The organism is Arthrobacter sp. Y3221159 (assembly GCF_059089885.1).
This window is the reverse complement of sequence record NZ_JBNHFC010000002.1, coordinates 277,009-333,408: the sequence shown is the minus strand read 5'-3', so window position 1 is coordinate 333,408 and position 56,400 is coordinate 277,009. Positions and strand designations below refer to the sequence as shown.

Sequence of the window (56,400 nt, the reverse complement as noted above, 5' to 3'; positions counted from 1 at the left end):
GGCCACGGACGGCACCTTGTCCAGAACCATGCACCAGATCCGGGTGGCGAGATTGTCGTAGCGGATCAGGACGTCTTCAAGATGGGCGTTTCCGGCCGCGCGGTAGATCAGCCGGTGCACCGTGATGTCGTACCGCATGAGGTCGTACGGATCCTCCGCGGTGGCCATTTTCGCAATCGACGCCGCGGTATCGCGCAGTTCCGCACGAAGGGCAGGCGTGGCCAGCTTGGCGGCGCGCCGCGCGGCCAGGGGCTCCAGCGATTCCCGGAGTTCCGAGACATCGGCGAGTTCGGTGATATCGACGATGGTGGCGAAGGTTCCGCGCCGCGGATAGGAGATCACCAGGTGGTCGCTTTCCAGCCGCTTGAGGGCTTCCCGGACGGGAGTCCGTCCGATTCCCATCTCGGCGGCCAGCTTGCCGTCATTGATGGCGTCCCCCGGCCGGATGTCCAGCATGATCAGCCGGTCCCGGAGATGCCGGTAGGCGCGCTCGGCCAGCGAGAGATCCCCTTCGATCTCCAGGTGGTTCTCCAGCATCAGGCTCATCAGGCGCTCTCCAAAAAGTTGCTGTTGACTGCTTAGTGACCTGCAACATACTATTGCGTTAGTTCTAATATATCAGTTACAGATCAGTTGTGGATCAGTAACCCAAGGGCTTTTCAAGGAGAACCATGCAGAACGTACTGAACGCCTCACTGGCCCAGGTCGACGCCGATGTAGCTGCCGCCGTAGCAAAGGAGCTGGAGCGGCAGCAGTCCACCCTCGAGATGATCGCATCGGAGAACTTCGCTCCGTCCGCCGTCATGGAGGCCCAGGGGTCTGTCCTGACCAACAAGTACGCCGAGGGCTACCCCGGGAAGCGCTACTACGGTGGCTGCGAGCACGTGGACGTCATCGAGCAGCTCGCCATCGACCGCGTCAAGGCCCTGTTCGGTGCGGAATTCGCCAACGTGCAGCCCCACTCCGGCGCGCAGGCCAACGCCGCCGCCATGTTCGCCCTGCTGAACCCGGGCGACACCATCCTGGGACTCTCCCTGGCCCACGGCGGCCACCTGACCCACGGCATGAAGATCAACTTCTCCGGCAAGCTCTACAACGTGGTCCCGTACCACGTCCGCGAATCCGACCTCCGTGTGGACATGGCCGAAGTGGAGCGCCTGGCCCTGGAACACAAGCCCAAGCTGATCGTGGCCGGCTGGTCCGCCTACTCCCGCCAGCTGGACTTCGCCGAGTTCCGCCGCATCGCCGACCTTGTGGGTGCCTACCTGATGGTGGACATGGCCCACTTCGCCGGCCTGGTGGCTGCAGGACTGCACCCCAACCCCGTCCCCTACGCGGACGTCGTCACCACCACCACCCACAAGACGCTCGGCGGCCCGCGCGGCGGCGTCATCCTCGCCAAGGAGGAATACGCCAAGAAGATCAACAGCGCGGTCTTCCCCGGCCAGCAGGGCGGCCCGCTGGAGCACGTTGTCGCAGCCAAGGCAGTAGCTTTCAAGCTTGCAGCCGCTCCCGAGTTCAAGGAACGCCAGGAACGCGTCCTGCAGGGCGCCCAGCTGGTGGCCGAACGGCTCCTGCAGCCGGACGTCGAGGCTGCCGGTATCTCCGTGGTCAACGGCGGCACCGACGTCCACCTGGTCCTGGTTGACCTGCGCAACTCCGAACTCGACGGCCAGCAGGGCGAGGACGCCCTCCACCAGATCGGCATCACGGTCAACCGCAACGCCGTTCCGTTCGACCCCCGCCCGCCGATGGTTTCCTCCGGCCTGCGCATCGGCACGCCGGCCCTGGCAGCCCGCGGCTTCGGCGCCGCAGAGTTCACCGAGGTCGCGGACATCATCGCGACGGCGCTGATTGCCGCAGCCGGCACGGGCACCCTCGCCGAGGACATCGCCGCCGAACTCCGCGGCCGGGTCACGGCACTGGCCGAAAAGTTCCCCCTTTACCCGCACCTCAACGATGACGCCGCCCTGGCCGCAGCAGAGGCTGACCTGATTGGAGCCGCCCAGTGAGCACCCACCAGCTTCCGGAGCACCCGGACTTCCTCTGGCGGAACCCGGAACCCAAGTCCTCCTATGATGCAGTGATCGTGGGCGGCGGCGGGCACGGCCTGGCCACCGCATACTTCCTGGCCAAGAACCACGGCATGACCAACATTGCCGTCCTGGAAAAGGGCTGGCTGGCCGGCGGCAACATGGCCCGGAACACCACCATCATCCGTTCCAACTACCTCTGGGACGAGAGCGCCGGCATGTACGAGCAGGCGCTCAAGCTGTGGGAAATCCTGCCGGAGGAGCTCGAGTACGACTTCCTCTTCAGCCAGCGCGGCGTGATGAACCTGGCCCACACCCTTGGTGACGTTCGCGAGAGCATGCGACGGGTAGGCGCCAACAAGCTCAACGGCGTAGACGCTGAGTGGCTGGACCCGCAGCAGGTCAAGGAACTCTGCCCCATCCTGAACGTCAGCGACAACATCCGCTACCCGGTCATGGGCGCTACCTACCAGCCGCGCGCCGGCATCGCCAAGCACGACCACGTTGCCTGGGCCTTCGCCCGCAAGTGTGACGAGATGGGCGTGGACATCATCCAGAACTGCGAAGTCACCGGCTTCCTGAAGGATGGCGACCGCGTGGTGGGCGTCAAGACCAACCGCGGCACCATCAACACCGAAAAGGTGGGCCTCTGTGCCGCGGGCCACAGCTCCGTCCTGGCCGAGATGGCCGGCTTCGAGCTGCCCATCCAGTCGCACCCGCTGCAGGCCCTGGTCTCCGAGCTGCACGAGCCGGTCCACCCCACGGTGGTCATGTCCAACCACGTGCACGTCTACGTCTCCCAGGCGCACAAGGGCGAACTCGTGATGGGTGCCGGCATCGACTCCTACAACGGCTACGGCCAGCGCGGCTCCTTCCACGTGATCGAGGAGCAGATGGCCGCCGCCGTCGAGCTCTTCCCCATCTTCGCCCGGGCCCACGTACTCCGGACCTGGGGCGGCATCGTGGACACCACCCTGGACGCGTCGCCGATCGTGGGCACCACCCCGGTGGAAAACATGTTCGTGAACTGCGGCTGGGGTACCGGCGGGTTCAAGGGAACTCCGGCCGCCGGAATGACCTTCGCCCACACCATCGCCACCGGCGCCCCGCACAAGCTGAACGCACCGTTCTCCCTGGAGCGCTTCGAAACGGGCGCCCTCATCGACGAACACGGCGCCGCCGCCGTAGCCCACTAGCCGCCGCCACCACAGAAAGACAACGCACATGCTGCTGATCTCATGCCCCAACTGCGGCCCCCGGGATGAAACCGAATTCCACTACGGCGGCCAGGCCCACGTGGCGTACCCCGAAAACCCGAACGAACTGAACGACGTGGAGTGGTCCCGGTACCTCTTCTACCGCGCGAACACCAAAGGCACGTTCGCCGAGCGCTGGGTCCACAGCACCGGCTGCCGCCAATGGTTCAACATGCTCCGCGACACCGTGAGCTATGACATCAAGGCCGTCTACCCTATGGGCGCGCCCCGCCCCGACCTGGCCGGACGGCAGACCGCGGAATCCGGCACTGCCAGCACCGCCGCCGACAGCACCACCACCGGGACCGCCGCACCCGACACCTCCGGCACAAGCATTTCCCCCGCCACCCCTGCAGCCCCGGAAGGAGCAGCCCAGTGACTTCCCAGAACACCCGCCTCGCAACCGGCGGCCGCATCGACCGCACCATCTCCTGGCGTTTCACCGTCGACGGTGAGGAATACACCGGCCACCCCGGGGACACGCTCGCCTCCGCACTGCTCGCCAACGGCCGCGTCGCCGTCGGCAGCTCCCTCTACGAGGACCGCCCCCGCGGCATCCTGGCTGCCGGCGTGGAGGAACCCAACGCCCTGGTCAAGATCGCTCCCCGCTTCCCGGGCCACGTGGCCGAGTCCATGCTGCCCGCCACCACGGTGTCCCTGGTGGACGGCCTGAAGGCCGAACTGCTCAACGGACTGGGCCGGCTGGATCCGGACGAGGACCGCGCCGAGTACGACAAGAAGTACGTCCACACCGACGTCCTGGTTATCGGCGGCGGCCCCGCCGGCTTGGCTGCCGCCCGCGAAGCCGTCCGCACCGGCGCCCGCGTCATGCTGCTGGACGACCAGCCCGAGCTGGGCGGGTCGCTGCTCTCCGGCTCCACTTCGCCGGAGCTTGCCGAGACCATCGAGGGCAAGCCGGCACTGGAATGGGTTGCCGATGTGGAGGCCGAACTGGTCTCCGGCGCCGAATCCACCGTCCTGAACCGCACCACCGCGTTCGGCGCCTACGACGCCAACTACGTCATTGCCGTGCAGAACCGCACCGACCATCTCTCCAGCCCCGCCGCTCCCGGCGTGTCCCGCCAGCGGATTTGGCACATCCGTGCCCAGCAGGTTGTGCTGGCCCCCGGCGCCCACGAGCGTCCGCTGGTGTTCGAGAACAACGACCGCCCGGGCATCATGCTCGCCTCGGCGGTCCGTAGCTACCTGAACCGCTTCGCGGTGGCCGCCGGCCAGCGCGTGGTCATCAGCACCACCAATGACAGCGCCTACGCCCTGGCCGCCGACCTCCAGGCTGCCGGCGTCAAGGTTGCCGCCGTCGTGGACGCCCGGGCGCAGATTTCGCCGGTGGCAGCCGCTGCCGTCGAGGCAGGCACCCGGGTGCTGATCGGCAGCGCCGTTGCCAACACCTCGGCAGACGCGGACGGCCGCCTGAACGGCGTCACCATCCGCAGCCTCAACGACGACGGCGAACTCACCTCGGGCGTCGAGCAGATGGCCTGCGACCTGCTGGCCGTGTCCGGCGGCTGGAGCCCGCTGGTGCACCTGCACTCCCAGCGCCAGGGCAAGCTGCGCTGGGACGAGGACCTCGCCGCGTTCGTGCCCAGCACCGTGGTCCCCAACCAGCAGACCATCGGCTCCGGCCGCGGCTCCTTCGCCACCCAGGACTGCCTCGCCGAAGGCATTTCCGCCGGTGCCTCCGCAGCCATCGCCGCCGGCTTCAGCTCCGCCGTCGAGCCGTCCCCGCTGGGTGAGCCGAAGGCCGTCGCCCCCACCCGCCAGCTGTGGCTGGTGCCGGGGGAGAACGGTACCCCGGACGACTGGCACCACCACTTCGTGGACTTCCAGCGCGACCAGTCCGTGGCCGACGTCCTGCGGTCCACCGGAGCCGGCATGCGCTCCGTTGAACACGTGAAGCGCTACACCTCGATCAGCACCGCCAACGACCAGGGCAAGACCTCCGGCGTCAACGCCATTGGCGTCATCGCCGCGGCACTCCGCACGGCCGGCGAAGCATCCCGCGGCATCGGCGACATCGGCACCACCACGTACCGCGCACCGTTCACCCCGGTGGCCTTCGCGGCACTGGCCGGCCGCCAGCGCGGCGAACTCTTCGACCCCGCCCGCATTACGTCCATCCACCCGTGGCACGTGGCCAAGGGCGCCCTGTTCGAGGACGTGGGACAGTGGAAGCGGCCCTGGTACTACCCGCAGGCCGGCGAGGACATGGACTCAGCCGTGCTGCGCGAATGCGCCGCAGTCCGCGAGTCCGTGGGCTTCATGGACGCCACCACCCTGGGCAAGATCGAGATCCGCGGCAAGGACGCGGGCGAGTTCCTGAACCGTGTCTACACCAACGCGTTCAAGAAGCTGGCCCCGGGTTCGGCACGGTACGGAGTCATGTGCACGCCGGACGGCATGATTTTCGACGACGGCGTCACGCTCCGCCTCGACGAGGACCGCTACTTCATGACCACCACCACCGGCGGTGCCGCCAAGGTGCTGGACTGGCTGGAGGAGTGGCTGCAGACCGAATGGCCGGAACTGGACGTGCACTGCACCTCGGTGACCGAACAGTGGAGCACCATCGCCGTCGTCGGGCCGAAGTCCCGCGCCGTGATCGCGAAGCTGGCACCGGAACTCGCTGCCAACGGCGGCCTGGAAACCGAGGCTTTCCCGTTCATGACGTTCCGGGAAACCACGCTCGCTTCCGGCGTCCGTGCCCGGGTCTGCCGGATCTCCTTCTCCGGTGAACTGGCCTACGAAATCAACGTTCCCACCTGGTACGGGCTCAACACCTGGGAAGCGGTGGCCGCTGCGGGTGCCGAGTTCAACATCACCCCGTACGGCACCGAGACCATGCACGTGCTGCGCGCCGAAAAGGGCTACCCCATCGTGGGGCAGGACACCGACGGCACCGTCACCCCGCAGGACGCGGGCATGGAATGGATCGTCTCCAAGGCCAAGGACTTCATCGGCAAGCGCTCCTACTCCCGGGTGGACCAGCAGCGCGAAGACCGCAAGCACCTGGTCAGCGTCCTGCCGGTGGACGGCACGCTGCGGCTGCCCGAAGGCACCCAGCTGGTGGAAAAGGGCCGCTCCACCAACCCGGCCTACGGGCCCGTGCCGATGGAGGGCTTCGTCACCTCCAGCTACCACAGCGCAGCACTGGGCCGGTCGTTCGGCCTGGCCCTGATCAAGAACGGCCGCAACCGCATCGGCGAAACCCTGGTGGCCGCCGCCGGCGACCAGCTGGTGGACGTGGTTGTGGCAGAAACAGTGCTTTTTGACTCCGAAGGGACCCGTAAAGATGGCTGAAACAGCAGCATCCCCCGCCCAGAGCTCCGCGGAAAAGAACCTCTCCGTCCGCATCAGCCCGGCAGCACAGCTGCGGGAGGCCTTCACGGCCGGCTCGCTGGCGGGCACGGTGGAACTGTCCGAGCGGCCCTTCCTCACCTTGGTGGGACTCCGGGCTTACGCCGGCTCCGAAGCCGGGCAGCGGCTCGCTTCGGTCACCGGCGGCCTGCCCGCTCAGTGCGGCGGCGTCGTGGCCAACGGTGATATCTCGGTCCTCTGGCTGGGACCGGGCGAGTTCCTGGTGGTTGCCCCCACAGAGGCGCACGAGTCCCTGGGCGGCGACCTGATCCAGGCCCTGCAGGACGCCCTGGCCGACGGCCAGGGCCAGGTGGTGGACCTCTCCGCCAACCGGACCACTTTCGAGTTGAGCGGCCCCCGGGCACGGGCCGTCCTCGAGAAGGGCTGCCCGCTGGACCTGCACCCCCGGGAGTTCAAGGCCGGGACCGCCTACTCCACCGAGATCGCGAACATCCCCACGATCCTGTGGAAGACGGGTGAGGACTCCTTCCGGATCTTCCCCCGGGCGTCCTTCGCCGAATTCGTGGGCCGGTGGCTCCTGGACGCCATGCGGGAGTATGCGTCACCCGAGGTCCCCTAATGGCGCTCAGCGTCCTTGACCTGTTTTCCGTTGGCATCGGGCCCTCGTCGTCACACACGGTGGGCCCGATGCGGGCGGCCAAGCAGTTCGCCGACGGATTGAAAGCTGACGGGCAGCTCAGCTCCACCGTCCGCGTCCAGTCGGAACTGTTCGGTTCGCTCGGTGCCACCGGGCGGGGGCACGGCTCCGACAAGGCCGTTGTCCTGGGGCTGCAGGGCCTGGAACCGGAAACCGTGAACACCTTCACGGCCGATGACCAGGTGGCGGCGGCCGCCCTGGACGCTGAACTCCACGTTGCCGGCACTCACCGGGTGGACTTCAACTGGGACGAGGACGTTGTGCTGCACCGGCGCAAGTCCCTTCCGGCGCACCCCAACGGCATGACATTCCGGGCCCTTGACCACAACGGGTCCGTGCTGAGCGAGCGGAGCTTCTATTCAATTGGGGGCGGCTTCGTAGTCGACGGCGACGCCGAGGGCGCGGACAAGGTGGTGGCGGATGACACCGTCCTGCCCTACCAGTTCAGCACCGCGGACCAGTTGCTGGAGATCTGCAGCCGCGAAAACATGTCCATCTCCGACGTCATGCTCGCGAATGAGCTGACCTGGCGGACCGAGGCCGAGCTCCGGGAAAAGCTCCTGGGGCTGTGGGCCGTCATGCGCGAATGTGTGCAGAACGGCTGCAACGCCGAGGGCATCCTGCCCGGCGGGCTGAAAGTGCCCCGCCGCGCGCCGGCCCTGTTCCGCACCCTGACGGCCTCCGCGGCCAGCGCGGAAGCCGCGGCAGCAACGCCGTCGCCCGTCCAGGCCCCGGCGGACCCGCTGCTCGCCATGGAGTGGGTGAACCTGTTCGCCCTCGCCGTGAACGAGGAGAACGCCGCCGGCGGGCGGATCGTTACGGCCCCCACCAACGGTGCCGCCGGGATCGTGCCGGCCGTGCTGCACTACTACGTGAAGTTTGTTCCGGGAGCCGACGACGACGGCGTGGTCCGCTTCCTGCTGGCGGCGGCCGCCGTCGGAATCCTCTTCAAGACGAACGCCTCTATTTCGGGCGCCGAGGTCGGCTGCCAGGGCGAGGTGGGTTCGGCCTGCTCCATGGCCGCCGCCGGCCTTTGCGAGGTGCTGGGCGGAACGCCCGCCCAGGTGGAAAACGCCGCCGAGGTGGGGATTGAGCACAACCTGGGCCTGACCTGCGATCCAGTGGGAGGCCTGGTGCAGATCCCGTGCATCGAGCGGAACGCCATCGCCAGCGTCAAGGCCATCAACGCGGCCCGGCTGGCCCTGCACGGGGACGGCAGCCACAAGGTCTCGCTGGACAAGGCCATCAAGACAATGCGTGACACAGGAGCTGACATGAAAACCAAGTACAAGGAGACCTCCCGCGGAGGCCTTGCCGTGAATGTGATCGAGTGCTGAGCCATGACTGCTACTGAAACCTCCGTCCCCGCCCCGAAGACGCCCACCAGCGTGGAGCATGTCCTCACCCTGGACTGCCCCGAAGGGCCGGGCATCGTCCACGCCGTCTCCGGCTTCCTGCTGGAACACGGCTGCGACATCATCGACAACAACCAGTTCGGGGAGCGGTCCGAGGGCCACTTCTTCATGCGCGTGCATTTCGTCTCAGAGGGGGACGACTCCACGCTGCAGGTCCTGCGGGACTCGTTTGCCCCCGTGGCCGAAAAGTTTGGCATGCGGTGGCAGTTGGAACGCCAAGGCTCCAAGCGCAGGGTGCTGATCATGGTGTCCAAGTTCGGCCACTGCCTGAACGACCTGCTGTTCCGGGCACGGATCGGCGAGCTGCCGGTGGATGTGGTGGCCGTGGTGTCCAACCACCGGGACCACCAGGCACTGGTGGAGTGGCATGGCATCCCGTTCCACCACATCCCGGTCACGGCTGACACCAAGCCCGAGGCCGAAGCCCGGCTGATGGAGCTGGTGGACGGACTGGACGTCGAGCTGGTGGTGCTGGCCCGCTACATGCAGGTCCTCAGCGACGACCTGACCCGCAAGCTGGACGGCAGGGCCATCAACATCCACCACTCGTTCCTGCCCAGCTTCAAGGGCGCCAAGCCGTACCACCAGGCCTACGCGCGCGGGGTCAAGACCGTGGGCGCCACCGCACACTACGTGAACGCCGAGCTGGACGAGGGACCCATCATCTCCCAGCAGGTGGTGGACGTGGACCACACCTACGGTCCGGAGGAACTGGTGGCCGCAGGCCGCGACACCGAATGCAAGGCCCTGTCCAACGCTGTCCGCTGGCACTGCGAAGGACGGGTCATCCTGCGGGGCAACCGGACCGTGGTGCTCCGCTAGCCGGACCGTCCCGGCCGCAACAACTGTTCATGCCCCTGTCGGGCGCCAACTGGCACCCGGCAGGGGCATTTTGCATTTAAGGCCTTGTTGCCGGCCCGCGCGGCGTTGCGCTGACCGACAACAACTGATCACTGCACGACAAAGCGCTGCACAAGTCCTTTGCCAAGCTGAGTCCCACAGACATTTCCCCCACTCATGACCGCTAAGAAGGATCCAATGAGTATTTCCAATTCCGAGTCCCGGACCACTGACGCTCCGGCCAAGGAGCATTCCACTGCCCTCCGCGCCGGCAGCATCGGCGTGCTGGGCATCCTTTTCTTCGTCCTCTCGGCGCAGGCGCCCCTGACGGGCATCGTGGGCGCCTCGCCGCTCGCCGCAGCGCTCGGCAACGGTGCCGGCGCCCCCGGCGCCTACCTCATCGTGGGCATCGTGATCGTCATCTTCGCGGTGGGCTTCGTGGCCATGAGTCGCAGGATCCAGGCCAACGGCGCCTTCTATGCCTACATCACAGCCGCGTTCGGCAGGAGGACCGGTGCCGGCGCAGCCTGGCTCGCATTGCTGGCCTACAACACGGTCCAGGCCGCAATGTACGGGCTCTACGGGGCCGTGTTCTCCGGGCTGCTGGCCTCCATGGGACTCGAGGTGCCGTGGTGGCTGCTGGCCCTGGCCACCATGGCGGGCGTCCAGGTCCTCGGGTCGCTGAACATCGAACTCGGTGCCCGGCTCCTGGCCCTGCTGGTGGGCCTGGAGGTCGCGGTGCTGCTGCTGTTCGGCTTCACCGTGCTGTTCCGCGGCGGGGGACCGGAGGGCCTTGAGCTTGCGGCGTCCTTCTCGCCGGCGGCAATCGGCGCCGGAGCTCCCGGCGTGGCCATCATGTTTGCCGTGGCGTCCATGTTCGGTTTCGAATCCACGGCGATCTATTCGGCGGAAGCCAAGGATCCGCACCGCACCGTTGCCCGTGCCACCTATCTTTCCGTGGGCGTCATCGCCGTCTTCTTTTCCTTCATCTCCTGGATGCTGGTCAGCTACTACGGCCCCTCCCAGGTGATGGATGCTGCCGGGGCGGCGCTGGAAACAGGGGACGCCACCGTCTTCGTCCTGGGGCCCATGGTGGAACTCTTCGGCCCGTGGGCCGGGGTGGTGACCGGCGTCCTGCTGGTCACGTCGCTGCTGGCCGGCATCATCGCCTTCCACAACGGCATCAACCGGTACCTCCACTCCCTGGCCCTGAACGGCTCCATGCCTGCAGCCGTGGCCAGGACCAACCGGCACCGCGCCCCGGCCGTGGCAGCGTGGATCCAGACCGGCGCCGCCGTCGTGCTCGTTGCCCCCTTCGCCCTGCTGGGCCTCGACCCCGTGCTGAGCCTCTTCTCCTGGTTCAGCGGGCTGGCAGTTGCGGCACTGCTGGTGCTGTACATCCTCTGCTCGGTGGCCGTCGTCGGGTTCTTCCGCCGGGAGCGCATCACAGGCCAGCCGTGGCAGACCCTGGTGGCTCCGGCGCTCGCCGCCCTCCTGCTGGCGTGGATCCTGTTCCTGGTGGTCAGCAACTTCACCGCGCTGATCGGCGGCAGCACCGAAACCGCGGTGGCCCTGCTGGTGGCCGTCCCCGCCGTTTACGTGGCAGGCGTGCTGGTGGAGGGGCAGGTGCAGCGCCGGCAGGCAGCCGCGAACCTGGGAAGCAGCCGCCTCTAGGACGCTTGCCCGGCAGGGCCGGGAGGCAGCTTTTCACTGGCCCGCGGGGGAGCAGCAGCTCCCCGGCGGGCCAGCCTGTGTGCCAGCACGAAGACCCCCGCGAGCAGCACCGCCGCAGCGCCCGCCACGCCGCCCCCGGCAGGCCACAGCCCGGCCAGGCCCAGGAGGGCCGGAGCAGTTGCCGTGACCTGGCTGGACAGCACCAGGCTCCAGCCGGCCAGCGGATCCAGGCGCGTGACGCCCAGTGCCGCGGAGGCAAAAAGCATGCCCCACAGTATGGACCAGCACAACCACAGGACGGCCAGCAGCGGGTCGGTGCCCAGCCAGGCTGCGGCGAGGACCAGTCCGACGGCGGCCACCATGCCGCAGAACCAGCCGACGCCCTTGGATCCAAGGCCGAGCAGGACATCCAGGCCCACGTAGGCGTAGGTGGTGCCGAACAGGAACATCCCCGCGACGGTCAGCGGCGCAGTGCCGCCTACGGCCAGGCAGGCGATGCCGAGCGCCAACTGGGTGCAGCCCACCAGGAGGCTGAAGGCCCCGGCGTCCCGGCGGGGAAGGAACCCCAACGTTCCCAGGCCGTTGATCAGGAGTGCTGCCCCGGAGAGAAGCAGGCAGATGTCGGCCATCAGAAGGCCGCCGGGCGGTTCGCATAAGTCGGGCGTCTTTTCACAAGACGGAATTGGAATGTCACATTCCGAATATTAGGGTGGAATTCGCGCCGCTGGCTACAGGCCGCCGGTCATAATCGTATAAGTTGAAGTATCAACTTTTGTACGCGCCGGAGCCGCCGGTGCGCCGGGGAACAGGCAGGGAAGCAGTTCATGGATGCACGGCTGGAGGCTATTCGGGACACCGTCCTGGCGCGGAATCCCGGCGAGGCGGAATTCCACCAAGCGGTGGTGGAGGTCTTTGAAAGCCTCGGCCCGGTCCATGACCGGCACCCTGAATTCCTCGACGCCGCCATCCTGGAGCGCCTCTGCGAACCCGAGCGCCAGATCATCTTCCGCGTGCCGTGGACCGATGACGCGGGGCGGGTGCAAATCAACCGGGGCTTCCGGGTGGAGTTCAACTCGGCGCTGGGTCCCTACAAGGGCGGGCTGCGGTTCCATCCGTCCGTCTACCTGGGCATCGTAAAGTTCCTGGGTTTCGAGCAGATCTTCAAGAACGCCCTCACCGGGATGCCGATCGGCGGAGGCAAGGGCGGGTCCGACTTTGACCCGCGCGGCCGCAGTGACGCCGAGGTGATGCGGTTCTGCCAGTCCTTCATGACCGAGCTGTACCGGCACATTGGCGAGTACACGGACGTCCCGGCAGGCGACATCGGAGTGGGCGGGCGCGAAATCGGCTACCTCTTTGGCCAGTACAAGCGCATTACCAACCGGTATGAATCCGGCGTGCTGACCGGCAAGGGGATCTCCTGGGGCGGCTCGCTGGTCCGCCCGGAGGCCACGGGCTTCGGCACCGTGATCTTCACGCAGGAAATGCTGAAGACCCGCGGCACCTCGTTCGACGGCCAGCGCGTGGTGGTGTCCGGGTCGGGCAACGTGGCCATTAACGCCATCGCCAAGGCGCAGTCCCTGGGCGCCACTGTGGTGGCCTGCTCCGACTCCTCCGGCTACATCGTGGACGACGCGGGGATCGACGTCGGGCTCCTGCGCGAGGTCAAGGAAGTGGAACGCGGCCGGCTCAAGGACTACGCCGTCCGCCGTCCCGGCGTCTTCTATGTTGACGGCGGTTCAGTGTGGGACGTCGATGCCACCGTGGCGCTGCCCTGTGCCACGCAAAACGAGCTCGACGGCGGTGCTGCCGCGAGGCTGGTGCGGGGCGGCCTCCTCGCGGTGGGTGAAGGGGCCAACATGCCGTCCACCCGGGACGCCGTGGCAGTCTTCCAGGAGGCAGGGGTGCTCTTTGGCCCCGGCAAGGCCGCCAACGCCGGCGGTGTGGCCACCTCGGCGCTGGAGATGCAGCAGAACGCCAGCCGGGACTCATGGTCCTTTGAGCACACGGAGGAGCGGCTGACGGACATCATGGTGGGCATCCACCACCGGTGCGCTGCCACCGCCGACGAGTACGGCGAGCCGGGAAACTATGTCCTGGGCGCCAACATTGGCGGGTTCGTCAAAGTGGCCGAGGCCATGCTGGCGCAGGGCCTGATCTAGCGGACGCGGTGTAGCCTAGCCGCCGCGCCGCCAGTCGCTGGGGGAGACGCCGAACGCATCCCGGAAGGTCCGGCTGAAGTGCGCGGCATCAAGGATTCCCCACCGGGCGGCGATGGCGCCCACCGGCTGTCCCGCGTGCAGGGGGTCCCGCAGGTCACGGCGCGCGCCCTCCAGCCGCTGGCTTCGGATCCAGTTGGCCACCGTGGTGCCGGATTCGTGGAAGACGTTGTGCAGGTGCCGGGTGGAGATGAAGTGCGCCGCGGCAATGCTGGCGGGTGACAGCGTAGGATCCGATAAGTTGGCCTCGATGTATTCCCGGATGGATACAGCCAGGAGCGCTTGCGGTTTCATCCGGTCCGGGGTCATGTCCATCTCGGCGTGCAGCATGGTGGAGACCAGGTCCAGGGCGTTGGTTGCCAGGCGGGAGCCGCTGGGACCGTTCAGGACCTCCAGGTTGTCCGAGAGTTGGCGGATGAATTGCCCTACGATACCGCTGAGTCCGGTGGCGTCCATGCGGACGGCGGCGAGCTGCCCCACGTAGTCCGGCGGCAGGGACAGGGCGTCGCAGGGGAACATCACCACCATCATCCGCGCCTGCTCTTCAAAGGTGAGGGTGTAGGGGCGGTTGGTGGCATAGATGGCAAGGTCGCCCGGCTGGAGGACTGCCTCGCGGTTGTCCTGGATCAGCAGGCCGGTGCCCTCCAGCTGGAGGTTGAGCTTGAAGTAGCGCTCGCCGGCCCGGGCAATCAGCGCCGGCGTGCGGTGCACCTCGTGCGACGCGGCAGTGACTTCCACGATGGACATGCGGTCCAGCACGCGGGAGCGCATCTGTCCGCGGAAGCCGTCCACGTCCGCGGTGCTGGCGGCCAGGGGCACGAAGGACTCGGCCACCAGGTGCTTCCAGTGGTCGAAGGATGTGGCGGTGCGGGACGTGAGCTGCTGCCCGGCGGACCCGGACGGGCTATGTGCTGGCATGGATGATCCTGACGACGACGGACGGCCATCTGACTTTCCCCCGGACTGTGTCGTGGAACACAGTCCACTCAGGTTAATGCGGCACCAATCTTTTTTCAACAGTTGGCGAAAAAAAGACCTCCCCCGGCTGAGGGGTTAGGTGTTCCTGCCACGGGCGGCCACGCGCCAGCGCTCCACAAGGCTTCCGTTGCTGACGACTGCGACATCGTCCACCAGGTTCATGGCCAGGCACACGTGGTTGGGGATGACGCGCAGCCGTCCGCCCAGCGCCGGCGGTTCTTCCGGGCTGTGCCACTCCACGGTGGCGTGGTGCTCCGAAAGGGCCGTGATCCTCGCCTCCGGATGACCAAGCAGTCGCCCGTAACCGGTGGCCCAGGAGGGCTTGTCACTGCCGAGGATCTTGCTGCCGGCGTCGACGATAAAGCGGGGCGTCATGCCGGGTTCCACCGCATGATGGCTCACCACGGTGGCTGCCACCGTGAGCGCAATATCCTCCGGGGCGCAGCGGCCCAGCTCAAGCTGCTGGGCGTCGCCGAAAACGTAGACGCCCGGACGGACCTCCGTGGCGCCGGAATTTCCAGTGAGCAGCGCAGTGGGTGTGGATCCTCCGCTTCGCACCCTTGCCGTGAACCCGCTTGCCGCCAGGGCTTCCGCCGCAAGCTGTAGTGCCTCCTGCTCCTGCGCCGCCGCCTCGGCGGGCATGCCTGGAGCGTAGCTGTGGCCGGGAAAAGTGAACACGCCCGCAACGTCCAGCCCGGCGTCGGATGCTGCCCGGGCAACCTCCGTTGCAGACTGCGGGCGTACCCCGCTGCGGTGATGGCCGCTGTCCACCTCCACCAGCACCCTGACGTTTCCCGCCGCCGGCCCCAGTCCCTGGCCAAGCCGGGCGGCACCTTCCGCGGAGTCCACACCCACGGTGAGTTCCGCCCTTCCGGCGAGGCGCCTGAGCCGTCCGGCCTTCCGGTCGGACAGCCACAAAGGGTAGGCGATGAAAAGGTCGTCCACGCCGGCATCGGCGAAGACTTCCGCCTCGCCAATGGTGGCGACCGTCAGCCCCGTGGCGCCCGCGGCAAGCTGGCGGGCGGCAATCTCCGGGATCTTGTGCGTCTTGGCATGGGGCCGAAGGATGAGTCCCTTGGCCCGGACGGTATCCGCCATGCGGGCAATGTTCCGGTCAAGGATGTCCAGGTCGACCAGGATGCCCGGCGTCTCGATGTCCGCGGGGATCATTTGCGCCGTCATGCGGCTAGCAGGGTGAGGTAGCCGTCAAGCTGGGCGGCGTGGCCAAAGTCGGCCCCGCCTTCCGGGGCAAGCGCCGCCTCGATCTGGGCGCCGAGCAGCATGTTGAGGAGCTGGCCGGCCAGGATGGAATCGTCGACGGCGGCACGGACGTCGCCGGCTTCGCGCGCCTCTGACAGGAATCGCTGGATGGTGTCCAGCCACGCGGCCATGGACTGCTGGTGGATCTGCGCTTTCTGGGCGTCATTGACGGCCTTCTGCCAGAACGGGATCACGATCCGCGCTTCGTTGACGCGCTCCTCGTCCAGGGGCAGTACCTCCAGGCAGAAGGCCCGCAGCGCTGCAATGCCGTTCTTGCCCGCAGTCACTTGTGCAATCCGCTGGTTGGTCCGGTTGAAGACGTGGCCGAAGGCAAATTCGAGGAGGGTGTCCTTGGTGGGGAAGTAGGGCTTCAGGGCGCCATTGGCAAACCCGGCCTCCATGGCGATCTCGCGCATGGTGGCCCCTTCGAGGCCCTGCCGGGCGATGATCCGCCACGTGGCGTCAACGAGCTCCAGCCGGCGCTCGTCATGGTCAACTATCTTCGGCACCGCTGGCACTCCCGGAAATATTTCGCTCAGACTCTTGTGAGCCATGTTACGGACGTTTATTCTCTACAACTATAGAAAATAAACCACCAGCGGCCGACTGCGGCCCGGACAAAGGTTTCACCATGACTCTTGCACCAACCCGCACTGCATCCCCCTTCAGCCTGGCAACGGCGCCGGAAATCCTTGAAGTACGTTCCATCCTGCAGGCGGCAGGCCAGTTGGAACCACAGCACCGGATTGCCTACCTGGGCCTCCTGGAGCCACCGCGTGGCGCGGCACCCAAGGAGGCGGACCGCCGCTTCCGGGTCTTTGTCCACGATGTCTCCGGCGCGGCGCCGCGCGACGTGATCGTCTCGGTCACGCAGCAAAAGGTGCTGTCCGCCGTCGAACTCGATACCGCGGCGACCGGCGAACTGCCGGTCCTTGAGGAGGAATTCGAGCTGGTGGAGGCCCTCCTTGCCACCGACACACGCTGGCTCAAGGCTTTGGAGGACCGGGGCCTGGATGTTGAAAAAGTGCGTGTGGCGCCGCTTTCGGCGGGCGTCTTTGAATATGCCGAGGAGAAGGGCCGACGGATCCTGCGGGGCCTGGCGTTCGTCCAGGACTTCCCCGAGGACAGCGCGTGGGCCCATCCCGTGGACGGCCTGGTGGCCTACGTGGACGTGGTGAACAAGGAGGTCACGCAGGTGATCGACCTGGGCGCCATGCCCATCCCCGCGGAGCACGGCAACTACACCGATCCGGAACTGACCGGCCCGCTCCGCACTACCCAGAAACCCATCAACATCACCCAGCCTGAAGGCCCCAGCTTTACCGTGACCGGCGGCAACCACGTGGAGTGGGAAAAGTGGAGCGTGGACGTGGGCTTCGATGTCCGCGAGGGCGTGGTCCTGCACAACCTGGCGTTCCGGGACGGTGACCGGCTGCGGCCGATCATCAACCGGGCCTCCATCGCCGAAATGGTGGTCCCGTACGGCGATCCGTCGCCCATCCGGTCCTGGCAGAACTACTTCGACACCGGCGAATACCTGGTGGGCCAGTACGCCAACTCCCTGGAGCTGGGCTGCGACTGCCTGGGCGACATCACCTACCTCAGCCCGGTCATCAGCGACGCCTTCGGCAACCCGCGCGAGATTTGGAACGGCATCTGCATGCACGAGGAGGACTGGGGCATCCTGTCCAAGCACAGTGACCTGTGGAGCGGCGTCAACTACACCCGGCGCAACCGCCGCCTGGTGATCTCCTTCTTCACCACCATTGGCAACTACGACTACGGCTTCTACTGGTACCTCTACCTGGACGGCACCATCGAGTTCGAGGCCAAGGCAACCGGCGTCGTCTTCACCTCCGCGTTTCCGGAGGGAGGCTCGGACAACATCTCCCAGCTGGCCCCCGGCCTGGGCGCCCCGTTCCACCAGCACCTGTTCAGCGCGCGGCTGGACATGGCAGTCGACGGGTTCACCAACCGGGTGGAGGAAGAAGACGTGGTCCGGCAGGCGATGGGCCCGGGCAACGAGCGGGGCAACGCCTTCTCCCGAAAGCGCACCGTCCTGGCCCGCGAGTCCGACGCGGTCCGGGAGGCCGACGCCCGCGCCGGCCGCACCTGGATCATCTCCAACCCGGAGTCCCGCAACCGCTTGGGCGAGCCGGTGGGCTACAAGCTCCACTCCCACAACCAGCCCACCCTGCTCGCTGACCCCGAATCCTCGATTGCCCGCCGCGCCGCATTCGCCACCCAGGACCTTTGGGTCACCCGCTACGCCGAGGAGGAGCGGTACCCCACGGGCGACTTCGTCAATCAGCACGCCGGCGGCGCCGGCTTGCCCGGGTACGCGGCCCAGGACCGGGATATCGACGGCCAGGACATCGTGGTCTGGCATACCTTCGGCCTGACTCACTTCCCGCGGGTGGAGGACTGGCCCATCATGCCCGTGGACACCGTGGGCTTCAAGCTCCGCCCCGAAGGTTTCTTCGACCGCAGCCCGGTCCTGGACGTGCCCGCCAACGTCAACGGAGCGTCGGCGTGCCACAGCGAAGGCACCAGCGTTGGCTCCTGCCACTAGCCGGGGACTTCATTCCCGGCTGTGCGCGCTGGTCACTGCGGCGTCCTGCCTGGTGCATGTGTGGGTGGCCGCTTCCGGCGGGCACGGCGTCTGGCTCGGACTCCTGATGGTGGCGCTCGCCGCCGTCTGCGTCCCCTGCACCGTCCACATCTGGCGCCACGGAAGAGTGGGGGCACTCCACCGGGTGACTGCCGCCGCCGTGGCGATGGCCGGCCTGCACGCGGTCCTGCTGCTGGGCGCGGGAGGTGCGGGGCACGCCCACGGCGGGGGAGCGCCGTCGTCCGCTTTCGAGGTGACCAACAGTAGCCGACTGCTGCTGGTTATCGGACTGGAACTAACGACGGCGATGCTCGCCGCCACGCTCGTGGCACGGCTGCGGCGGCAGGCGGGGCTTAACCCCGTTCCCTGGCAGGCTCCCCGGCGCGGCGGGAAGAGACGGTAATCTCCGCCACGCGTTCCAGCCGGGGGTGAAGGTTGTCCCCGCCGTCCACCACGCCTTTCTGCCACCATAGCTTCAGCCCCCCGGGCACCACCTCGAGGCTGGCCAGGTTGTTGTCGAACCACGGGCCCTTGATGCCGGACCACTGGAACGGCGGCGCTTGGACTTTAGCCGAGCGGGCAATGGCGGCGCCCACGGGGGCGGCCAGGCCGTAGGACATGACAGCGCCGAAGGACCGCAGCAGCCGGGGCAGCGGGTTGCGGATGGGGGAGCAGACCGCCTGGATGATCCTGCTGCCTTCGCTCCGCTCCACTTCAGAGACGTAGGAAAAGTGCACATCGCCGGAAAGGAAGGTCACCGTTTCCGGTGCCGGGCCGCGCCGGCCATCTGCCACCTCCATGGCCATCGCCGCCACTTGCCGGAAGCTCTTTTGGAAGGCTGCCCAATGCTCCAAGTCGAAGGCCTGGCGCAGCTTCTCGGCGGCGCGGGCAGCGCGTTTCCCCCACGCGCCCTCCGAAACGGCCTCGTCCCAGGATTCGAGGTGATGCAGGCCCATCGGCAGCAGGAACGGCAGGGACGTGGCCACCAGCAGGTGCCGGAAGCCGCCCTGCATCCGGTCGTCCAGCCAGGCGGTCTCTGCGTCATCCAGCAGGGCGCGGCGGTCCGGTGCCAGGTTCCGAGCGGCACGGGAATCAACCACGATCAGCCGGGTGTCACCGAAGTCGCGGCAAAAACTCCACCGGTAAGCCTCCGGGTTTTGGTCTGCCTGCGCCGCAAAGGCGTCCAGCTCGGCGCTGAGGTCCAATTCCCCGCTGCCGCTGTGAGCGGCAACTTTCTGCCAGAGGCGATCCGCAGCGCGCGCCTGCGGCGAAAGGTTCCCGAGGTGCTGGTAGACCCAGTAGGACGCCAGCCCGGCTACGATTCGCCCACGCCACCAGCTGGCGCTCTGCATTTCCTCCCGCCAGCTCCGCGACGCGTTCCAGTCGTCCCGGATGTCATGGTCGTCAAAGATCATGGCGCTGGGCAGGGTGGACAGCAGCCACCTGTTGGCCGGGTCGGACCAGGCCAGGTAGTAGAGGTGGGCGTACTCCTCGTAGTCCTTGAGCTCCTCGCCGGGAGGCTCCTTAATGTCCCTCCGCGTTTTGATGAACTCCTGCATCTGGTCGCTGGTGGAATCGGCGTAGACCTGGTCTCCGAGGAATGCCACCAGATCGGGCCAGGGTTCCTTTCCGTTCGAGCTCCTGTCCATGGCGTACGCGCGCAGGGCGTCCACGCCATGACTGCGGTTGCCGGAGGCATCATGGGGGACGCTGGTCCGGCAGGAACCGAACGCCAGCCGCAGCGGCTTGCCCGGCTTGAGCGTGGCGATCACCGGCGGCGGGAAACCCGGCTCCTGCTCCGGCCATACCTGGCGTCCGTTGATCTCCACCGTGTACGGCGTTACCGTTCCAGGCTCAAGTCCATCCACGTCAACCAGGGCGTAATGGTGCCCGTGCACGGCAAAGGTTGAAGCCGTCCATTCCCTGCCGCCGGCCTGCACGGATACCTGGGAAGAGTCGCGGGTTTCCACCCAGACGCTCGCCGTCGTCTCCTCCACGAACCGCATCATGGGACCTAGCACCAGCGCTGAGGAAGTCATCTTTCAGTTGTACCCGCTGGGGCGCGGGGCGGCTATGGGGAAACCCGCAACTTGTCTTCCTAGCGCTCCGCGAACCAGTCCCGCGCGGGATTGGTCACGGCGGGTGCCGAACGGTCCAGTCCGGGTTGGGCAGCCCATTGGACGCCGTTCGCCAGGACGCGCTGGATCTGCGGGTGGTGGTACACCGGGTATTCCTGGTCGCCAGGGCTGAAGTAGAAGATGCGTCCCTTGCCGCGGGTGAACGTGACGCCGGAACGGAACACCTCGCCGCCGGCGAACGAGCTGATGAAGATCAGGTCGTCGGGGTCGGGAATATCGAACAGCTCGCCGTACATCTCCTGTTCCGGGATCACGATGGGGCTGTCCACGCCCTCGGCGATGGGATGCGACGGCTTCACGGTCCACACAAGCTCGCGTTCGCCCTCGTTCCGCCACGCCAGCGAGCAGCTGGTGCCGAGCAGCCGGGTGAAGATCTTTGCGAAGTGCCCCGAATGGAGCACGATCAGTCCCATGCCGCCCAGAACGTGGCGCTGGATGCGCTCGACGACGGCGTCGCCCACCTGGTCATGGGCGATGTGGCCCCACCAGAGGAGGACGTCCGTTTCGGCAAGCACCTCCTCGCTGAGCCCGTGCTGGTCGTCGGTGGCGAGGACCGCCGTCGTAATCTCCGACTCCGGGTAAAAGGAGCGCAGGCCTGCTGCGATGGCGCCGTGGATGCCGTCCGGGTAGATCTCCCTGATATGGGCTGGCTCGTTGTTGGCCTCGTGGACACCTTCGTTCCAGACCAGGATCCTCAGTTTTTCACCCATTAGAGACGAACCTCCCTTTGCTCCCGCGCCGACTGGTAGCACGCGTCGATGATGTGTGCCCGGTAGAGGGCCAGCGATCCGTCATGCCCGCGCCAGGCCTCCGGGCCGCCGCGGACGGCTGTCACGAAGTCCTCCACCACGGCATCATGCGCCCGGCCCGGGAGGACCGGAGGCACATAATCCGCGGACTCCCCGTCCTTGTCGGTGAACACCCGGAGCTGGCCGACGGGCGGGAAGGGTGCGCCCTGCACCTTGAGCTCGGCGCCGCCGTCGGTTCCGTAGACGGTGAAGTCCAGCAGGTCGTCGGTTTCCCGGTACGTCGCCCAGCTGGCCTCGATGAGCAGCGTTCCGCCGCCCTCGAGCCGGAGGAAGGCGGACGCGAAGTCCTCCACCTCGAACGCGTGGCTTGAAGCCAGGGCTGAGTAGGCGCTGCCGCCGCCCCGCCCCTGCGGGCCCAGCTCGGAGTGGGTGGCGGCGGACACTGCCAATACTTTGGGTTCGCCCAGCAGGTGCAGGGCGTAGTCCAGGGCGTGGACACCGATATCGGCCAGGGGCCCGCCGCCGGCGAGTTCGGGGTTGGTGAACCAGCTGCCCAGCGTGGGGATGCCGGAACGGCGCAGCCACGATGCCTTCGCATAGTAGGGGCGCCCAAGGCCGCCGTCGTCGATGACCTGCTTGAGCGCCTGGATGTCGCCGCGGCGGCGGTGGTTGAAGGCGACGTCCAGGACCCGACCGGCTTTGCGGGCGGCATCCACCATGGCTTGGCCCTCGGCGGCGTTGCGCGCGATGGGCTTTTCGCTCAGGACGTGCAGGCCCCGCTCAAGCGCAGCAACGGCGATGGGTGCGTGCAGGAAGGTGGGCACTGCCACGCTGATGGCGTCCAGCCCGCCGTGGTCCAGCATCTCCTGCCAGTCCGCAAACCCGTGCGGAATGCCGTACTCGGCCTGGAGTGACTCGCGGAGGTCCTGTTCCATGCCGGCCAGCGACACAATGCGTACGCCTGGAAGCGCATCGTAGGCCTTCAGGTGCTGCTGCCCGGCCCAGCCGATGCCGACGACGCCGACCCTCAGTTCTGGAACAGGTGCTGCGGCCGGCGTGGCTGCCTGCTGGCCGACGGGCTGCTGGTTGTTCAAGGGTGTGCTTCCTTCGGATCGGGACTTTCACGGTTCATGGTGGAATCGATTCCACGAGGCCGCTACAAGCGCATTTGAATAACGTTGGAATCGATTCCAAAATTCTTCCAGTGCCTGCTCTCCACTGTCAACCCTTTTTATCGGGCCGTCGATTCCCGCACCACCAGCTCATGGGGAAGGAAGGTGCGCCCGCGGCGGGGTTCGCCCGGTCCGGTCATGCGGTCGAAAAGTGCCTCGAAGGCAAGCCGGCCCATGTCGTACGCCGGCTGCCTGATGGTGGTCAGCTCCGGAACGCACATCTCCGCCTGGATCGAATCGTCGAAACCCGCCACGGCAATATCGCCGGGCACGTTCAGGCCGGCATCAGTAATTTCCCGGACGCAGCCGGCGGCCACGGTGTCGCTGCCGCAAAAGACGGCGTCCGGCAGCGGGTCCAGGGTTAGCAGTTCCCTGGCGAGGCGGCGCCCGGCATGGAAGTCGAACCCGCCATCCGTGAAGAGCGTGTGAGCGGGCGGCAGGCCTGCTTCTGCTGCAGCACTGCGGAACCCTTCCTCGCGCAGCCTGCCTGAGCGGGCGGCCCGGTTGCCGATCATTGCAAGCCTCCGGTTGCCGGTTTCGATTAGATGCCGGGTGATGTCGAAGGCGGCTTGGCGGTCATCGATGGACACGCCGAATGCTGCCTCCGCGTCCCCCACTTCGCACAGCTGCACCACACTGAGCTGGGCGGCCAAAGCCTCCACGTCGTCGTCCGGCATGGTGGGTGAGAACAGCAGCAGCCCGTCAACGGAGCCGTTGCGGAGCATGTCCACGAGCTGCTGCTCCCGCTCCGGGTCGCCCGACGTCGGCGCGATGAGGCTGACATAACCCGACATTGCTGCTGCGTCACCCACTCCGCGGAAGGCCTCGCTGATGATGGGTGAGTCGAGGGTCTTGGCAAGCGCCAGGATGCGCATTGTCCGGTCGCGCCGCAGGTCGCGCGCGGAGGCGAGCGGCCGGTAGTTGAGCTGGCGGATGGCTCCTGCCACCTTTTCCCTGCTTGCTACGCTCACGGCAGGGCTGCCATTCAGGACCCGGGATACTGTCCCTACGGACACTCCCGCCGTCCGGGCGACGTCCTGCACTGTCGCTCTCGCCATGTCCGTCTCTGTCCTTCCGCCGGCAGGGTTTGCCAAGCTGCCCGGGTTTTTCCAGCTTAGCCGCGCCAGGGCCACTGCAGCTGTGGCGTAGCCCTGAACCCGGGTGAGGATGACTGAAACCATCATTTAACACACCCGAAACCCAGCTCAAAACCCCCGCCATACAGTTGGATCCAGACGGCAATAGCCGCCCTCCGCTGAACGTGGTACTGACTCCGCGTCCCTCCTCCGGAGTGGCTCTGACAGGCGATTTCCGTTCTCTCCTCGCATCACGAAAGGGGTTTCCCAATGGATTCGGGAAATGTCGCTTGGATTCTGGCCAGCGCGGCGCTGGTCTGCATGATGATCCCCGCCCTGGCCCTGTTCTACGGGGGCATGGTGGGTTCGCGCCGCATCCTCAACATGATGATGATGTGCTTCGGCGGCGCCAGCCTGGTCGCCGTCCTGTGGGCGCTGTTTGGGTACTCACTGGCCTTCGGGAACTCCGTGGGCGGCCTGGGGCTGATCGGGGACGTCACCGAGTTCCCGGGGATGGGGCAACTGCTGGCCGCGGACGAGGGGGCGTCCATCCCGGTCATCCTGTTCGCCGCGTTCCAGCTCTTCTTCGCCTGCGTCACAACGGCCCTGGTGGCCGGTGCGGCGGCAGGACGCATGAAGTTCGGCGCCTGGATGCTCTTCGCCGGCATCTGGGCCACTATCGTCTACTTCCCCATTGCGCACTGGGTCTTCGCCTTCTCCTCCGCGGACGGCAGCGTGACTGGCGGCTGGATTGCCAGCGGCATCAAGGCCATCGACTTCGCAGGCGGGACGGCCGTGCACATGAACGCCGGCGCCGCCGCCCTCGCCCTGGCACTGGTCCTGGGCAAGAGCTCGGGCTGGCCCAAGATGGAACACACCAAGCCGCACAGCCGGCCTCTGGTCCTGGTTGGCGCCGGCCTGCTGTGGGTGGGCTGGTTCGGCTTCAACGCCGGGTCGGCACTGTCTGCCGGCCAGTCGGCGTCGGTGGTTTTCCTGAACACCGCCGTGGCAGCGTCCGCCGGCCTCCTCGCCTGGGCCCTCGTTGAGCGGCTCCGCAACGGAACCGCCACCAGCATGGGCGCTGCATCCGGCCTGGTCTCGGCACTGGTCGCCATCACGTCCGCCTGCGGCTCGGTCAGCCCACTGGGTGCGATTGCCATCGGCCTGATCGCCGGCGCCGTCTGCTCGCTTGCGATCGAGCTGAAGTTCCGGCTCGGCTTCGACGACTCGCTCGACGTCGTTGGTGTCCACCTGGTGGGCGGCATCCTCGGCACCCTGCTGATCGGCCTCTTCGCCACCGACGCCGCCCCGAACGCCGTCAACGGGCTCTTCTACGGCGGTGGCCTGGACCTCCTGGGCGTGCAGTCGCTGGCAACGGTCACGGTCCTGGCGTACTCGTTCGGCATCACCTGGATCCTGGCAAAGATCCTGGACAAGACCGTGGGCCTGCGCATCAAGCCGGAGGACGAGATGCGCGGCATCGACCTCGCGGCCCACTCCGAACTGGCGTACCTGACGGACGAGGACCCGGTGGAGCTGGGCTCACCGCACCGCGGCTAGCTTCATCAGGGCCTTGGGCCCGCCCCCGAATCAGGCAGAGGGCCAAGCCCTGGACCGGTGCCGGCAGCAGCTGGCTTATAGTTCCAGGGTTTGGCCCGCTGTCGTGCGTGCTGCCTTCAGTGTTCGGTGCACACCAGGACGCCGTCACGGACTTCCAGGACGGCCGCCCGGACGTGGCTCAGGCGCGTGCGCGGGCCCGCTTCCATGCTGCCGATGTCCTCCCCGCCCCAGTACGGATGCGTGAAGTACACCAGCAGGGCCCGCTCCGCGCCGTCCCCGCCGGCGGGAAGCGGCACCACGTCCGCATGGCGTCCGACGACGGGCCGGCCGCCTGCCGTTTCAGGCGCGGTGAGGATGAGGCCGTCCAGGTGCTCTTGCCGTGTCCAGTCGCCCGCGGCATCTTCAGAGCGGTAGACGGCCAGGCCCCGCCATTCGTCCACGATCATCCAGTACGCCTCGGCCATCCGGAACACCTTGGGCCCTTCGTGGGGGCGCCCGGAAATCGCGACTCCTTCCAGGACCCACGATGCCGGGTCCTCCGGCGTGTCACTGACCGCGCTGTAGGTGTTGCAGTCGCGGGTTTCGTCCTTGTACCAGAGCCGGTAGCGGCCGTCCCCGCAACGTGCCACGGCCGCATCGATGGCCCGCGGGGAGTCCAGGTCAATGGCACCAAGGTATTCCCAGTGCTCCAGGTCCTTGCTGGCGAACTGCACGATGCCCGCCTGCCCGGTCCAGTCAGTCCTTACTCCGGGCAGCACGGTAAGGTACATGATCCACTGGCTGCCAATACGGACGACGTCGGGCGCCCAGAGGGTTGCGGGCTGTTCAGTTCCCGGCGTCGTGAGCCCGTCCACGGTGCCCTGGTAGGTCCAGGTGGCACCACCATCCGATGACCGCGCGACGCCGATACCCGTATCGTGCACCCATTCGACGCCGGTCAGGCCAGCTTTCGTGGCCCGGCGCTGCGTGTAGAACAGGACCCACTCGCCCCTGAGATGGTCGGCCGCCAGGATGGGGTCAGTGGGGCCGTCCCATACCGGGTCGCGGTAGGGAACCGTGAAGGCATCGGGGCGCAGGGGAGCCAGGGTGGTGATGGCCTTGTCCGTGGCAGGTGTAGCCAGCACAATTTCTCCAACGTTGTAGTTGCGGTTGTGATCCAGCATAAAGGGCGATGAGCGGTGTGAACATTGGCTGCCTCGTTCTTGTTGGGATCCCTTTACCGTCATGCGCTGGACGTATACTCCGAACATGCCAAAAACGAGCCTCAACCGAAGCATCCACGCTCAGCAGTCCGCCGTCGGGAAGCGCGGGAGCGAACTGTGAGCGGCGGTCTCGTTGCCCTGCTGGATGACGTCGCAGCCCTGGCCCGGATAGCTGCCGCCTCGGTGGACGACGTCGCGGCCGGCGCCGCCAAGGCAGGAGCTAAGGCCGCCGGCGTCGTCATCGACGACGCCGCCGTCACGCCGCAGTACGTCTCCGGCAGGGACCCGTCGCGCGAGCTGCCGATGATCAAGAAGATCTTCTGGGGCTCGCTCCGGAACAAGCTCCTGGTCATCCTGCCGGCCCTGCTGCTCATCAGCGCCTTCGCCCCGTGGGCCATCCCGTTCATCCTGATGCTGGGCGGCACCTACCTTTGCTACGAGGGGGCCGAAAAGGTCTGGCACAAGATCCGCGGCCACCACGCCGCGGAAGAGGACTCTCCGGCGGTTGACCGCGGACCGGGTGCCGAGGCCAAGGTGGTCAAGGGCGCCATCACCACGGACTTCATCCTGTCCTGCGAAATCATGGTCATCTCGATGAACGAGGTGGCCGCTGAATCAATATGGACCCGGGCGCTCATCCTGGTAGTGGTGGCCCTCGTCATCACGGTCCTTGTTTACGGCGCGGTTGCCCTCATCGTGAAGATGGACGATATCGGCCTCCACCTGGCCACCAAGGACTCCGCCGGCTCCAAGCGACTTGGCGAAATGCTCGTCAAGGGGATGCCCGCGGTGCTGGCGGGGATCACCTTCATCGGGACCATCGCCATGCTGTGGGTCGGCGGCCACATCATGCTGCAGGGCGCATACGACCTTGGCTGGCACGCGCCCTATGACCTGGTCCATGTCCTTGAGAAACCCTTTGCCGGGATTGCAGTGGTGGGCGGCCTCCTCGCCTGGCTCGTGAACACGCTGTGCTCGGCAGTACTCGGGTTGGCCTGGGGCCTGCTCGTCATGGCTGTTGTGCACCCGCTGCTGAAGGCCCTTCCGATCGGCAAGAACAAGGGCGGGCACGAGGAAGGCGACATCCGCGCCGAACTCGCCGGATACCGGCCAACGAAACGCGACGGCGAGCCCGCTCAACGGGAAGGCGATGCCGCCCATTAGCCAGTAGGCCGCAGCGCAGAGGCTGTTTTGTCAGACCCTCCTGCAATGCTTTGGGTATGGGCGGCACAACGGCGGAGGGCGTGGACGGCAGGGACGCGGTTGCAGCTGCCCTGGCGTCTGTGACCGGGTTCGCTGACGAGCTTGCGGGTGTTGTTGCCGGCAACTCTTCCGGCTGTGAAGAAAGTGATCCATTACGGGCGTTCCCGACGGACTGCCTGGACGGGTTGGCGTTGCTCGCCAGACTGGAGGCGGCCACTGCGGCGGTGAAAGTGCGGTTGGTGGCCGGGCATGCCGGGGCAGTTGCCGCGCTGCACGACCCGGACGCCGGTCCGCAGTGGGTGGCCGGCCAGCAAATGGCTGTGGTGGCCGAAGTCGCCTGCGTCCTGACCATCGGCGAACGCGCCGCGGGCGCGCTGATCGGTGCATCGCACGCTTTGACCAGCAGCCTGCCTGCAGCATTGGACGCGCTGCAGGCCGGGACGGTGTCGTGGCAGAACGCCCAGGTCCTGGTGGACGAGGCCACGGGCCTGAACGCCGCCGGCGCGGCGGCCCTGGAAGCTCACTTCCTCACCCCCGGCGCGGCTGGTCCTGACGCACTTGGGGCCGGGCCCGGGGGTGTGGCGGGGGAGTTGCCGCCGGCGAGGTTGCGGCGGAAGGTGCGGTCTTGGCGGGAACGCCACCACCCGGAATCGATCGAAACCCGGCATGCTCGGGGTGTGGCCCAGCGGCGGATGGAGTATTCTCCGGACCGCGACGGGATGGGCTGGGTCTCGCTGTTGCTGCCCGCCGAGCAGGCCAACGCGGCATGGAACCGGACCAGGGCACTGGCCCGCGGCCTCCAGGGCCCGGATGAGCCACGCACCCTTTCCCAACTGATGGCGGATATCGGGGCTGCGGCGCTCCTGGGCGCCGGGAGCAGCGTGGCTACGGGCGCGGCCACAGGTACCGGCGCCGCGGCGCTGCTGAGCACCGGGAGCAGTGTTGCGCCGGGCGCCGGGGCCGCGGCCAGCCTGGCGGAGGTCCCGTCACCGGCGGCGCAGGTGCTCGTCACCGTGCCCGTGTTCTCCCTGCTTGGCCTCACTGACGAACCCGCCGTGCTGGACGGCCACGGGCCGGTCCCGGCGTCGATGGCCCGGCAACTCGTCGCCGACGGGGCGGCGTCGTTCTACCGGGTGCTGGTGGACCCGCGGGACGGGGCGCCGCTGGAGATCGGCCGCAAGAACTACCGGATACCGGCTGCAATGCGTCGGTGGCTGCGGCTGCGGGACGGCAAGTGCCCGTTCCCCGGCTGCAGCAACGCCTCGCTCGATAATGAAGCCGACCACCTGCTGGCCTGGCATCACGGCGGGACCACCGGGATCAGGAACCTGGGACAGCCCTGCCCGAAACATCACCGCATGAAACACGCCAGCGGCTGGGAACCCACCCCGGCAACAAAGAAGGAACCACCGGGCTGGATCTCCCCGGCAGGCCGCACCTACAACAGCGAACACCAGGACTGGGAACCACCACACCTGCCACGCATGGGTGAGGCGCAAGGCCTGCCGGAGGCAGATGACTCATGGATCTTGGCAGAGACGGGCGAGCGGCAAGGCTGGCCGGACATGCCGCACCCGGACACTTGGCCGGACTTCGACCGCCTGTACCCCGAACCGCCCATCGAGGAGCCGCTAAGCGGGAACTTGGAGGACCCCGACGACCTTCCGGCCGATGATGACCTTTGGGAGGAGTTCTACGCCCTGCCGTTTGTCCTGCCCAGGGACCCGTTCGAGGACCGGGAGCAGGCGCCGGTGTAGCGGCTTGCGCGCTGCGCTGTCCCCGCCGCAGGATGGGGCCGGTACTGTAGTTGGTTTCGAGGAGGCTGCCCCATGATTGAGATCCTGAATGCCGCCGAGGTGGCCCGGGCGAAGGAAACCGGCGCCCTGGTGGCCAACATCCTGCACATGCTGAAGAGCCGCACCACGGTGGGCACCAACCTCCTGGAGATCGACGCCTGGGCCAGGGACATGATCCTCGAAGCCGGCGCGGAGTCCTGCTATGTCGATTACGCGCCGTCCTTCGGGCGCGGACCGTTCGGCCACTACATCTGCACCGGCGTCAACGATGCCGTGCTGCACGGGTTGCCGCACGACTACGCCCTGGCCGACGGGGACCTGCTGACGCTTGACCTCGCCGTCCTGAAGGGCGGGGTGGCGGCGGACTCCGCCATCAGCTTCATTGTGGGCGAAAGCAAGCACCCGGAGAGCGTGGCCCTGATCGAGGCAACGGAGCGGGCACTGCGGGCAGGGATCGCCGCTGCCGGACCGGGGGCGCGCATCGGCGACATCTCGCACGCCATCGGCTCGGTCCTCAGCGACGCGGGATACCCCGTTAACACCCAGTTCGGTGGCCACGGCATCGGATCCACCATGCACCAGGACCCGCATGTTCCGAATGCCGGACGTCCCGGCCGCGGCTTCAAGCTCCGGCCCGGACTGCTGCTTGCGCTGGAGCCCTGGGTCATGGCGGACACCGCAGAACTGGTCACCGACGCCGACGGGTGGACGCTCCGGAGCGCCACGGGCTGCCGTACAGCGCACAGTGAGCACACGATCGCCATTACCGCCAGCGGTGCCGAGATCCTGACGCTGCCGCCGCAGGGGCTTTCGTAAGTAAACGCCCCTGGCGGCAGAGCAGGCCGGCAGCCGCTACTCCTTGAACAGCCCCGCAAGGTCCTCGGCCGTGATGGCCCCGCCAGCGAGGGCATCGCCTTCCATGACGTCGGCGAACAGCTGCGACTTCCGGGCCTTCAGCGCCATGACCTTTTCCTCGATGGTGTCCTTGGCCACCAGGCGGTACACCATCACGTTCCGGGCCTGCCCGATCCGGTGCGTCCGGTCCACGGCCTGGGCCTCCGACGCCGGGTTCCACCAGGGATCCAGCAGGAAGACGTAGTCGGCCTCCGTGAGGTTCAGCCCGAAGCCGCCGGCCTTCAGCGAAATCAGGAACACCGGAGCGCTGCCGTTCTTGAACTCGCTGACCACGTCGGCACGGTTGCGGGTGCCGCCGTCGAGGTAGCAGTACTCGATGCCCTCCTCATCAAGCCGCTCGCGCACCTTCCCCAGGAACCCGGTGAACTGGCTGAAAATCAGCGCCCGGTGGCCCTCCGCCACCAGGTCCTCGAGCTGTTCGAACAGGACATCCAGCTTGCTGGACCGGATCCCGGTCAGGGCCGGGTCAACAAGGGAGGCGTCCAGGCTCAGCTGCCGCAGCAGGGTCAGTGACTGGAAGATGGTGAACCGGTTCCTGTTCACGTCCTCGATCAGCCCCAGGATCTTCTGCCGTTCGCGCTGCAGATGCGTCTGGTAGACCTTCTGGTGCCGTGGGTTCAGCACCACCTCCAGGATCTGCTCCTGCTTGGGCGGCAGGTCCTTGATCACCTGGTCCTTGGTGCGGCGCAGCATCAGCGGGCGGACCCGGCGGCGGAGCTTGTCCAGCTGCCCCTTGTCGCCGTTTTTCTCCACGGGCTTCTGGTAGTACTCCGCGAACCGCTTGGGACTGGAAAACAGGCCCGGCGCCACAATGGAGGTCAACGCCCAGAATTCCATGAGGTTGTTCTCCAGCGGTGTGCCGGTGATGGCCAGCTTGAAGGCGGCCGGCAGCTTGCGGGCGCACTGGTAGGCCTTGGACTGGTGGTTCTTCACGAACTGCGCCTCGTCCAGCACCAGGCCGGACCAGGAGCGGGAGGCGTAGGAGTCGTAGTCGATGCGGAACAGCGCGTAGGACGTGATGACAACGTCCGCATCCGTGAGTGCGGCCAGGGGATCCTGCCCGCTCTTGGCGAACGTCTCGCCCACCGCCTGCACCTTCAGTCCGGGCGCGAAGCGGGCTGCTTCGGCTGCCCAGTTGCCCACCACGCTGGTGGGGGCCACCACCAGGAAGGGCGCGACGGCGGCTGGCTGGCTTGAGGAGCCGGCGGCAGCACCGCCGTCGGGCGCCTTTGCATCGGCGCCGGCTGCGGCAACAGCCTGTTCCTTCGCCGCGCACATCAGGGCCAGTGCCTGCACGGTCTTGCCGAGGCCCATGTCGTCGGCAAGCACGCCGCCCAGGCTGTGCTTGTACAGGAATGTGAGCCAGTTGAAGCCCTCCAGCTGGTAGGGCCGGAGCTCCGCGTCCAGCGACGCCGGCAGCGGCAGCCCGTCCGTGCCGCCCTCCAGGAGGCCGCCCACGGCCGAACGCCAGGCCGCAGCCTGCTGGTCCACGATCCCCAGCTGCGCCAGCTCGTCCCACAGCCCTGCCTGGAAGCGGCTGATCTGCAGCGGAGCGTCCTTGTTGTCCTGCAGCGACCGCGCCTCTTCGATCAGCGCCCGCAGCTGGTGCAGCTGCGGCAGGTCCAGCGAGAAGTACGCGCCGCTGGGCAGCAACATCTTGGTCTGCCCCGCGGCCAGCGCGGAGAACACGGCAGCGAAGGAGACCGGCTGCCCCTCGAGGGAAATCTGGATGCCCAGGTCGAACCAGTCGCGCTGCTCGGTGGCCTTGGTGGAGATGGAGACCACCGGTGCCTCCTCGGCCTCCCGGTAGTCGGCGATATCGCCCGCTGTCTCCACCTCAACGTCCGGCGCCTGACGGAGCCGCGGCAGCACCTCCTCGGTGAAGGCCAGCGTGTCCAGGCCCTTCAGCTCGGCCGACGCCGCCAGCCGGGGAGTGCCCCAGCCTCCGGTTGCGGACTCACCAAGGGCAGGAACCACGTCCCAGGGCTGGCCGATGCCTTCCAGGATGCGCGCCTCCGCAGCGTCGTCGCGGTAGCCGTGGTCGCCGGGGTGGCGCCACAACGGCTGGGCGGTGACCAGGTTGCCGCTCTTGTAGTGCCACTCCCAGTGCAGGCGCACGCGGTGGTCGGCGCCGTAGTTCGCCAGCAGCGAGAGGCTGGGAACGGCAAGGGCGGGCAGCTCCACCGACTCGTCCCGTGCAGTTACCCGGGCCTTCTGCTTGAGTTTCGGATAGAAGCCGGTGAGGAACCGCGATTCGTCCTTCGCGGGGATGTGGAGGGCGCTGCCGGCCGTGACGAAGGCCAGGAGTTCCTCGCTCAGTCCGGCCTCCAGCGGTGCCAGGGTGATGACGCCGTCGGGATCGGGGACACCTGGCAGCGCGGCTTCGCCCGTGGTGAAGAACAGCCCGTGCGCCGGCCGTCCGATCGTCCCCACCGAGGCGGGATCAACCTGGCTTCCCTCCACGGTGATGGTGGAAGAAAGTTCCAGCCCGCCGTCGGGCGCGGCGTCCTGTCCGCCGTCGCCCCTGGCCTGCGTGCCGTATCGCCCAAGGTTGAGTCCGACGGCGGCGGGGGCCTCTGCGATCCGGACCGGCTCCGTGCCGCGCGAGTGCACCAGTGCGAGCCCGATCTTGCGGGCGTCGGACAGCAGGCTCCACAGGTTCTTGCCCGAGTAGGAGTTCAGGCCCAGCCACAGGCCGGACGAGTTGTGCATCCGGCTGGCGGAGGCGGAGTGCGCGGCCAGGAATTCCTGCATCCACTCGATATGCGCCTCGTTGCACTCCCGGCGGAAGTTCAGGTAGCTCAGGGTGTTCCAGGAGACGTCGCCGCGGATCCACTTGCCCTTGGCGCCCATGATCACCGGACGGGCCTTGAGCTGGCGGACGCTGCGCACCGGATCCCGGCGGCCGGTGTAGGAAAAGTGCGGTGCCGGTTCCTCGATCTCGAACTGGAGCGCCAGCGGGACGCCGTTGGCGGCGGGTGCGTTTCCGGCCTGCGAGATGAGCGGGCTGAGTGCCTGCTCCCAGTCGGACAGGACTGCGCCGGCGGGCTCCCGGGACACCTGGGTGGCAACCCCCGGGGACAACAGCTGCACGCGGATGGCCGGGTTGTCCTCCGCGGCAAAGAGCAGGGCGGCCACATGCTTGCAGTCCTTGCGCACGGGGCAGCTGCAGACGCCCACCGTGCAGCTCCAGCCGCCACCCCTGCGGACCAGCTTGGCGGTGGTGGAGTAGGGCACGTCGGCACCGCCCCGGACCTTGCCCAGCATGAGCCCGGTCCCGGCGTCGAACGAGATCCCGGAGACGCGGCTGCCCATGGCGTAGGCAAGCCCGGCCGCCAAGGAGCGGTCGTTGATTGCGGGGGTCTGTATTGCCAGATCCGTACTCTCGTCCGGTTGGGATGGAATGGCGCGCGCTACTTTCGGCAGGACACGGCGGAGCCGGGTCCGGTGGTTGGCTATCTGATCCATCTTAGTTCGCCGGGGTGGGAGGCGTGTGCCCTTGTCTCCCCGATGGTGGGCGTTGGTCAGATACGCGTCCGTGGCGTGCTAGCCACAGCGCCCTCCTGCTGAAGCTTGGAGGGCGCTGTCCCTGAATGCATTAAGGCACTTCTGGAAGGACGTGCGCGGTTCCAGCGTGTACGATCCGCCGCCGAATAGTTCAAACGTGAACGATTCCGTGTACTCCAACTGCCCTAACGCACGCAGTATTGCCGTCAGGTCCAGGTTGCCGTCTCCCCAAGCCAAGTGACCGGCGGGTGAGCCATCTATCAGGTGTACGTGGCGCACCCTTTTCCCAAAAGCCTCGCCATAGTCACTGATCGCATCTCCTGCCACTGCCAATGCCACAGTGTCGATCACCACCCCAAGGGCAGGATGCCCCACGTCCTCGACCATGCGTCGAAGCGATGACAGGTCGGTGACCAGATTCGACTCCACCCGCTGCAGCGGTTCCAATACGCAGGACACCCCCAGTTCCGAGGCCCGTTCACTGATCGCCTGCAAGGCAAGGACACTTCGTTCCCAGGCAAATTCCAACGGCTCGTCCTCGTAACCGCGGCCGGAGGTGAGGAACAACAGGGGCGATTCCAGCTCACTGCATATTTCGGCAGCCCGGAGGAAAAGCTGCACGCTGCCCTCCCGCAGCCATGCCTCGCCTGAAGCGATGTTGACCGGGTAGGCCACCTGCTCAGGCGTCAGGCAGGCTAGGGAGAGCCCACGTTCACGCAGCAGCTTCGCCACCTTCTTGACCCGGTGCCCGTCTGCGTCCGCGAGGTGCAGGTGGGGAGCTATGCCCCACAACTCCACCTTGGTGCGCCCCAGCTCCACCATGTCGTCCAGGCAACGCTCGAGGGTGTGGTGCTGATACGCGAAGTTGGAGCCACAGACTTGGTCCAGGCCGAAACCGGCCACCATCACTTCCCCACGCCGTCTGCCAGGCCACGGATGAAATAACGCTGGCCCGCGAAGAAGAGCACGATCACTGGGACGGCGGCGATGGCCATTCCCGCAAACACCACGGGATAGTCCGTGCCGTGTTTGGCCATGAGATTCGTAAGTCCCACCGGCAGCGTCTGCAGCGCCCCGCCGCTGGTGAAGATCATTGCGAAAAGGTATTCATTCCAGGTGAAGAGAACGTTCAGCAGGATGGTGGAGATGATGATTGGCCGGCACATCGGCAGGATGACCTGCCAGAACGCCCGTGCCTTGGAGGCGCCGTCCACGGAGGCGGCCTCATCCACCTCCGACGGCAAATCCAGCATGTAGGCACGGATCAGGAAGGTGGTGAACGGAACCCGGAAAGCGGTGTAAAGAATCAGCAGCGCCCAGAAGCTGTTGTAGAGGCCCAGGGCCTGGAACATCTTCACCAGGGGAATCAGGGCCACCGTCGGCGCCAGCATCAACCCGGCCAGGATCAGAATCAGGATGGTCCGGTTGAAGGGAATCTTGACCCTGGTCAGGCCGTAGGCAGCCCAAGCACTGATCAGCACTGTGGCTACCGTGGAGGCCAACGTGACAAGTACGCTCGTGGTGAGGTAGTCACCCACGCCGCGGTTCCAGGCGGTCACATAGTTTTCCCACCGCCAGGTTTCCGGAAGCGCAAACGGATCGGCGAACAACTCGGAATTCGATTTCACCCCGTTCAGCAGCATCCACAGCAAGGGGTAGATAACGACGATAGCCAAGGCCACCAGGAAGGCCTGGACAAAAACCCGTCCCAGGAGCATCAGGACTGAAGCGCGCGTCACCATTCCACCCTCCTGCGCTTGGCCAGCCGGAGCTGGAGTACTGCGAGGACGAGCGTGATGACGAAAACAGCGGTGGCAATGGCGGCGGCATAGCCGAAGTCGTTGCGGACAAAACCGCTGCGGTAGAGCCAGGTGCCCAGGACCTGGCTGGAATTGTTGGGGCCACCCGTGGTCATGACCATCACCTCGTTGAAAACCTGGAAGGCCCCTGAGACTGTCACTATCATCATGAGGCTGCTCATCTCGCGGACAAGGGGCAGGGAAATAGAGAAGAACCGGCGGACGGGGCCAACGCCGTCGATTGACGCCGCCTCGAAAAGTTCGGTGGGAATACGTTGCAGCGCCACTGCGAAGAGCAGGGTGCAGTAGCCAAAGCCCTGCCACTGGCTCATGGCGATGATGCCGAAGATCGCGGTGTTTTCCTGGCCGAGCCAGGCTTGTGCGAGGTGTCCGAGCCCCAGGGTTTCAAGCGCGGCGTTCAGGATGCCCATCCGCGGCTCATAGATGAAATAGAACAGGAGCCCGGCCACGGTCAGGGATATCGCGGAGGGAACGAAGTAGATTGCCCGGAGAGCGCCCCGCCACCGCTGACTGGGCAATCCCTCGACAAGAGCTGCCAGAACCAGCGCTCCGAACACCTGGAAGATGATTGAGATCCCGGCATAAAGGGTGTTGTTGACGAGCGATTTCCAGAAAATCGGGTCATTGACCATCTTGACGTAGTTGTCGGCACCAACAAAGGTCTGCCGACCGCTGTAGATGTCCCACTTGAGGAGGCTGAAGCCCAAATTCTGCACGAGTGGCAGGTAGCAGAAGACACTAAGGAGCACGACTGCTGGCAGGACCCACACCAAGTTGCGCCACCGGCGGGCGCTACTCCCGGGCCTTTGCCGGCCGCTGGGGAGACTTCTGGCGTCAGATCCGGAGGCCGAAGGAGCAGGCCTCCGGATCGTGTTGGAAGCTGTCATGGCAGGATCCGCTACCTGGCTGAGTTGGACGCGGAACGTACAGCGTCAAGGACTTGTTGTGGGGACTGGGTCCCGGCTACAAGGGCTTCGCCGCCGGCCAGCCAGGCGTCGGCCACTTCGGGAACTGTGACTGAGTCCAGCCAGATAATGGCGTCGGATGCTTCATTCACCTGCTTGATACCCTCGACCACCGGTCCGGACGAGTTTTGCTCCGATACCGCGCCCCTGACAGCGCTGGGCTGACCGTAAGGCGGCGCTGAAAGCCTCGTGGCGTTCTCCTTGCTCGTGGCGAATTTCATGAAGTCAACAGCAAGTGCCGCGTTTTTCGATTTGGCATTGATCAGGTATCCCTCCGGAGAACCTTCAATTGCCTTTGTGTCGCCCTTCGCCGTGCTTGAGGGGGGCAGCCTGAAGATGCCCAAACCGTCGTTTTTGAGCCGGGATCCCTCTGAGGCCGTTGTGTCGAATTCGAGGACCTCCTGGTAGTACATTCCGGCGGCACCGCTAGCCAATGCCTGCTGGGCGGTGGTGTATAGGACGCCGTTCGAGTCCTTGCCGCTGCCGGTGCATTCGTTGATGAGCTCCGTGAACTGTTCCATGGCCCGGAGGTAGCCCTGATTCTCGAGCTTCGCCGTCTGGGGATCGAAGTCGGCTTCCAATTCTTCAGCAGGGACCTCATAGGCGAACAACTGTTGCAGGTAGTGCAGGCCCGGCCAGCCGTCTTTGTTCCCAAACGAAATAGGTTCGTAACCGGCCCCTTTGAGTACTGAGCAGGAGGAGATCAGTTCCTCGAAGGTAGACGGCGGGTTGAGGCCCAAGTCCTTAAAAACTTTCTGGTTGTAACCCATGAATTTGCCGTTGTTGTAGAGAGGTACGGCAAAGTACTTGCCGTCCTTCTCGAAGGCCTTGAGCGACGACTCGCCGAAGGTGTTTCCCCAGTCGGTTCCAGGAGCAATAGCCGGCGTCAGATCCGCTGCAAGGCCACCGTCGATGAAGTTGTCTGCCCAGTTCCCCGCCCACGTGAAGTAGATGTCCGGCAGCGCTTGGGACGCGGTGAGGGTCTTCGTTTTGTCCTTGATGCTCTGGTCGGTTTCCTGGATGAGTTCGAAGGAGACATCCGGGTGGAGTTTGGTGTACTCCGCTGCCAGGTCCTCGAAGTACGGTTCGAGGGGATCGCCGCCAAATTTGGTAAGGATGCTCAGAGTTCCCGAGTACTCGGGCTCCTTTTGCAGATCCAACTGCGCGGCGGGCTGGCTCCCGCCGGCGCAACCGGTCAAAACAAGGGCTGTGCCCGCCAGCAGGGCTGTGATCATGTGCGTGCTTTTCCGCATGGTTTTCTACTTTCGCTCGGATGGCTGAATAGCCGAGGTCCACGGGACGAAGAGCGCCGCCCTCCGTTGGATGGCACCTACACCACGTGTGCTTTTGGGACTAAGTGATACCGGTACCACAGTGAATCATGATTAGCCGCCCCGGGGAAGGGTTTCAGGAGGAAATACTTGCCCTCGGTTTATTCGGCCGCTCGTGAAGGCGCAGGGCCGTCGGAAGAGCGGGCAATAAGGGTGGAGGGCAGTACATGCTTCCTCGGCGCGGAGGAATCACCACCGATGCGGGCGAGGAGCTGCTGTGCAGCGGCGGCGCCCAGCTCGCGCATGGGCTGCTGGATCATGGTCAGGGGTGGTTCCATGACCGCGGCCCATGGGCTGTCATCGAAGCCGATCAGGGACACGTCCTTGAGGATTCGCCGGTTGTGCATGCGCAGTGCATGGAGGGCGCCCACTGTTGCCTCGGTTTCCGTGGTGAAGACGGCAGTGGGGGGATCGGCCAGGGCAAGCATTCCGCCGATGGCCCTGGTTGCCTGTCTTTCATTTTTTAGGACGTGCGTTACCAGGGCGGTATCGAACGGTATGCCTGCTTCTTCCAGGGCATCCAGATAACCGCGAAGGCGTTCACCGTCACTCCAGAGGGCCTCATCGAGGATCTTGTGCATCTGCTGCAGGTCCGTTGCGGGGCTTAGGGTCACCGGGCCCCAAGCGAAGGCAATCCTGTGATGGCCGTTCGCAATCAAGGACGCGACGGCGGTGCGGGCGGCTTCCCGGTTATCAATGACCACCGAGTCGATATCCAGGCCGTCCACCAGGCGGTCGATAAGGACCACCGGTATTCCACGCTCCATCGCGGCGGAGATGTGCGAGACGTCGTCGTTCCTTCCCGCTGCTGACGCAACAACAAGGCCGTCAACCTGTTTGGCCAGCAGAACCCCGATGGCGTCGCGTTCCAGTTCCAGCTTCTCGTCAGTGCTCAAGGTGATGGCATCGTATCCGGCTTGTTTAGCCGTTTCAGAGATGCCCCTGAGGACCCCCGAAAAGAAGGGGTTGGCCACGTCCGCAAGAACAATGCCCAGCGTTTTGGTGATGCCGGTGCTCATGCTGCGTGCCAGGGTGTTGGCTTGATAGCCCAACCGTTCGGCAGCCAGCAGGACCTTTGCGCGGGTGGCATCACTGACCGAACCGTAGTTGCCCAGGGTGCGGGCAACGGTGGCCCTGCCAACTCCAGCGGCAGCGGCAACTTCCGAAATGGTCGGAGCGCCCCCGTGCTGATGATCCGGCGACATCCGGCTCCCTTTCTGGTCTGGAAACGCTCTGGCGCGGTTCCCATGAGGACAATTCTGCTTCAGATCCTAGTTGCTGCCGCGACGCGGTGGCCGTGCCCGAATGCACCTTCAACGTAGCACTGCCCGGCGGCCGTTTCCGCGGCGAAAGCAAGGGCACGACGCAGGGAATCTGCAGTTGGCGGGGCATCCCGCGCCCATCCGGACCGAAGGAGGCTCACGCTCAATCCCGTAACGAAGGCGTCTCCGCAGCCCATGGTATCGACGAATCTGTGCACGTCCGTTGGTGCTGCTACTTGCGTGAACAACTGCTCGCCGTCGTACAGTACTGCGCCGGCGGCCCCCCTGGTGGCAACGGCAAGCGAGGCGCCTGCCGCTGTCGCGCGGGCTAACTCTTGTGCAACAGCCTCAAATGGTGCGTTTCCCAGCGATAACAGGGCCAGATCCACGAACGGGGCCGTACGCCGCAAATATTGGTCACTCCGGCGCTCCGGCTCCCAGGAATAATCAAAGCTCACCAATGGTCCGGCCGCCCGCAGTGCCGGGAGTTGGTCTTCGGAGGCGGAGTAAACGCTCGAATGGACAAGAGCTGCAGCGGCAAGGTGGTTCCGGTGTTCAGGCTCGAGTACGAACGGTTGGCTGATGGTGACACCCCCTTCGTTCCAGCCCAGGAAGATGCGGTCTCCGTCGATAACCTTTATGTCAGTGACGCCGTTAGGGCCCTGGCGGGTCTGGCACCTGCTGACATCTACTCCCTCCGCTTCCGCCGCGGAACGGACAAAGGCGCCCAAAGGATCGGAACCGAAGACACCCATGTAGGCGGATTCCAGGCCGAGGTGGCGTGCCATGACCGCAAAGTTAAGTGAGTTTCCACCCGGATAAATAACCCCGCGGTCCAGGAACCGGTCCACGATGTTGTCCCCAAATCCAATGACTTTCATGCTTATCCTGTCTTGACGGCGGTGTCTCCCGCCGGCAGCGTCTCCGGCCTGCGGCCAATGCTTGGCCGCGCCCTGGCAGGGGCGCGGCCAACGGTGCCTGTCAGTATTCGACGACCCGGTAGTACCGGCGCAGGTCCAGCGAGTGGTTGCGGACCCGTTCCAGATGCTTGCTGATCCGGCCCGCCACGGTGTCCAAAACCAAAGGTGCCAGAAGCCCCCGGAACCTTGGGCTGATGCCAGCCAGTTCATAGTCCTTGGTGTCCAGGATGGTGGTGTTCTTGTTGTAGTTCTCGGCAAACTTGACCACCCTTTCCATGAGCGGCCTGCTCTCGTCTTCGCCCAGGAAAAGCACCAGGCTGGTGTCTTCCTCGATCAGTTCCAGGGAGCCATGGAAAAACTCGGCACCGTGGACACGCGTGGTGCGCAACCACTGCATTTCCTCAAGGATGCACATGGAGTACAAGTAGGTGAAGCCCCAGAGATTGCCGGCGCCGACGAGGAAGTGGTAGTCCGCGTCTTTGTTACGTTCCGCAAACGCTTCCGCCACAGGTTCTGCCTGGCGTGCCACCTCAACGAGGACTTCGGGGACGGTCTGGAGTTCGCCCGCGAATTCTTCATACCCCTCAAACTCTCCTCGCGCAGCCAGAAGGCGGGTGGACAGAAGCAGCAAGGGGATGTCGAACGGCCAGGTCTTGGGTTCGGTGATCAGGGCGACATCCAGAGCCTTGGCGAAGGGACTGTCGTCAAAACCGGTGAAGCCGACCGTGTAGGCGCCTTTGGCTTTGGCGAATTCAATCGCCTCGATGATGTCCTCCGTTGTCCCGGAAACAGAGGCAAAAACGGCGATCGATCCGGGCCCGAACGCTGGGTCACCGGTAAGCATTAACTCCTTGCCGATTGCTGCCCGCACGGGAAGCTTGGAACGTGAGCGGATGAAGTGTTCGTAGGGGAGCATCGCGGCATAGGTGCCACCGGCCCCGATGAGGAAGAGGTTGTCAAAACCCCGCTCCTGGATAAATTCCACGAACTGTTCGAGTTGTCCCCGCAGCGCAAGTGCACTGCGGGTCTGGGCGAGAAATTCCTCTTCTTTGAAGCCGAGCACGGGCTGTCCTTTCGTCTTTTGGGTAGTTGCTGTTGATATCTTTGATACCGGTATCACAACTGCTCAATATGCTTTCACGCCGCTCGCGGGAGGTCAATAGCTGCGGATGGGGGGGATTCCAGCAACTACTGCTGCTGGCGGCAGATCCCCGAAGATAAAAACTTCGCTTGACGTTCATTTCCTCCTCAACGGGGCGCGGCCCCGGCGCACGTAGCGTGAAAAGCGTCCCAAGCAGCACCCGCCATCAAGCAGTGAGGATTTCCATGATCACCAGCCAGCCCGCCATCCTGACCAGCAGCAGCATCGAAGCAAGCGATGAGGAGGCAGTAGAGGCAAACGTGAGCATGGTGGACGCCATGCACACCGCGCTTCTGCACACGGACGAGATGTCGCCGGTGGCCGTCCGCAGCTACTACGTGGACTTCTACCTCGCCCAGGCGCTGGAGGGCGGCTTCGCGCAGTACGCCTTCGTGGCTGGTGACAGGGCCGAAACGGACACCTTCGTCCGCGAAGGCATGGCCGGCATGGGCGCCGCCGCCCACCTGGAGCTCTTCAACCGGGCTGTTGAAGCGTATGACCACCTCTCCGACGAGGAGGAGGAGTTCTACCTCGACGGCGGGCTGGACGACATCGGGGAGACCCCCGACGCCGTCCTCCGCATGGAGGAGCTCGACGCCGAGTTCGAGGCGCTGCTTGAGCGGGAAAACATCACGGCGCTCAACGCCGCCTGGCTGCGCGGGCAGGCCGACCTGCTGGTCCTCGACGACGAGGAGGTGGGCGCGTACATCCAGCAGCTCGTTGCCCAGATCCCGGACCTGCCCGAGCGCCAGGCCAAGGCGGAAGCAGAAGCACTTGAAGATGCCCCCGATTTCGAACTTATCATCCGTGAGCTGTGCAGCATCGTGGGCTACGAGCTCGTCAGGATCACTATGGGCGATCCCAACTATATGCATGACGGTGAGAAGACCCTGGCCTGGCACTTTTCAACCGACCACGGCGACTTCCTGATGGTCGAGGAGGACGACGAAGCCTTCATGATCAACCCGGAGACGCTCGAGATCGTTGCCGCTGTGGAGTTCGAAGAGGCCGACGCGGACCTGGTCGGGGCCTAGCAGCCAGGCCGGCGGGCCGGAGCCGGTGCCGTCACGGCGGCATGCGGCCTCGGTCAGCCCCGGCTGTTTTGCTCCAGGGCCGTGGCAAGGATGTCCAGCAGTTCGCCGTCCACCTGCTCCGGGGACGTCACCCGCACCCGGAGGGTGAACGGATCGTCCGGACGCGTCCTGATCCTCTCCAGCCGGCCTTCCGGGGGAAGGTCCAGCCGCAGGGTGACATCAACGGCCGTGTTGGTGGACCGGGTGACCTGCGCGAATTTCCTGCGTGCGCTGTGCAGGGACACATACCCCTTGCGCATCTGGATGTGCACCCCCTCGGTGGTGGACGCCCACGCCAGGATTGAATCGGCGATGGGCCGCAGCTGCGGGTGGCTGGCGTACTGGCCGTCAATCAACTCGTCGGCGTCCCGCAGCATGAATTCCGGATAGCCGAACATCTCCCACGACACGGCGTACTGCGCGTAGCCGGTAACGCCGAAGTTGTCCCGCATCCAGTCGCGGAGCTCCCGATCCGTGCTGATGCCCGCGGCCTGCGCCTGTTCCACCCAGTAGGTGGTGTCCTTGCCGGTCTTGCGCAGCAGCAGCGACTTGTTGTTGTCCACCATTGACTGCCAGGTGCCGGTCTTTTTCCCGGCAGGCTCCTGCGGCCCGTCGTGTTGCGGCCCGGCTGGCCGGGATTCTGGTTGCTGTGGCTCGGCGGTATCAGGCATGCATCGATGGTAAGCACCTTTGCCTACAAGGCGGCCGGAAGAAAAAAGTTTTCCGCCGCCGTAACCTTTCCGCTGCCGGCGGCGATGTAGGAGGTGATGGGTCCGCCAGGCGGGACCTACCCCCAATAGTTGTCTAGGTTTGGAGTGCTTGATGTCTTTGTTCACCGTTCTCGCCAGCAGTAAAGTCGCCGCGTCAGTCCTGGCCGCCGGAACCCTGGCCGTTGGCGGAACCGGCGTCGCTGCCGTTTCCGGCGTCCTCCCCGCTGAAGCCCAGCAGACCGCCCATGAGCTTTTCGGCGCACCCGCCCCGGAGCTGGCTGCCGAGGCAGCTGCCAGCGGACAGGCCACCGCTGAAGCCGCCACCGACGCCGCAGCCGACGCTGACGCTTCCGCAGAAGCCGATGCGGCTGCTGACGCCGACGCCACGGTAACCGGAGACAGCGTCGCAGCCCAGGCTTCGGGTTCCGCCGCCGCCAGCACCGCCGTCGACGCCGCCGGTGCCGCAGCCTTCGGCCTGTGCACCGCCTTCACAAACGGCGGCCTGAACGCCAACTCCGAGGCTTTCTCCTCGCTGGTGATTGCCGCTGACGGCGAAGCCAACGTTGAAAGCTACTGCGCCGATGTTGTTGCCGAGGCCGGCGCCGCCGCCGAAGCTGGCGCGAACGCCACGGGTTCCGCTGCCGTTGAGGTTGAGCGTCCCGAGGTTCCTGCGGTTCCGGCTGTCCCCGCCGTTCCCGGAGTGGATGGCGGGCCCGCCGTTCCTGCCGTACCGGCCGTTCCGGCCGAAGCCGGCAACGCCGTGGAAGCCCCCTCGGTTTCCGTCCGCTAACCACGGTTAGCTAGGGTGGACCGCAGCTGTTTACTGCTGCGGGCGCCGCCTGGACTGCAGGACCCGCCCCCCGGGGTCCTGCAGTCCTGCGCTGCCGCCTGATACCGGGGCAGTTACAACCGACCATGGGGACTGGCAATCCACACTGGAAAACCGGAAACGGCAGGAGCCGCCTTCCGGGATGGGAGCCGCTGGTGCTGGACACTCTGGCCCAAGAAGAAACCGACATATTCGACGATGCAGCCGGAACGGATCCCGCTGTGCTGTTCGGTGCTGCCTATCGGTCCTTCGCCGGCCCCGTCCAGGGCTATCTCAAAGCCCGTGGCGTGGACGATCCCGAGGCCGTCACCCAAGACGTGTTCATGGCGTTCTACCCCAAAATCGAAGCGCTCACCGGCGGCCTGCAGGGCGCCAAATCGCTGATTTTCTCCATCGCCCACGCCCGCATGGTTGACCACTACCGCCGGCTGGAGCGCAGGCCCCAGCTAAGCCCGTACGACCCCCAGCACGATGCCCGCACCACACCCTCCGCTGAGGACTGCGCCGTGGAGCTGACCGGTGGAGCCGCTGACATGCTGGCCGGACTCAGCGAAGAACACCAGGAAGTCCTGGCACTGCGCGTCGTGGCGGACCTGTCCATCGAACAGGTGGCCGCCATCATGGGCAAAAGCACTGGCGCCATCAAGCAACTGCAGCGCCGGGCCCTTCAAAACCTCAAGGCACAAACGCTCTCAAGAAACCAGGCGAATCATGAGTGACACCGCAGGACCCCGCAGCGACGGATTCGTTGACCAGCTGCTGCTGGAAGCGGAACTGGACGACGACGGCCAGCTCCGCCCCGCGCTCCTGCAGCTCCGTGCCCTGGGTGACGTGACGCCGGAGCCCTCCGCCGGCGTCGCCGCCCTGCTGCAGCGTGCGGAGGCCGTGCAGGCCGCCGTGCCATGTGATGCCGCGCCATGTGATGCAGCGCCATCCGCTGCCGCGCCGTCCGCGGAGGTGGCAACTGCCGCCGCGTCCGCACCTGTGGATGAACTGGCCGCCCGGCGCCGCGCGAAGCGCCGCATCACCCTGACCGCGCTGTCCGTGGCCGTCTCGCTCTCCGCAGGCGGGGCTGTCGCCGTCGCCTCGGACCAGGGCTTCCGCGACTCCTTGAACAACCTGCAGCGGACCGTCACCTCGTTCGTCACCGGAACCGCGCCGGCCGCTCCCGCCGGGAACCAGGTGGAGGAGCCAGCCGCGCAGGTCCCCTCCGTCCCCGCTGCCCCGGCCACCGTTCCTACCGCCGCCGTCAACGCCCCGGAGCCCGCGGAGGCAGCACCGTCGGACGTTCCTGCCACGCCGGCAAAGAGCGCCGGGGAATCCGACGCTCCCGGCAGGCAGGTGCAGGTCCCCGGGGCCAAGGACCTGCCCACCGCCGTCCCCGAAGACCTCACGAACGGGGTGGGCCAGCAGCCGCAGGTGCCCGTTCCAGGCGCGTCGGATCTGCACCTGCCTGAAACGCTTCCCGCAGTTCCGCTGCGGTAAAGGCGCCTGCGGCCCGACTGTCAGCCGCTCCGGCTGCGCGGGAACTCACCCTGCCTAATAGCCGGCACCGCCCATCTGGATCATGCCGCCCGCCGGGTCGGCCAGGTACCAGACATTGTTGACTCCCTGGCCCAGGATGTCGCCGGGCTTGGTGTCCTGGGCGAAGTAGTACAGCGGCATGCCGTTGAGGGTGACCTGCTGCTTGCCGTCCGGCGTCGTGATGGTGCCGAGCTCGCCCGTCACACCCTCGGCGGACGGCGTGGCGGACGTGGTGAGCACCGGCGGCCACGCTGCCAGGCACGCATCCGTACAGGCGCTGGTTCCGGAATCCTTCACGTCCTTGGTGAAGAAGTACACGCTCCGTCCGTCCGCACCCACCACGATCTCCCCGGCGCTTGAGGAGGCCGTCTTGAGGTCGACGGCGGCACTGGCCGTGGTGGTTGGCGCCGCCGACGGCGGGGAAACGGACGCAGCAGGTGCGGTTGCCGAAGCAAGGGGAGCACCAGTGGTGACGGCGGGGCTGGTATCCGCCGGTGCAGTTCCGGTGCCGCCGCCGCAGCCGGCCAGCGCCGCGGAAAGGGCCAGGATGGCGAGGCCTGCGCCCAGATGGTGTTTCATGGGGTTGCTCCTTGGCTAGGCCCGGCGTCGGATCACCGGACGCTAACCGTATGACGTATCCGGGTGAAGAATGGTTCACAGCGGCTGCCCCCTGAACTTTTTTGCGGGCAGCAGCGTCTTCAGTTGGTAAGCAGGAATCCTGAACAGGCCCAGGCGGGAGGGACGTCATGCCGCTCGACGAGGACGTGGTGGAGTCCATCTACCGCGAGCACGGCGCTGCCCTCCGCCGTTTCGTCATCAGCGCCTCCCGGGATCCGCAGCTGGCGGAGGACGTGGTCCAGGAAACCGTGCTTCGGGTATGGCAGCATGCACCGGAAATCAACGGCAGCCTGCGCAGCTACCTGTACCGGACGGCCAGGAACATCATGATCGACAACTACCGTCGGGCGCAGCGCCGGCCGGAATCCCTCGAGAACAACCTTCCGGACCCTGCGGACGCCCTGGAAAAGGTGGACGGGTTGCTCAACCGGGTGCTGGTGGAGGAGGCCCTCCTCCGGTTGAGCAGGGAACACCGGGATGTCCTGGTGGCCCTGCACTACCGCCGGTTTACCGTCAACGAGGCCGCCGTGCAGCTCAACATTCCCAGCGGGACTGTGAAGTCCCGCGCGTATTACGCGGTGCGGGCACTGCGGACAATCCTGGACGAAATGGGGGTGGAAGGATGAACGGCGCGGATCCCCACCAACTGCTCGGCGCCTACCTGCTCGGCGGCCTTGGGGCGCCGGACCGGGAAGCCTTCGAAGCCCACCTCCGAACGTGCGCCGCCTGCCGGGAAGAACTGGCCGGACTGGAGACCCTTCCCGTGACCCTTGACGCCCTTCCCGTTCCGGACGCGGTGGCGCTGACGGTCTTTTCAACCCTTGCTGCCGCTCCCGATGCACCCGCCCCGCCTCCGCTCCTTGCGAAACTGGCGCGCCGCCGTCGTGCCGTCCGGCGGCGGTGGGTGGCGCTGGTGGGCGCGGTTGCCGCGGCCTGCCTTGCCGCGGGCATCCTGGCCGGACCACTGCTGGCTCGGCCGGAGCCGCCCGACGCCACGTATTCGGTCCAGTCCGGCGGCGGACTGCAGTTCAGCATCGACCTCGCCAGGAAGACCTGGGGAACCGAGCTGGCGGTGAACGGAAGCAGCCTGCCCCAGGACGGGACGCTCTCACTCTGGGTCCGCGACCGTGCCGGCAGCGAGGACCGGGCCTGCTCCTGGACGGCAACGCCCAGCGGCAGGGCCCGGGTCACGGGGGCCACACCGATTCAGCTGGGCAGCATCTCCAGTGTGGAATTGCGGGACGGGACGCAGAACGCAGTGGCTGTCATCACCGTGCCCTGAGGTCCTCCCTGAATTCGGCCACCAGTGCCGGGTCCTCGCACGCCCTGGCGAACGCCGCAATCCGGCGCTCAATTTCGCGGCCCAGCAGCCAGGTGCCAACCCGTTCCATCAGCGGCCGCAACAAAGCCGGCCGGCATGAGAAGGTGTACTTCCAGACAGCCCGGGTGCCGCCGTCGACGGCCGTAAAGCGCCATCCGCCGCCGAAGTTCCCGAAGAACCAGGGCCCCGAAACCATGGTCATGCCCACGCTGCGCGGCGGAGCGTAGGAGACGTATTCGCTGACCATTGCCAGTCCCAACCGCGAGCGGGTCCGGGTGCGGACGCCCTTGCCCGCCGAACTGGCCCCGTCCAGGAAACCCTGGGAGGAGATGAACGGATCCCACTTGAGCCGGAAGGAGCCCGTGGTCTGGGAGAAGGCGAAGACGGTCTCCGGGTCGAGGCGGATGAGGCGTTCGGCGCGTACCTGGGGCATGGTCCCAGCCTAGCCAGCCGCCACACAATCCCCGCGGTTTGCCGTTACTGGGTCATCTTGGCAAGCCGGGCCCGCACGATCATGAACGCTCCGTAGCAAATCAGCCCGGCGCCCACAGCCGCCAGCAGGTAGACGCCCAGGGGCTGGTCGCGGAGCGCACGGAGGCCGCCGTCCAGGCCGGTGGAGTCCTCCGGGTGGGCCTGCATGGTGGCGATGGCGATGAGCAGGCCGGTCAGGAACAGCACGATGCCCTTGGCCACATAGCCGGTCACGCCCAGCACGGTGACGGCCGTCCTGGCCTTCTGGTTGGCCGGCATCACCAGGTGCTTTTCGAAGGACTTCTTCAGGCCACGGATGGCATACACCACGCCCGTCACGGCGATGGCCACGCCGAGCACCACCAGCAGGGCCACGCCGCCCGGCGCCTTCATGAGGTTGACGGTCATGTCGGTGGCGGCCTGCTGGTTGTCACCGCCCGAACCCGTGCCCCTGGCGAAGGACAGCAGGGTCAGCGCAAGCCCGGCAAACACCAATGCCTGCGCGCCGGCTTTTGTTTTCTTCCCTGCCTTTTCCTTGGTGGGCAGGCGGTTGTAGTCAAAGATGGCGTCGCTGGTCTGCCACAGCGCCAGCGCCGCGCAGGCCGCGAAGCTGGCCCACAGCAGGAAGGGCCCGGCGGGCTGGGTTGAAAGTTCCGCCACGGCACCGCTGAAATCGGCATTGCCGGTGCCGCCCGTGGCCAGCCGGATGGCGATTGCACCCACCAGCAGATGCAGGATGCCGCTCGCCGCAAACCCCGCCCTCGCCAGCACCTCCAGCGTCCGCGAGTTGGTGGCGTTCTCTGCAGCGGCTACGGCCTGCTTGAGTTCTCTTTTGATGGCTGTTCCTTTGTGCGTGCGCGGCACCCGCGCGGTGGTTCACTGGTGTGCGTGCCCCACACAACCGTAATCGTCCCACGCGGACCGGGCCCGGAACAGTGTGCGTGGCTCAAGGATTGCCAAGGGCATCTGCCACGTGCCGGCGTCGGTGGGTCCCACCGGAATCCCGGCCCACGGGAGGACCGCGGTCCGATGGGGAGGGATCCCCATCGCCCGCTTGGTGCGGCCGTGCGACCATGGGCAGCAGCGGTTGACCACGCAGCGCAAATTATCCCGGGGGACCAATGACTTTTTACGGCGCCGACGTCAGCCAGTTGAGGGCGCTGGCCAAGGCGGCCGAGCAGGCCGCGTCGCTCCTGAGTACCCGGGCCGGCGTCCTGCACGGCCAGATCCAGGCTGCGCCGTGGAAGGGTGCGGACGGCGAACGCTTCCGGCGGGAATGGACCGGCACCCACCGCCCGGGGCTGGAACGGGTGGTGGCCGGACTGCGTGAAAACTCGAAACTCCTGCTGCAGCACGCCGATGAGCAGGAGAAAGCCTCGTCGCCCTCCGGAGGCCGCACGGGCCAGTGGGACGGGATGGCGATGCTTCCCGGGCAGGCCCGGGACTGGCTCCAGGAGCAGGCCGCGGCGGCGGCCGCGGCTGCGGAACACCGGAGGGGACTGGAAGCAGGCCTGGAACGCATGCTGGATGCCCGCCCCCGGGACCAGGCGGAGTGGTGGGCCGGACTGTCCGCCGCCGACCGGGAGTACCTGATCGAGGGCGTCGGCGCGGACGGCCCGTTCGCCGAGGACCTCATGCGCATGGACGGCGGCATCCCCGAGTCGGCGCAGGAGCAGGCCAAGGACCACCTGCAGGAGCTGGCCAAGGCGGATATTCCTGTCTACTCCGAAACTGGGAAAGCCTCCATCGAAGCGCGGGTGGCCTGGGTGCACGGTGGTGCTGAAGTGGGGACCGAAGTGGTGGAGAACGCGGACGGCTCCGCCACCATGAAGGTCTACGGAAACATGGGCCTGGGCGTCAATGACACCACCGGAACCGCCGGCGTCACCCTCAACGGGCAGGTGTCCCGCGAGTACACGTTCGGCAGCGTCGAGGAAGCCATGGCAGCCCGCGAGCAGATGTACCGGGACCTGCCGCCGGACAGCGTGGGCGAGATCAGGGACGTGGCCGGCAACCCGCCGGACTACATCCTGGATACCATCCACGATGCCGCCGGCGACAACGGATCCACGGGCCAGACGGACAAGGCCAAGGGCACGCTCTCGCTGGAGGCCGAAGGGGAGAGCGGCGCGGCTGCCGGCTCCGCCAAACTTGACCTGGCCTACGAACGGAACCTCACGGACGGCACTGCCACAGCCAGCGGCGAGGTATCGGCCCAGGGCAAGCTGAACCTCGACGGCCGGGTGTTCGAGGCCTCCGGCAAGGGCGGCCTGCAGGTCAACATGGACGAGGACAGCAACATATCCTCCGTATCCGTGTCCATGGACGGCACCGTGGCGCAGGGCGTGGTGGCCGGCACCGACGTGAAGGCGGTGAAGGTGGAGTCCTCCGTAACCGCGGGGACCCAGGGCACGGTGAAGATCGACGTCGACTACTCTCCGGAGAACCGTCCCATCATCGACAGATACCTCCGCAACGTGGCCCTCGGCAACGAGGCCGCCGCAGCCCGGGACGCCGCCAGGCTCTACGAGGCAGGCTCAGCCACCGTCCAGGTCAACAACGTTGTCACTGCCTCCAGCCAGGCAGGGCTGGATGTGAAGGTGGGTGAGGTGGAAGTCAGTACCGAGAACCAGTCCACCACCAACGTGTCCACGTACTATAAGGTCCCCAACGACACCAGGCTCGGGAGGCTGTGACCATGTCCGTCCACTTCGAATCCCCGCTGGGGTTCACGGCAGACTTCCCCGAGCACACCCAGGTCCTTGAGTCCTCCAGTGCCGGACCCGGCAGCCAGCAGTACGGCTTGCCGGGCGGCGTCCTGGTGACCGTCATCAAGGACGAGACCTCCGTCCGGGATGCCCCGCAGGCCAATGGGTGGGCGCATCTCATGGCCGGCTTCTACCTTGAAGGGCGCAGCGGGACCCTACTGGCTGAAGGTGAACTGGACCTGCCCGGCAAGGCCGCCTACGCCGTGGTGGTGGGCTACGGCGACGCGGGCCCGGGCAAGGTGGCCGCCACGGTGGGTGTCTGGGAAAACGAACGGTTCATCGGCGTCGTGGCGATCTGGCCTTATGCCGACCCCGAGGTGGAACCCCGGCTTGGCATGCTGAAGGAGATCGTGGCCGGCATCAGTGTTGGCTGACCCGCGGGTGCACGTCCGCCGCTGCCCGTGACTGCTACCGGCGGCGGTAGCAGAGATCGAAGATCAGCCGCCCGGCCTCGTGGGCTTTGGCCTCGAAACTGGTGCGGATCCTGCCCTCGAACCGCGGTGCCCAACCGCCGGTCTCGTCGATGCCCTCGTTGGGGCCGGTGTGTTCGGTGCTCACCGGTGCGCGGCCTTCGCGGACGGGTGCCCCTCCCACCACGGTTTCGACGCCGGACTGCCAGACCTGCGTGAGCGGGCTTTCGGGTCCCCGGCGCTCGCCGGTGTGCAGGTTTTCGAAGTCCCGGGAATCCGCCAGGACGTCGCGGACGTGGATGGCGTAGTTGGACCAGTCGGTGGCGATCCGCCAGAGCCCTCCCGGCTTCAGGGCGCGGGCAGCGAGCGCGGCGAATTCGGGCTGGATGAGGCGGCGCTTGTGGTGGCGGGACTTGTGCCAGGGGTCGGGGAAGAAGACCCATAGTTCGTCCACGGACCCGGCCGGGAGCATGGTGGCCAGGACCTCGGGAGCGTTGGCTTCCACGACGCGGACGTTGGTCAGCCCGCGGCTGTTGATCTTGATGATGGTGTTGGCCAGGCCGGGGGTGTAGACCTCCACGGCAAGGAAGTCCGTGTCCGGGTTCTGCTCCGCGGCATGGCAGATGGCGTCACCCAGGCCGGAGCCGATTTCCACGATCAGGGGCGCCTTGCGGCCGAACTCGGACTCGGCGTCGAACGTGTAGTCCGGGTGGACGGAGGTGTTGGCGACGTGCCGGGGGACGTCCACCGCCCACCGTTCCGCGTGTTCTTCCCAGGCGGCCTGGCGGCGGCCCTGCAGGCGAGTGCCGCGGCGGACGAAGCTGACCGGCCGGCCGCCATAGGTGCCGAAGGAGGCCTGCGTCCCGGGCGTGACCGGCCTCGGGACATGCGGCTGCTGGGGGTTTTCCGGGGATTCACTCATCCCTTCAAGGATACCGGCGCAGGAACCGTCGGAGGGTCCCGGTACCCGGCGGCCGGAGATGGCTGCGGAAGGGATGCGTCAGCGCATCATGTACACGAACCGCAGCGTCATGATCAGCCCCACAGTGAAGATCGCGCCGTTGATACACAACGCTGCCAGCGCCAGTCCTGACCCTCGGGCGCGGAGTCCGGACTTTCGAAGGGCGTAGCCACCCAGCGAGGTGGAGGCAATGCCGAAGATCAGGGGCAGGCTCCAGAACACCAGGGGAGCCAGCCACGGATTCTGCGAAGGGCCGCTGTACGGGAAGGTCAGGAGCATGGCAAAACTGGCGAACGGTGCCGTTAGCAGGAGGCTCACAGGGGCCACGATCGCCAGCACAAGGCCGGCAACGGCCTTGGCGATGTGGTCGCCGCCTGCTGGTGCCGGAATCACGGCCTGAAGCTGCGGGGATGTGTCGCCCGTCCCGGGGCTGCTGCGCTCGGACTGTGGTGGCATGTCCATGGTTCTCCTTGATTGTGAATGACTGGCCCGGCAGGTGCCCTTCAAACGTAGGGAGGCTACCTGGCTCTCCAAAAGGGCGCGGATGCCGCATGTGGACAACTCCTGCCGCAGCGGGCGCCTGCAACAATGGGCGGGTGACGGAAGCGACAAACTCCGAAGCAAGGAAGCAGCGGCCGGGAATCCCTTCCCGGACGGCGCCGGCGGCCAGGGCTGAGCCCGGCACCCTGGTGGACGCCGAGATCGATGAACTGCCCGCGCCGCAGCCCACCCGGGTGGGAAGCCGGCGCCAGCTTGCCTACCTCGGCCTGTGCCTGGTCCTCATCGGGCTCAACCTGAGGACCGTGTTCTCCAGCTTTTCCGCGGTCCTGCCCGAGGCCACCTTCCAGGCGGCGCTGCCGGGATGGGCGGTGGTGGTCCTGACAACCGTTCCCGTGACTCTTCTTGGAGTGTTCGCTCCGCTCGCCCCCGTCCTGGCCCGCAGGTTCGGCGCCGAGCGCGTCCTGCTCGGTGCCATGGCCGTCCTGACGGCGGGGCTGCTGGTGCGTCCGGTGGATCTGCCAGCCGCAGGGCATCTGCCCGCCCTCCTCGCCGGGACGGCCGCCTGCGGCGCCGCAATCGCCCTCTGCAACGTCCTGCTCCCCGGGCTGGTGAAACGCGACTTCCCGCACCGGCTGGGCCTCATGGGCGGGCTGTACACCACCGCCATCTGCGCGTCCGCGGCGCTGGGGGCCGGCTTCACTTACCCGGTCTACGCGGCGGCGGGGGAGTGGACCCTGGCCCTGTGGTTCTGGGCGCTGCCTGCCGCCGTCGTGCTGCTGCTGTTCCTCCCGGTGGCCGCCCGGCAGCAGCCGGTCCGGCACACGGCCGTCAAGGACGGCGTCAACGTGTGGCGGTCCGCGGTGGCCTGGCAGGTGACGCTCTTCATGGTGCTGCAGGCCATGATGTCCTTCAGCGTGTTCGCCTGGCTGGCGCCCATCCTCCGTGAGCGCGGCGTGGATGGCGGGACCGCGGGCCTGATCGTATCCGTCAGCATCGTGCTGCAGATGCTCGGCTCACTGTTCGCGCCGGCGCTCGCCGCGAGGTTCCGGGACCAGCGGGCCATCAATACGGTGGTCGCGCTGATGACCGGCGCCGGATTCGCGCTCTGCATCTTCGGGCCGCTGGACCTGGTGTGGGTATGGGCGGGCCTGCTGGGACTGGGGCAGGGCAGCCTCACGGCCGTGGCGCTGACCATGATCATGCTGCGGACCCGGGACGGGCACACCGCCGCGCACCTGTCCGGGATGATGCAGGGCGTGGGCTACGGGCTGGGTTCCACCGGGACCCTGATGGTGGGTCAGCTGTACCAGGCAACCGGGTCCTTCGCGGCCGCCGGGTTCCTGTTCCTGGTGGTCGGGCTGTTCGCGGCGGTCTTCGGTTACCGCGCCGGCCGCAACAGGTTCGTCCGTTAGGCCGTGACCGTGCCCGAACCCACCCTTCCAGCCACCCATCCCGCCGCCGGGATCCTGCAGCGGCCCTACCTCTGGGTCACCATCGGCACGTGTGCACTGGTGTTCCTCGCCGCGTTCGAATCGCTCGCGGTGACCACCATCATGCCCCTGGTCAGCCGCGAGCTGGACGGGGCCGGCCTCTACGCCCTGGCCTTCGCCGGTCCGCTGGCCACGGGCGTCATCGGCATGGTGGCCGCCGGCAACTGGTCGGACAGGCGCGGCCCCACCGCACCCCTTTACGCCTCCGTGGGACTATTTGTCCTGGGCCTGCTGATAGCGGGGACCTCCGCCACCATGTCCATGCTCGTTTCCGGCAGGCTGGTCCAGGGCCTGGGCGGCGGCGCCCTCACCGTCGCCCTGTACGTGCTCGTGGCCCGGATCTATCCCGGTGTGCTGCACCCGAAGATCTTCGCGGCGTTCTCCGCGGCGTGGGTGATCCCGTCCCTCGTGGGCCCGTTTGCCGCCGGGATCGTGGCACAGGTCTTCAGCTGGCACTGGGTGTTCCTCGGCGTGGTGGGCCTGGTCATTCCGGCGCTGCTGATGATCGCGCCCGTTCTGCGGGGAATGGCCCCGCAGAACGCAGAAGCCGCCAAGGTTCCGTGGGCGGTGGGCCGGTTGGCGTGGGCGGCGCTCGCCGCGCTGGCGGTGCTGGCGCTGAACCTGTCCACGGAGGTCCGGATCCCCGGGCTTCCCGCAGCCGCGGCGCTCCTGGCCGTTGCCGCCGTCGTCCTTGCCCTCCTGGCGGTCCGCCCGCTGGTTCCGCGCGGCACACTCCTGTTCCGGCGCGGCCTGCCCAGCGTCATCCTTGCCCGCGGACTCGCCTCGGCCGCGTTCTTCGGCGCCGAGGTCTACCTGCCGTACCTGCTGATCGAGCAGTACGAATTTTCAGCCACCTTCGCCGGGCTCACGCTCACCGGCGGAGCGCTTGCCTGGGCCGGGGCAGCGGCCGTGCAGGGCCGGCTGGGCACAAGGCTGTCCCACCGCGCCGCCGTCACGGCCGGGGCGCTGATGGTCCTGGGCGCGGTGCTGCTCGCCCTGGCCACCACCGCGCTGCACTGGCCGGCCGCGGTCGCCATCGGTGGCTGGATCTTTGCCGGCGGCGGGATGGGCCTGCTCTATCCCCGGCTCAGCGTCATGACCCTGGCCCTGTCCACCAAAGACAACGAGGGCTTCAACAGCTCCGCCATGTCCATCGCAGACTCGCTGGGCGGGGCGTTGGCGTTGGCCACCACGGGCATCGTCTTCGCGGCATATACGACGACGGCGGCGTCCTTTTCCGGAGTCTTCGGCCTTGCCGCTGTGATCGCCGCAGCCGCGGCACTGGTTGCGCCGCGGGTCACCGCTAAAACCCCTTGAGTTTTTGTCCAGATATGGCGACTTGAAGACCGCTGAAGCCGCCATATCTGGACAAAAATTCTCCCAGCGTCAGGGGAGGCGGGTGGCCCGCAGGACGACGTCCGCGATGGTGGCCTGCTCGCCTTCCGGTCCGGTCACCGGGCGTTCCCGGCTGGTGAGGACTTCAAGCTGCCACCCGGGACCGTCCAGCCCCAGTTCGTGAACCAGTTCATCCCCGGTGTAGAACATGTCCCGGTGGTTGTGGTGGTTGGCGCCCCACGGTGGAAGCCGGTCCGGGTGGTGCCCCACCACCAGCAGCGTCCCGCCGGGTTTCACAGCCGCAGCGGCCGTCCGCAGCGGCCCCTGCCAGGCCAGTTCCTGGGAGTGGAGGAACTGCGAGGTCACCAGGTCGAAGGTCCCCTCGGGCTGCCACTGTTCCAGATCGGCCTGCTGCCAGGTGATCCGGCTGGCAATGGCACCATCGGCCGCGTGGACGCTTTCCCTTGCCAGCGCAGCTTTCTCGTGCGACTGCGCGCGTACCAGCGCGACGGCGGACACGTCGACGGCGGTCACCGTCCAGCCCTGCTGCGCGAGCCAGATGGCGTCGGCGCCCTCGCCGCAGCCAAGGTCCAGCGCCTTGCCCGGCCTCAATCCGCCGGCTTCCCGTACCAGCTGCGGGTTCGGTTTGCCGCTCCACATCTGGGGTTTGGTGCGGTAGCGCTCGTCCCAGATCGAGGCGGCGTCGTCGCCGCGGATCCCGCTGCCGAGGCCACCGGTACCGCCGCCCGGGGAGGCGTCGCCGTGGTGCCTGTCGTGGTGGTGTGCCGCCTGTTCGCTCATGCCTCAACACTGCCCTGCCCCGCCTGCTGAGGCAACGCCCCGGGGCCGGCGGGGCGGGGCGGACCCGCGCGGGATGCTAGACTGGTGAAACTTGATGTGCAGTGATGCCCGGGTTCCCTCCATTTAGGGACTGGGCTTTTTTCATGTGAGAGGCACATCCTGCGTCGATGAACGCGTTCCATTTGGTCCCGGCCGTCGCTTTGCATAAGCGGCAGCAGGCTGGTGTGACCACCTGAATTTTCTTCGGCGAAACCCTTGGGCCAACCGGCGCCGGGGGCCGATATCCGCACGGATACCGCCTGAAAGACCTTTGACTTTGACTACTTTTGCTGCCCTCGGCACGCCCAAAGCCCTTGCCGATACCCTTGCCGCGCAGGGAATCGAATCCCCGTTCCCCATCCAGGTGAAGACCCTGCCGGACACGCTGGCCGGACGCGACGTCCTGGGCCGCGGCCGCACCGGTTCCGGTAAAACCATTGCCTTCGCCATTCCGCTGGTGGCCCGCCTGGCAG

The 56,400-nt window shown here is 66.7% G+C and carries 51 protein-coding genes (2 of these 51 cut by a window edge); 26 read left to right on the top strand and 25 right to left on the bottom strand.

The genetic code is table 11. The annotated features are described in order from the left end of the window. Positions 1-546 carry the 5' portion of a GntR family transcriptional regulator gene (locus AC5RT3_RS03930; protein ID WP_494009753.1) on the bottom strand. The gene continues 123 nt to the left of window position 1, outside the view, so the window shows 546 of its 669 coding nt (coding positions 1-546); the start codon lies at positions 544-546; its stop codon lies beyond the left edge, outside the window. Positions 547-671: 125 nt separating this feature from the next. On the opposite strand from AC5RT3_RS03930, the gene glyA reads away from it, so the two are divergent. From glyA to AC5RT3_RS03890, 8 genes are all read left to right on the top strand, one after another. Next, a complete protein-coding gene (gene glyA / locus AC5RT3_RS03925) occupies positions 672-2,012 on the top strand; it encodes a serine hydroxymethyltransferase (RefSeq protein WP_494053442.1) in 1,341 nt (446 codons plus the stop codon). Continuing rightward, entirely contained in the window at positions 2,009-3,229 is a 1,221-nt protein-coding gene (locus tag AC5RT3_RS03920; RefSeq protein ID WP_494053443.1) for a sarcosine oxidase subunit beta family protein, read from the top strand. Before glyA ends, AC5RT3_RS03920 begins: the two co-directional genes overlap by 4 nt. Positions 3,230-3,257: 28 nt before the next feature. Next, on the top strand, positions 3,258-3,668 hold the full coding sequence (locus AC5RT3_RS03915; RefSeq protein WP_494053444.1) for a sarcosine oxidase subunit delta: 411 nt from the start codon (positions 3,258-3,260) through the stop codon (positions 3,666-3,668). Further along, complete coding sequence (locus AC5RT3_RS03910; RefSeq protein ID WP_494053445.1) at positions 3,665-6,607, top strand: sarcosine oxidase subunit alpha family protein; 2,943 nt, start codon at positions 3,665-3,667, stop codon at positions 6,605-6,607. Before AC5RT3_RS03915 ends, AC5RT3_RS03910 begins: the two co-directional genes overlap by 4 nt. Continuing rightward, on the top strand, positions 6,600-7,244 hold the full coding sequence (locus AC5RT3_RS03905) for a sarcosine oxidase subunit gamma (RefSeq protein WP_494053446.1): 645 nt from the start codon (positions 6,600-6,602) through the stop codon (positions 7,242-7,244). The genes AC5RT3_RS03910 and AC5RT3_RS03905 overlap by 8 nt, the downstream gene beginning before the upstream one ends. Further along, positions 7,244-8,659, top strand: a complete 1,416-nt coding sequence (locus tag AC5RT3_RS03900) for an L-serine ammonia-lyase (protein ID WP_494053447.1) — start codon at positions 7,244-7,246, stop codon at positions 8,657-8,659. Before AC5RT3_RS03905 ends, AC5RT3_RS03900 begins: the two co-directional genes overlap by 1 nt. A 3-nt stretch (positions 8,660-8,662) precedes the next feature. Then, complete coding sequence (purU, locus tag AC5RT3_RS03895; RefSeq protein WP_494053448.1) at positions 8,663-9,559, top strand: formyltetrahydrofolate deformylase; 897 nt, start codon at positions 8,663-8,665, stop codon at positions 9,557-9,559. Between the two features lie 216 nt (positions 9,560-9,775). Beyond that, the gene (locus AC5RT3_RS03890; RefSeq protein WP_494123543.1) at positions 9,776-11,251 is read left to right on the top strand and encodes an APC family permease; all 1,476 of its coding nucleotides are present in this window, start codon (positions 9,776-9,778) and stop codon (positions 11,249-11,251) included. On the opposite strand, the gene AC5RT3_RS03885 is transcribed toward AC5RT3_RS03890, so the two are convergent. Continuing rightward, on the bottom strand, positions 11,248-11,880 hold the full coding sequence (locus tag AC5RT3_RS03885; protein ID WP_494123542.1) for an AmiS/UreI family transporter: 633 nt from the start codon (positions 11,878-11,880) through the stop codon (positions 11,248-11,250). The genes AC5RT3_RS03890 and AC5RT3_RS03885 overlap by 4 nt on opposite strands. 195 nt (positions 11,881-12,075) lie before the next feature. Here AC5RT3_RS03885 and gdhA point away from each other — a divergent pair, with 195 nt between their 5' ends. Continuing rightward, complete coding sequence (gene gdhA, locus AC5RT3_RS03880; RefSeq protein WP_494053451.1) at positions 12,076-13,413, top strand: NADP-specific glutamate dehydrogenase; 1,338 nt, start codon at positions 12,076-12,078, stop codon at positions 13,411-13,413. 15 nt (positions 13,414-13,428) lie between these two features. Here the strand turns inward: gdhA and AC5RT3_RS03875 are convergent, their stop codons facing one another. From AC5RT3_RS03875 to AC5RT3_RS03865, 3 genes are all read right to left on the bottom strand, one after another. Beyond that, a complete protein-coding gene (locus AC5RT3_RS03875; protein WP_494123541.1) occupies positions 13,429-14,388 on the bottom strand; it encodes an AraC-like ligand-binding domain-containing protein in 960 nt (319 codons plus the stop codon). A 135-nt stretch (positions 14,389-14,523) separates the two neighbouring features. After that, positions 14,524-15,630: an alanine racemase gene (locus AC5RT3_RS03870; RefSeq protein ID WP_494053453.1), complete on the bottom strand. Its 1,107-nt coding sequence runs from the start codon at positions 15,628-15,630 to the stop codon at positions 14,524-14,526. After that, complete coding sequence (locus AC5RT3_RS03865; RefSeq protein WP_494053454.1) at positions 15,627-16,217, bottom strand: TetR/AcrR family transcriptional regulator; 591 nt, start codon at positions 16,215-16,217, stop codon at positions 15,627-15,629. The genes AC5RT3_RS03870 and AC5RT3_RS03865 overlap by 4 nt, the downstream gene beginning before the upstream one ends. A 122-nt stretch (positions 16,218-16,339) precedes the next feature. Here AC5RT3_RS03865 and AC5RT3_RS03860 point away from each other — a divergent pair, with 122 nt between their 5' ends. Next, entirely contained in the window at positions 16,340-18,280 is a 1,941-nt protein-coding gene (locus AC5RT3_RS03860) for a primary-amine oxidase (RefSeq protein WP_494123540.1), read from the top strand. Further along, positions 18,264-18,722 (top strand): hypothetical protein, encoded by a 459-nt coding sequence (locus AC5RT3_RS03855; protein WP_494053456.1) that lies wholly within the window; start codon positions 18,264-18,266, stop codon positions 18,720-18,722. Before AC5RT3_RS03860 ends, AC5RT3_RS03855 begins: the two co-directional genes overlap by 17 nt. On the opposite strand, the gene AC5RT3_RS03850 is transcribed toward AC5RT3_RS03855, so the two are convergent. From AC5RT3_RS03850 to AC5RT3_RS03835, 4 genes are all read right to left on the bottom strand, one after another. After that, positions 18,673-20,358: an alkaline phosphatase D family protein gene (locus AC5RT3_RS03850; protein WP_494053457.1), complete on the bottom strand. Its 1,686-nt coding sequence runs from the start codon at positions 20,356-20,358 to the stop codon at positions 18,673-18,675. The two genes, AC5RT3_RS03855 and AC5RT3_RS03850, sit on opposite strands and share 50 nt — an antisense overlap. 59 nt (positions 20,359-20,417) lie before the next feature. After that, positions 20,418-21,167 (bottom strand): ThuA domain-containing protein, encoded by a 750-nt coding sequence (locus AC5RT3_RS03845; protein ID WP_494053458.1) that lies wholly within the window; start codon positions 21,165-21,167, stop codon positions 20,418-20,420. Then, entirely contained in the window at positions 21,167-22,300 is a 1,134-nt protein-coding gene (locus tag AC5RT3_RS03840) for a Gfo/Idh/MocA family protein (protein WP_494053459.1), read from the bottom strand. Before AC5RT3_RS03840 ends, AC5RT3_RS03845 begins: the two co-directional genes overlap by 1 nt. Positions 22,301-22,437: 137 nt before the next feature. Then, on the bottom strand, positions 22,438-23,436 hold the full coding sequence (locus AC5RT3_RS03835; protein WP_494053464.1) for a LacI family DNA-binding transcriptional regulator: 999 nt from the start codon (positions 23,434-23,436) through the stop codon (positions 22,438-22,440). Between the two features lie 288 nt (positions 23,437-23,724). On the opposite strand from AC5RT3_RS03835, the gene AC5RT3_RS03830 reads away from it, so the two are divergent. Next, entirely contained in the window at positions 23,725-25,014 is a 1,290-nt protein-coding gene (locus AC5RT3_RS03830) for an ammonium transporter (RefSeq protein WP_494123539.1), read from the top strand. Between the two features lie 116 nt (positions 25,015-25,130). On the opposite strand, the gene AC5RT3_RS03825 is transcribed toward AC5RT3_RS03830, so the two are convergent. Continuing rightward, the gene (locus tag AC5RT3_RS03825; RefSeq protein ID WP_494053461.1) at positions 25,131-26,138 is read right to left on the bottom strand and encodes a family 43 glycosylhydrolase; all 1,008 of its coding nucleotides are present in this window, start codon (positions 26,136-26,138) and stop codon (positions 25,131-25,133) included. Between the two features lie 195 nt (positions 26,139-26,333). Here AC5RT3_RS03825 and AC5RT3_RS03820 point away from each other — a divergent pair, with 195 nt between their 5' ends. From AC5RT3_RS03820 to map, 3 genes are all read left to right on the top strand, one after another. Continuing rightward, complete coding sequence (locus AC5RT3_RS03820) at positions 26,334-27,380, top strand: DUF808 domain-containing protein (RefSeq protein ID WP_494053462.1); 1,047 nt, start codon at positions 26,334-26,336, stop codon at positions 27,378-27,380. A 56-nt stretch (positions 27,381-27,436) separates the two neighbouring features. Next, positions 27,437-29,176, top strand: coding sequence for an HNH endonuclease signature motif containing protein (locus AC5RT3_RS03815; RefSeq protein WP_494123538.1), 1,740 nt, complete (start codon positions 27,437-27,439; stop codon positions 29,174-29,176). A gap of 72 nt (positions 29,177-29,248) precedes the next feature. Continuing rightward, positions 29,249-30,031 carry a type I methionyl aminopeptidase gene (gene map, locus AC5RT3_RS03810; RefSeq protein WP_494053585.1) on the top strand — a complete coding sequence of 261 codons (783 nt, stop codon included), beginning with the start codon at positions 29,249-29,251 and terminating at the stop codon, positions 30,029-30,031. A gap of 36 nt (positions 30,032-30,067) precedes the next feature. On the opposite strand, the gene AC5RT3_RS03805 is transcribed toward map, so the two are convergent. From AC5RT3_RS03805 to AC5RT3_RS03770, 8 genes are all read right to left on the bottom strand, one after another. Next, entirely contained in the window at positions 30,068-33,535 is a 3,468-nt protein-coding gene (locus AC5RT3_RS03805; protein ID WP_494123565.1) for a DEAD/DEAH box helicase, read from the bottom strand. A 141-nt stretch (positions 33,536-33,676) separates the two neighbouring features. Continuing rightward, on the bottom strand, positions 33,677-34,543 hold the full coding sequence (locus AC5RT3_RS03800; protein WP_494123564.1) for a sugar phosphate isomerase/epimerase family protein: 867 nt from the start codon (positions 34,541-34,543) through the stop codon (positions 33,677-33,679). After that, entirely contained in the window at positions 34,543-35,379 is an 837-nt protein-coding gene (locus AC5RT3_RS03795) for a carbohydrate ABC transporter permease (RefSeq protein ID WP_494053583.1), read from the bottom strand. Before AC5RT3_RS03795 ends, AC5RT3_RS03800 begins: the two co-directional genes overlap by 1 nt. Then, positions 35,373-36,173 carry a carbohydrate ABC transporter permease gene (locus AC5RT3_RS03790; protein WP_494123537.1) on the bottom strand — a complete coding sequence of 267 codons (801 nt, stop codon included), beginning with the start codon at positions 36,171-36,173 and terminating at the stop codon, positions 35,373-35,375. Before AC5RT3_RS03790 ends, AC5RT3_RS03795 begins: the two co-directional genes overlap by 7 nt. A gap of 182 nt (positions 36,174-36,355) precedes the next feature. After that, positions 36,356-37,675 (bottom strand): ABC transporter substrate-binding protein, encoded by a 1,320-nt coding sequence (locus tag AC5RT3_RS03785; protein WP_494123536.1) that lies wholly within the window; start codon positions 37,673-37,675, stop codon positions 36,356-36,358. 179 nt (positions 37,676-37,854) lie between these two features. Then, positions 37,855-38,958, bottom strand: coding sequence for a LacI family DNA-binding transcriptional regulator (locus AC5RT3_RS03780; RefSeq protein ID WP_494123535.1), 1,104 nt, complete (start codon positions 38,956-38,958; stop codon positions 37,855-37,857). Between the two features lie 59 nt (positions 38,959-39,017). Next, positions 39,018-39,896, bottom strand: coding sequence for a PfkB family carbohydrate kinase (locus AC5RT3_RS03775; protein ID WP_494123534.1), 879 nt, complete (start codon positions 39,894-39,896; stop codon positions 39,018-39,020). Positions 39,897-39,996: 100 nt separating this feature from the next. Next, positions 39,997-40,998: an SIS domain-containing protein gene (locus AC5RT3_RS03770; RefSeq protein WP_494123533.1), complete on the bottom strand. Its 1,002-nt coding sequence runs from the start codon at positions 40,996-40,998 to the stop codon at positions 39,997-39,999. Between the two features lie 263 nt (positions 40,999-41,261). Here AC5RT3_RS03770 and AC5RT3_RS03765 point away from each other — a divergent pair, with 263 nt between their 5' ends. Next, positions 41,262-42,110, top strand: coding sequence for a DMP19 family protein (locus AC5RT3_RS03765; protein ID WP_494123532.1), 849 nt, complete (start codon positions 41,262-41,264; stop codon positions 42,108-42,110). Positions 42,111-42,163: 53 nt separating this feature from the next. Here the strand turns inward: AC5RT3_RS03765 and AC5RT3_RS03760 are convergent, their stop codons facing one another. After that, entirely contained in the window at positions 42,164-42,820 is a 657-nt protein-coding gene (locus AC5RT3_RS03760; RefSeq protein WP_494123531.1) for a DUF5655 domain-containing protein, read from the bottom strand. A 151-nt stretch (positions 42,821-42,971) separates the two neighbouring features. Here AC5RT3_RS03760 and AC5RT3_RS03755 point away from each other — a divergent pair, with 151 nt between their 5' ends. The 3 genes from AC5RT3_RS03755 to AC5RT3_RS03745 all read left to right on the top strand — a co-directional run bounded on the left by AC5RT3_RS03755 (position 42,972) and on the right by AC5RT3_RS03745 (position 45,173). Beyond that, the gene (locus AC5RT3_RS03755) at positions 42,972-43,649 is read left to right on the top strand and encodes a protein tyrosine phosphatase (protein WP_494123530.1); all 678 of its coding nucleotides are present in this window, start codon (positions 42,972-42,974) and stop codon (positions 43,647-43,649) included. A gap of 194 nt (positions 43,650-43,843) precedes the next feature. Further along, on the top strand, positions 43,844-44,407 hold the full coding sequence (locus AC5RT3_RS03750; protein ID WP_494123529.1) for an RNA polymerase sigma factor: 564 nt from the start codon (positions 43,844-43,846) through the stop codon (positions 44,405-44,407). Beyond that, positions 44,400-45,173, top strand: a complete 774-nt coding sequence (locus AC5RT3_RS03745; RefSeq protein WP_494123528.1) for a hypothetical protein — start codon at positions 44,400-44,402, stop codon at positions 45,171-45,173. Before AC5RT3_RS03750 ends, AC5RT3_RS03745 begins: the two co-directional genes overlap by 8 nt. Positions 45,174-45,227: 54 nt before the next feature. Here the strand turns inward: AC5RT3_RS03745 and AC5RT3_RS03740 are convergent, their stop codons facing one another. Then, positions 45,228-45,791, bottom strand: a complete 564-nt coding sequence (locus tag AC5RT3_RS03740) for a COG4315 family predicted lipoprotein (RefSeq protein WP_494123527.1) — start codon at positions 45,789-45,791, stop codon at positions 45,228-45,230. A gap of 167 nt (positions 45,792-45,958) precedes the next feature. On the opposite strand from AC5RT3_RS03740, the gene AC5RT3_RS03735 reads away from it, so the two are divergent. After that, positions 45,959-46,456 (top strand): sigma-70 family RNA polymerase sigma factor, encoded by a 498-nt coding sequence (locus AC5RT3_RS03735; protein ID WP_494123526.1) that lies wholly within the window; start codon positions 45,959-45,961, stop codon positions 46,454-46,456. After that, complete coding sequence (locus AC5RT3_RS03730) at positions 46,453-47,112, top strand: anti-sigma factor family protein (protein ID WP_494123525.1); 660 nt, start codon at positions 46,453-46,455, stop codon at positions 47,110-47,112. Before AC5RT3_RS03735 ends, AC5RT3_RS03730 begins: the two co-directional genes overlap by 4 nt. Here AC5RT3_RS03730 and AC5RT3_RS03725 read toward each other — a convergent pair. Beyond that, positions 47,099-47,584 carry a type II toxin-antitoxin system RatA family toxin gene (locus AC5RT3_RS03725; RefSeq protein ID WP_494123524.1) on the bottom strand — a complete coding sequence of 162 codons (486 nt, stop codon included), beginning with the start codon at positions 47,582-47,584 and terminating at the stop codon, positions 47,099-47,101. The genes AC5RT3_RS03730 and AC5RT3_RS03725 overlap by 14 nt on opposite strands. Before the next feature lie 44 nt (positions 47,585-47,628). Continuing rightward, entirely contained in the window at positions 47,629-48,486 is an 858-nt protein-coding gene (locus AC5RT3_RS03720) for a DUF1206 domain-containing protein (protein WP_494123523.1), read from the bottom strand. Positions 48,487-48,743: 257 nt separating this feature from the next. Here AC5RT3_RS03720 and AC5RT3_RS03715 point away from each other — a divergent pair, with 257 nt between their 5' ends. Further along, positions 48,744-50,318, top strand: coding sequence for a hypothetical protein (locus AC5RT3_RS03715; protein WP_494123522.1), 1,575 nt, complete (start codon positions 48,744-48,746; stop codon positions 50,316-50,318). 2 nt (positions 50,319-50,320) lie between these two features. Continuing rightward, positions 50,321-50,764, top strand: a complete 444-nt coding sequence (locus AC5RT3_RS03710) for a hypothetical protein (RefSeq protein ID WP_494123521.1) — start codon at positions 50,321-50,323, stop codon at positions 50,762-50,764. Positions 50,765-50,798: 34 nt separating this feature from the next. On the opposite strand, the gene trmB is transcribed toward AC5RT3_RS03710, so the two are convergent. Further along, positions 50,799-51,722 carry a tRNA (guanosine(46)-N7)-methyltransferase TrmB gene (gene trmB / locus AC5RT3_RS03705; protein WP_494123520.1) on the bottom strand — a complete coding sequence of 308 codons (924 nt, stop codon included), beginning with the start codon at positions 51,720-51,722 and terminating at the stop codon, positions 50,799-50,801. Positions 51,723-51,800: 78 nt separating this feature from the next. Continuing rightward, on the bottom strand, positions 51,801-52,223 hold the full coding sequence (locus AC5RT3_RS03700) for a hypothetical protein (RefSeq protein WP_494123519.1): 423 nt from the start codon (positions 52,221-52,223) through the stop codon (positions 51,801-51,803). 134 nt (positions 52,224-52,357) lie between these two features. Here AC5RT3_RS03700 and AC5RT3_RS03695 point away from each other — a divergent pair, with 134 nt between their 5' ends. Both AC5RT3_RS03695 and AC5RT3_RS03690 read left to right on the top strand, forming a co-directional pair. Next, positions 52,358-53,674, top strand: coding sequence for an MFS transporter (locus tag AC5RT3_RS03695; protein WP_494123518.1), 1,317 nt, complete (start codon positions 52,358-52,360; stop codon positions 53,672-53,674). A 9-nt stretch (positions 53,675-53,683) separates the two neighbouring features. Beyond that, positions 53,684-55,069: an MFS transporter gene (locus tag AC5RT3_RS03690; RefSeq protein WP_494123517.1), complete on the top strand. Its 1,386-nt coding sequence runs from the start codon at positions 53,684-53,686 to the stop codon at positions 55,067-55,069. Between the two features lie 69 nt (positions 55,070-55,138). On the opposite strand, the gene AC5RT3_RS03685 is transcribed toward AC5RT3_RS03690, so the two are convergent. Further along, the gene (locus tag AC5RT3_RS03685) at positions 55,139-55,888 is read right to left on the bottom strand and encodes a class I SAM-dependent methyltransferase (protein WP_494123516.1); all 750 of its coding nucleotides are present in this window, start codon (positions 55,886-55,888) and stop codon (positions 55,139-55,141) included. 316 nt (positions 55,889-56,204) lie between these two features. On the opposite strand from AC5RT3_RS03685, the gene AC5RT3_RS03680 reads away from it, so the two are divergent. Then, positions 56,205-56,400: the 5' portion of a DEAD/DEAH box helicase gene (locus AC5RT3_RS03680; RefSeq protein WP_494123515.1), read on the top strand. 1,691 nt of this gene lie beyond the right edge of the window; only the first 196 of its 1,887 coding nucleotides appear in the window; the start codon lies at positions 56,205-56,207; its stop codon lies off the right edge, out of view.

What these genes read in the sequence shown, in the direction of transcription:
- AC5RT3_RS03845 (WP_494053458.1), bottom strand. Translation starts at nt 21,167, where the DNA reads ATGGGTGAAAAACTGAGGATCCTGGTCTGGAACGAAGGTGTCCACGAG.
- AC5RT3_RS03710 (WP_494123521.1), top strand. Translation starts at nt 50,321, where the DNA reads ATGTCCGTCCACTTCGAATCCCCGCTGGGGTTCACGGCAGACTTCCCC.
- AC5RT3_RS03765 (WP_494123532.1), top strand. Translation starts at nt 41,262, where the DNA reads ATGATCACCAGCCAGCCCGCCATCCTGACCAGCAGCAGCATCGAAGCA.
- glyA (WP_494053442.1), top strand. Translation starts at nt 672, where the DNA reads ATGCAGAACGTACTGAACGCCTCACTGGCCCAGGTCGACGCCGATGTA.
- AC5RT3_RS03715 (WP_494123522.1), top strand. Translation starts at nt 48,744, where the DNA reads ATGACTTTTTACGGCGCCGACGTCAGCCAGTTGAGGGCGCTGGCCAAG.
- AC5RT3_RS03775 (WP_494123534.1), bottom strand. Translation starts at nt 39,896, where the DNA reads ATGAAAGTCATTGGATTTGGGGACAACATCGTGGACCGGTTCCTGGAC.
- AC5RT3_RS03800 (WP_494123564.1), bottom strand. Translation starts at nt 34,543, where the DNA reads ATGGTGGCCGGTTTCGGCCTGGACCAAGTCTGTGGCTCCAACTTCGCG.
- AC5RT3_RS03830 (WP_494123539.1), top strand. Translation starts at nt 23,725, where the DNA reads ATGGATTCGGGAAATGTCGCTTGGATTCTGGCCAGCGCGGCGCTGGTC.
- AC5RT3_RS03785 (WP_494123536.1), bottom strand. Translation starts at nt 37,675, where the DNA reads ATGCGGAAAAGCACGCACATGATCACAGCCCTGCTGGCGGGCACAGCC.
- AC5RT3_RS03870 (WP_494053453.1), bottom strand. Translation starts at nt 15,630, where the DNA reads ATGACGGCGCAAATGATCCCCGCGGACATCGAGACGCCGGGCATCCTG.
- AC5RT3_RS03740 (WP_494123527.1), bottom strand. Translation starts at nt 45,791, where the DNA reads ATGAAACACCATCTGGGCGCAGGCCTCGCCATCCTGGCCCTTTCCGCG.
- AC5RT3_RS03685 (WP_494123516.1), bottom strand. Translation starts at nt 55,888, where the DNA reads ATGAGCGAACAGGCGGCACACCACCACGACAGGCACCACGGCGACGCC.
- AC5RT3_RS03885 (WP_494123542.1), bottom strand. Translation starts at nt 11,880, where the DNA reads ATGGCCGACATCTGCCTGCTTCTCTCCGGGGCAGCACTCCTGATCAAC.
- AC5RT3_RS03745 (WP_494123528.1), top strand. Translation starts at nt 44,400, where the DNA reads ATGAGTGACACCGCAGGACCCCGCAGCGACGGATTCGTTGACCAGCTG.
- map (WP_494053585.1), top strand. Translation starts at nt 29,249, where the DNA reads ATGATTGAGATCCTGAATGCCGCCGAGGTGGCCCGGGCGAAGGAAACC.
- trmB (WP_494123520.1), bottom strand. Translation starts at nt 51,722, where the DNA reads ATGAGTGAATCCCCGGAAAACCCCCAGCAGCCGCATGTCCCGAGGCCG.
- AC5RT3_RS03725 (WP_494123524.1), bottom strand. Translation starts at nt 47,584, where the DNA reads ATGCCCCAGGTACGCGCCGAACGCCTCATCCGCCTCGACCCGGAGACC.
- AC5RT3_RS03755 (WP_494123530.1), top strand. Translation starts at nt 42,972, where the DNA reads ATGTCTTTGTTCACCGTTCTCGCCAGCAGTAAAGTCGCCGCGTCAGTC.
- AC5RT3_RS03850 (WP_494053457.1), bottom strand. Translation starts at nt 20,358, where the DNA reads ATGACTTCCTCAGCGCTGGTGCTAGGTCCCATGATGCGGTTCGTGGAG.
- AC5RT3_RS03915 (WP_494053444.1), top strand. Translation starts at nt 3,258, where the DNA reads ATGCTGCTGATCTCATGCCCCAACTGCGGCCCCCGGGATGAAACCGAA.
- AC5RT3_RS03760 (WP_494123531.1), bottom strand. Translation starts at nt 42,820, where the DNA reads ATGCCTGATACCGCCGAGCCACAGCAACCAGAATCCCGGCCAGCCGGG.
- AC5RT3_RS03890 (WP_494123543.1), top strand. Translation starts at nt 9,776, where the DNA reads ATGAGTATTTCCAATTCCGAGTCCCGGACCACTGACGCTCCGGCCAAG.
- AC5RT3_RS03860 (WP_494123540.1), top strand. Translation starts at nt 16,340, where the DNA reads ATGACTCTTGCACCAACCCGCACTGCATCCCCCTTCAGCCTGGCAACG.
- AC5RT3_RS03875 (WP_494123541.1), bottom strand. Translation starts at nt 14,388, where the DNA reads ATGCCAGCACATAGCCCGTCCGGGTCCGCCGGGCAGCAGCTCACGTCC.
- purU (WP_494053448.1), top strand. Translation starts at nt 8,663, where the DNA reads ATGACTGCTACTGAAACCTCCGTCCCCGCCCCGAAGACGCCCACCAGC.
- AC5RT3_RS03815 (WP_494123538.1), top strand. Translation starts at nt 27,437, where the DNA reads ATGGGCGGCACAACGGCGGAGGGCGTGGACGGCAGGGACGCGGTTGCA.
- AC5RT3_RS03780 (WP_494123535.1), bottom strand. Translation starts at nt 38,958, where the DNA reads ATGTCGCCGGATCATCAGCACGGGGGCGCTCCGACCATTTCGGAAGTT.
- AC5RT3_RS03700 (WP_494123519.1), bottom strand. Translation starts at nt 52,223, where the DNA reads ATGGACATGCCACCACAGTCCGAGCGCAGCAGCCCCGGGACGGGCGAC.
- AC5RT3_RS03795 (WP_494053583.1), bottom strand. Translation starts at nt 35,379, where the DNA reads ATGGTGACGCGCGCTTCAGTCCTGATGCTCCTGGGACGGGTTTTTGTC.
- AC5RT3_RS03905 (WP_494053446.1), top strand. Translation starts at nt 6,600, where the DNA reads ATGGCTGAAACAGCAGCATCCCCCGCCCAGAGCTCCGCGGAAAAGAAC.
- AC5RT3_RS03730 (WP_494123525.1), top strand. Translation starts at nt 46,453, where the DNA reads ATGAACGGCGCGGATCCCCACCAACTGCTCGGCGCCTACCTGCTCGGC.
- AC5RT3_RS03735 (WP_494123526.1), top strand. Translation starts at nt 45,959, where the DNA reads ATGCCGCTCGACGAGGACGTGGTGGAGTCCATCTACCGCGAGCACGGC.
- AC5RT3_RS03835 (WP_494053464.1), bottom strand. Translation starts at nt 23,436, where the DNA reads ATGGCGAGAGCGACAGTGCAGGACGTCGCCCGGACGGCGGGAGTGTCC.
- gdhA (WP_494053451.1), top strand. Translation starts at nt 12,076, where the DNA reads ATGGATGCACGGCTGGAGGCTATTCGGGACACCGTCCTGGCGCGGAAT.
- AC5RT3_RS03900 (WP_494053447.1), top strand. Translation starts at nt 7,244, where the DNA reads ATGGCGCTCAGCGTCCTTGACCTGTTTTCCGTTGGCATCGGGCCCTCG.